Raw genomic sequence first — 55,983 nt, 5'->3', positions numbered from 1 at the left:
GAGCTCTCCTCGGCATGGGACCCCGACGTCCACTGTGGACCGGACGGCGGCCTGATGTATCACGCCACCGTGACCCTGCACATCCCCATCCTGATCCCGGGCGTCCTCAACAGCTTCCCCGTCGAGGGCACCGCCGCCCATGTGAAGGAGCGCTGAGCCGTGCGCATCCGTACGCACCGAGGGCGCGACCGGGGTCAAGTCGCCCTGGAATACATCGGGTTCGTGGCCATCCTGCTGCTCGTCGGCCTTGCCGCGATCCAGCTCGGGGTCGCCGCGTACGCCGTGAACCAGGCGGGGACGGGGGCGCGGGCGGCGGCGCGGGCGGCGAGTCTGGACGATCCGAGAGCGGGCGAGCCGAAGCTGGACCCCGTGGCCGCCGGCACGGCCGCGGTCAGCGGCTGGCTCAAACCCGACGTCACGCCTGCCGGGTCCGGCGGCGACGAGGCGACGTACACCGTCACCATCAAGATCCCCAGCGTCATCCCCGGCATTCCCGACTTCGGCACCGCCACCCGCACCTCCACCATGCCGAAGCTTCAGCCCCCCAACTGACCCGAGACGACTGGAGACGACACACATGAGTCTGCGGGCACGCATCGCGGTCCCCGAGGAGACCGGTCCCGGGCGCGAGGACGGCCACCTGGTCGCCTCCTACCGGGCCAAGCTCCTGGAGGAGATCGACCTCGCGGAGATGTCGTCCCTTGCCGCCGCCGAGCGCCGGGCCCGCCTGGAGCGGGTGCTCGGGCACATCATCAGCCGCGAGGGCCCGGTCCTTTCCACGGCCGAGCGGGCCCAGCTGATCCGCCGGGTGGTCGACGAGGCGCTCGGACTCGGCATCCTCGAACCGCTCCTCGAAGACGCCTCCATCACCGAGATCATGGTCAACGGCCCCGACCAGATCTTCGTCGAGCGCGGCGGACGGGTGGAGCAACTCCCGCTCCGGTTCGCCTCGCACGAGCAGCTGATGCAGACGATCGAGCGCATCGTGTCGACGGTCAACCGCCGCGTGGACGAGTCGAACCCGATGGTGGACGCCCGTCTGCCGTCCGGCGAGCGCGTCAACGTGATCATCCCGCCGCTGTCCCTGACCGGCGCGACGCTCACCATCCGCCGCTTCCCGAGGTCGTTCACGCTCCAGGAGATGATCACCTTCGGCTCGCTCGACGAGCACATGCTGCTGCTGCTCGCCGGGCTCGTACAGGCCCGCTTCAACGTCATCGTGTCGGGCGCCACCGGCACCGGCAAGACCACCCTCCTCAACGCCCTGTCCGGTCTGATCCCGCCGCACGAGCGCATCATCACCATCGAGGACTCCGCCGAGCTCCAGCTCCAGCAGGCCCATGTCATCCGCCTGGAGTCGCGGCCCCCGAACGTCGAGGGCAAGGGCCACGTCTCCATCCGCGACCTCGTACGCAACTCGCTGCGCATGCGGCCCGATCGGATCGTCGTCGGTGAGGTGCGCGGCGGCGAATCGCTCGACATGCTCCAGGCGATGTCCACCGGTCACGACGGCTCGCTCGCCACCGTCCACGCCAACAGCGCAGAGGACGCCCTGATGCGGCTCCAGACGCTGGCCTCGATGTCGGAGGTGGAGGTCCCGTTCGAGGCCCTGCACGACCAGATCAACTCGGCCGTCGACGTCATCGTCCAGCTCACCCGGCACGCCGACGGCGCCCGCAAGATCACCGAGATCGCCATCCTCGAATCCCACGGTCGTGACCCGTACCGCATCACCACCGTCTGCCGCTTCGACGCCCAGCCCATGGCCGCCGACGGCCGCATCCACGGCCGCTTCCAGTACTTCCCGCTGCCCCGCCGCGTCGCCGACCGCCTCTACCTCGCCAACCAGCCCGTCCCGCAGGCGTACGGGGTCGCATCGAGCGCCGAACAGCTCGCCGTCCGCCACGCCAACTGAGTCCGCCACGCCAACTGACTGGGAACGCGCAGATGAACCTCTCCTTCCTCACGCTCGGCGTCACTCTGCTCGCCGGGGTGCTCGCGGTCCTGGGGCTGCGCTCCTACGGGGCGGGCCGCGCCCAGCGCGAAGCCCTCATCGACCGGCTCACCAACCCGGGCGCCCAGCACCCGACCGGCCGGAACCGCCCGTTCCAGGGCGTGGACCGCAGACTGCGCGGTACGAAACTGGGCCGCCGCATCGAGCTGAAGCTGGCCGCCACCGGCCTCGACCTGACCCCCGGCGAGTTCTTCGTGTACATGCTGGCCGGGGTCGCCGCCCTGTGGCTGATCGCGGCATCGGTTCTCGCCGCGTTCTTCGGTCCGCTGGCCGGGCTCGCCGGCCTGTGGAGCGCCAACTCGTTCCTCAACTGGCAGCGCCAGAAACGCATCGAGCGCTTCATCAACCAACTACCCGAACTGTCCCGCATCCTCGCCAACGCCACCCAGGCCGGCCTCGCGCTGCGAACCGCCATCGCCATGGCGGCCGAGGAGATGGAGGCCCCGGCGGGCGAGGAACTGGGCCGGGTCACCGACCGGCTCGCCATGGGCGAGTCCCTCGACGACGCACTCGGCGAACTGGCCGACCGGCTTCCCTCCCGCGAACTGGTCGTCCTGGTAACGACGTTGGTGCTGGCCAACCGCGCGGGCGGCACGGTCGTCAGCTCGCTGCGCAACCTCACCACCACCCTGGAGGAGCGCAAGGAGACCCGCCGCGAGGTGCGCACCACGCTGGCCCAGGTGACAGTCACCGCGTACGCCGTGCCCGGCTTCGGGATCGCCGCGCTGCTCATGCTGAACGCGGTGATGCCGGGCGCGCTGGACCGCATGACGGGCGCCCTGCTCGGCCAGGCGGCGGTGCTGATCTCGATCGCCCTGTACGCCCTCGGATTCTTCGTGGTCCGCCGCCTGTCCCGCATCGACGTATGAGCCCAGGTAGCCGGGTGGAGAGAGGGGAGTGAGCGAGAAATGGGACTGCTCTTCGCGGCCCTGATGGGCCTGAGTGTGTACGGGGTGTTCCTCGGCATCCGCATGTACCGGGCCGAGGTGAAGCTCCCGAGCGACCTCTCCGTGGCCCTGGAGGTCGGCGCGACGCGCACCACCGCCGTCGGCTCGGCCGTCGACCGCCTCGGCATGCGGTGGGCGCCGGCCGTGCTGCGGATGATGGGCCCCGAGCGGGTTGGCAGGAAGCGCCGCCAGATCGACCTCGCGGGCAACCCGGGCGGCCTCACCGTCGACCGGTACGCGGCCCGGCGCGCGGTGTACGGGATGCTCGGCACGGCGGCAGCGCTGATCATGCTGCTCGAAGGGCACTGGATCATCGCCCTGGTGATGGTGGCCTTCGCCCTGTTCTGGGTCGAGGTCGGCATCTGGTCGGCGGTCCGGGTCCGCCGCGACCACATCGAACGCACCCTGCCCGACTTCCTGGACGTGCTCGCGGTCGTGGTCAGCGCGGGGCTCGGCTTCCGCCAGGCCCTCGACCGGGTCGCCGACAAGTACGAGGGCCCTTGGGCCGACGAACTGCGCATCACCCTGCGCCAGATGGACATGGGCGTCAGCCGCCGCCAGGCCTTCGAGGAACTGCGCAAGCGCAACGACTCCGAGCAGGTCGCGATGTTCGTGACCGCGCTCCAGCAGGGCGAGGAGCTGGGCGCGCCGATCGTCGACACCCTGATAGCGATCGCCGCCGACATGCGGCGCACGGACGCGCAGAACGCCCGCCGCAAGGCGGCCCGAGCGGTCCCCAAGGCCACCTTCGCGGTGACGACGTTCCTGCTGCCGGGCACGCTGATCCTGCTCAGCGTCGGCTTCGTGTACGGAGCGAATCTGGACTTCGGTGGCTTCCTGGGAGGCCCGAAGTGACCCTCCAACTAGCGGCAGGAATAAGGGTGTTGAGGATGCCGACCCGCCGCAAGGCAGTCGAATCGGTCCCTCCTCCCACCCTCACCCTCCAGATCAACGCACTCCAGGCGATGTGCCGCCAGGTGTTCGGCTTCCGCCTGGCGATGATCGCGATAGGCGCCCCGTTCGCCCTCGCGGGCGCGGCCAAGGGAGCCCCGGGCCTCCTGGTGGGCGCGGCGGTACTGGGCACCTTCATGGGCTCGTACGTCCTGTTCCGCGACTGGGAACGCTTCGGCCCGCTGCTCCTGCGCCATCCCTGGCTGCTCGCGGTGGACGCGGTGTTCGGCGCGCTGCTTCTGATCACGGCGACCCCGGAATCCCCCCTCGGCTACGTCACGATCTGCACCCCGCTGCTCGCCGGCCTGGTGTACGGCTGGCGGGGCGCGGGCGTCTTCGCGGGCCTCCAGGTGACGATCCTGACGGTGGTGTACGCGACGGGCCCCCGGCACCAGTTGGCGGATGCGTCGGCCTTGCTCCTGCCCGGGTTCTGCGTGATAGCGGGGGCGGTGGGAGTGACGATCCGCAACCTCCTGTTCCGCTTCGGCGCGGCGAGCCAGGCGCTGACGGAGACCCGGGCCCGCCTCGCCGTGCACGACGCGGTGGAGGAGGAGCGGGCGCGGTTGGCCCGCGACATGCACGACTCGGTGGCGAAGACCCTGCACGGCCTGGCCCTGGCGGCCGACGGCCTGGCGGCGTCGGCGGACCGCGTGGACCCCCTGACGGTCCGCGACCAGGCCGAACTGGTCGCCCGCGCCGCGCGCAGGGCGGCAGCGGAATCCCGCGAGCTCCTCGCGGACCTGAGGCGGACGCCGGGGGAAGTGGACGTACTGAACGAACTGTCTTTGGCGGTACGGGATTTCACTCGGCGGACGGAGTCGGGGGCGGGGGCGGGGTGGCGGGTGCTTGGTGACGGTCCGGGGCCGACGGTCCCGGCGGCGGTGGCCCGTCAACTGGTCACGATCGCGAGCGAGGCGATGGACAACGCACACCGGCATGCCGGCCCGGCCCGCATCGACGTGGAGGCGGGCGTCGAGGGTGCGATGTTCCGCCTCAGCATCCACGACAACGGCCGGGGCCTGCCCCCCGGCACCACCCTCGACGACCTCAAACGCACGGGCCACTTCGGCCTGGTGGGCATGGTGGAGCGGGCGGCGGCGATCGGGGCGCGGATCAGAGTGGGCCGGGGGACGGCACCGACGGGAACGGAGGTGCGCGTTGAACTCCCCCTGAACGGCCGCCAGTTAATCGTGAATTCAACCTCGGGAACTCCGTGAGAGGGGGTGTCATGCCGGACGGAATCTCCTACAAGGCCGGGGAGAGTGCCCCGCTGGGGCCACTGCGGGTAGTCGTCGCGGACGACAACCCGGTGGTACGTGCGGGCCTTGCCGCGTTGCTGCACGGCCGCCACGACATCGAGGTGGCGGCGGAAGCGGCGGACGGCCGCGAGGCGTACGAGGCGGCGGTGCGCCACCGCCCGGACGTGATCTTGCTGGACGTCCGCATGCCGGGCGTGGACGGCATGGCGGTGCTGCCGTACCTGGTCGGCCTGGCCCCCGTGATGATGCTGACGTACAGCAGGGAGAGCGAGATCGTGCGGGAGGCGCTGCGGCTCGGAGCCGGGGGCTACCTGGTCCACGGGGAGTTCACGGCGGACGAACTGACGTCGGCGGTACGGGGGATGGGGCAGGGCCGGGCCGCCTTCACGGCCACGGCGGCGAACGCCCTCCTGGCCCACGTACGCGAGCAACCGGACCCGCCAGCTGCCATTTCCGCGCAATCCCTTTCGCAACTGCAACCGGTTGTGGCACAGTCTTCAACTGCACAGCGGGCGGTGTCGATGCGCAACAGGGAAGACTTCAGGCTGAGTTCGCGGGAGGCCGAGGTGATGGAGTTGATCGCGGCGGGCATGAGCAATCAGCAAATCGCGGCCACGTGCTTCATCAGCGAGAAGACGGTCAAGAACCACATCAACCGCATCTTCGCCAAGCTGCACGCCACGACCCGCAGCGCGGCGATCGCCCGCTGGCTGGGGGTGGCCCATGCGTAAGTCCCGCACTTGGGCCCGGATTTGGGCCCCTGGGCCCTCGGTGGCCTCCGCGATCCCGCCTTACGTTCCCGATGACGTACGACGTGATGCCGCAACCGGAGGAGAGCCGCGAAATGCCGCAGGACACGCTGCTGAAGACCGCCGTCGCTGCGCAGGTACGGGTGAGCGGCTGGAGGGACACGGCGATCACCCGGGTCCGGCACCGGTACGCGTCGGCGAGCGCCGGCCGGGGCCGGGACCGGGGGCAGACTTCTTTCGAGTATCTGGGGATCATTTTGGTGGTGGTGGCGATCATCGGCGGGATCATGGCGACCGGGATCGGCACGTCCATCACCAACAAGATCAAAGAGCAGATCGACAAGATCAAGGCAGGCGGCTGATCCCAAACCTGCGCCAGGACCGAGGGCAGGCCTTCCCCATCTACGTTGTGATGGTGGCGGGCCTGCTCTTTCTTGCGTTCGCTTTCTTTGCGGTCGGCCAGGCATCGGCTACGCGTAACGGGGCTCAGGGGGCGGCGGATTCAGCCGCTCTTGCCGCAGCGCAGCGCGCTCGTGAGGAACTGGGCCCCAAGTTTTTGGCTGGGCTCACGACGCCCGGCGGTCTCGACGACATCTTCAAGGACGCCACCTTCATCGCCCCTGCGCGCGACGAGGCCGCGAGTTTCGCCGCGAAGAACCACGCCGACCTCGACCCGCAGAAGTGGAATCCTCACCCCGGTGACGTCGGACAGTTCAAGTTCACTGTAGGCGTCCGGACTCAGTACACCGTCGGCAAGTCCGTGATCCCGGGCACCGAGAACGAGAAGGCAACCGCCAGCGCCACGGCGGTGGTCGAGCTTAGATGCGGCCTGCCGCCCGCCAGCGGCGGTGGCAATGATCCGAAGCCGCCGCCTCCTCCCGTCACGATCACGTGCGACGGCAAGGACCTGCCCGTGGATCCCATGCCCGCCCTGGACAAGATCTTCACCGTGAAACTGGTCGACTGACAGCAAGCGACGAGCAGAGGAATGGCACCGATGAGCGTTCGGCATACGTTGAGGGCCCGTAGGGGGGCGGTGGCGGCAGCGATGGCAGTCACCCTGGCGTTGGCTGTCGGCGGATGCGGCGGCGACAGCAAGGACGGCAAGTCGAACGCGGCCAGCAGCGGTTCGCAGTCGAAGGCAGCATCCTCGGGGGGCGGCCAGCAGCCGGGTTCCTCGACGCCTAAGTCCGACCCCACGGTCAAGCTCGCGGAGTCCACCGGTCAGGGCGGGATCGTCCTCACCATCAACAGCGTGGCGCGCGACTCGGGCGGATTCGTCACGGTGTCGGGCCAGTTGAAGAACCCCGGCTCGGAGAACTTCGTCGACACGTCCGGCTGGGTCGGCACCGAGAAGGACGTGCTGGCCAGCGGCGACTCGGTGGCCGGGGCGACGCTGGTCGACAAGGTCGGCAAGAAACGCTATTACGTGCTGCGCGACACGGGGGGGAAGTGCCTCTGCACGATGGGCATCGTAGGAGTGAAGGCCGGCCAGACCGTCCCCTTCTTCGCCCAATTCCCCGCCCCACCCAACGGCACCAAGGAAGTCGACTTCCAGCTGCCGACCTTCCCCACCATGACCGTTCCCGTCTCCGGGTGATCACACCATGACCAGAACCCGGCACGCAGCCGTAGCGATCGCCGCCGCGCTAGTCCTGACCGCCGGTGGGACCACCGCGTACGCCGACGAGAGTCCGAGCAGCCCCCCACTGCCCGGCACGGAGGCGACGAGTGACCCGTCCATGAAGGTCGACGGGACCTCGCCGAACCTGAAGCTCCCCGAGGGCGGCACGCTCGCGGCGCCCAAGGTGCTCGACATCAAGTCGATCGTCGAGGACCAGGGCGGCGAGGAGCGGCGTTCGGACACCAACACCAGCGTGACGTTCGCGCTGCAGGCGGAGGTGCTGTTCGCGATGGACAGCGCGGCCCTGTCGCCCGACGCGAACGACCGTATCCAGGGCATCGCCGCCGAGATCAAGAAGCAGAAGGCGACGAACGTCCGGGTCTTCGGCTTCACGGACAACCTCGGCACGCACGAGCACGGCGTGGTCCTGTCGAAGGAGCGCGCGGACGCCGTCCAGAAGGCGCTCTCGCTGTCGCTGGGCTCCGACGTGACGTTCGAGATCCGGGGTTACGCCGAGGACTACCCGATCTCCGACAACTCGACGGAGGACGGCCGCAAGAAGAACCGGCGGGTGGAGGTCAGCTTTACCCGGAGCAGTGGTTAGGACGAGGGGGCTTCCTCCTTCGCCCGGCCTTGTCCGGGGAGGTGGGAAACGCGGCCGTGTCCAGAGCGAAGTCAAAGGGTGCCGGGATGTGCAGCGGACGGCCGAACGGAGCGGTTGTCCGTGAGCGGTATCCGCGGGGTGAGAGGTCCCAGAAGCAGGTGATCTCGTCGGCCTGCGTGTTCAGTTCCTCTGCGGTCCGCAGCAGTTCTCCGAAGGGTGCCTTCTCGCCTGTGGCGCCCCCCTCGCTCACAGCAGGTGGTCCGCCCTGCCCGCCTTGATGTCGCGGATGAGGTTCCGCAGGGCGTCTCGGCTGTCGGTGAGGTAGTGGTCCTCCTGGCCGGCGACCGCGATGTACGCGTTGCCGTCACCGTCGACGCCGAGGCGGAAGCAGTTCGCTCCTTCGCCGCAGTACGGCTCTTCCCAGTCAATCTCGGGCATGTCCTGCTCCTAGAGTCGGCGGGCCAAGTCGTTCATGAAGGTGCGTGAGTCCTCGCGGGACAGGGCGCGGGACTCCAACTCGTCCAGCTGAGCGCGGTACTTGGTGAGCTGGGCCTCGTCATCGTGGAACTCCGCGCCATGCGTGGTGTCCAGCTCGATGGTGTCGAGCTGTGGCACGGCTGCCGCCGCGTAGATGACGGACTGGCCGGAGCCGGGAACGCCTCCGGCCTTGAACGGGATGACCCGTACGGAGAGGTGTGGGCGCTCGGCCAGCTCGACGATGTGACGGAGCTGGGCCCGGGTGGTTCCGGTGCCGCCGAACTCCATGCGCAGGGCGGCCTCATGGATGATCGCCTCGACTTTCGGGGGGTCCGACCTGTCCAGGACCTGCTTGCGGTCCATGCGGTGGGCCAGCCGGGTCTCCAGGTCGGTTCGGGGGAGCGGGGGGACGACCTGGGCGAAGACGGCGCGTGCGTGGGCCTCCGTCTGGAAGAGGCCCGGGAGGTGGATGGTGACCGCGATGCGCAGGCGGGGGGAGCGCCACTCCATCTCGGCGATGTCCAGGGAAGCCGGCGACAGCCGGTCGCGGTAGGCCTCCCACCAACCCTTGTCCCGCTCGCTCGGGATGGCAGCGAGGGCATCGACGTACGCCTCGTCGGTGCAGCCGTAGTTGCTGGCCAGCGCACGCACGCGGGCGGCGCTGATGCCGGACCGGCCGGACTCCATGTTCGGCACGTTGGTGCGCGGTACGCCGAGCAGCTTGGCCGCGACCTCCGTGCCCATGCCCGCAGCTATGCGCATCTTCCGCAATTCCGCACCGAGGCGTCGTTGGCGCTCGGTCGGCGCGCTTCTGGGTGGCATGCATCCTCCACTCGGCCTGCTGGTCCCGCCCAGTCTGCCGCCCGCACTCCAGGTGGTCCATCAATAGCTTTCCGCAGAGAGGTAGTACACGTACTCCTTGATGCTCTACATTGAGTAACGCACCAACTACGCAAGCGAGTTGGAAGCGCATCGCGCGAGCCTGCCCGCGTGCTCCTCCCCTGGGAGGGGTGGGTCCGTGCCAGGGAGACAAGCCACTGCTCGCTGCCCCCCCCCACCAGTACACGGGAGCCAGAGATGCTCACCACCCGCACCATGACTGCATGCCCGGCCGCGCACCCCGCGCCCATGACATTCCCCCCGCCCCCGGAGGGCCTCGCGCTCAGCCTCACCCTTCCCGGCGAGCCGCACTGCGCGGCCATCGCGCGCGGCGCGGTCCGATCGGCTCTGCGCGCTCACGCGCTGGACGCGCCCGACGCGGTGCTCGCCAGCTCCGAACTGGTCGCCGTGGCGGCGTACTTGAACCCTTCCCAGGATCTTTACCTCTCCCTCCGGCATCGGGACGCCGCCCTTCGCCTGATCGTCTACGACGCTCACGCCCGGCACGCTCATCCCCGCCTCGCGGAAGCCTGTGACGCCCGGCGGCGGGGTGGGCTGCGGCTGCTCGCCGCCGTCGTGCGGGACTGTGGGGGTGAATGGGGGTTCGGCGAATCCCGCGAGCCGGGTGGCGGCACCCGCACCTGGGCCGTGCTGCCATACGCCACCAACTAGCCCACCAGCAGGGCGAGTTGGGGCATGTTCGCACTCGGGTAGCCGAGAGGCGTCGGCGGGATGGCGCCCCGGCGCCTGCCGGGCGACCGGGGGAATCCCGGCGTCCGGGACCCAGGCAATCCACAGGAGTCGTTGTTACCGTGCTGGGTATGAAGCCAAGGCTGGTACGGAGCCGTGCGGCGACGGCTGGGGTGTGTCTCATCGCCCTCGCGGGCGCGGCTGCGTGCGGGCCCACCAGTGCGGGCCAGGGGGCGGAAGGTTCCGTCCGGGACACCGCGGCCGCTCCCGGCGCGAGCGGGGCGAACCCGCCCGCACCCCGCGTGAGCGGGCCCACCCCGCAGGTCAAGGCCGACGGCGCGCTCACCAGTGACCAGCTCAACGCGGCCGCGCTCGCCACCGGCGACGTCAAGGACTTCGCGGCCGAGCCCCTGGAGGGCGGCACCCCGACCGGCAGCTCCCGTACGGCCAAGGCCGAGTGCATGCCCTTCGTGTCCGTCATCAACGGCACCCCCGAGCCCGTCCCCTCCGCGACGGTCTACCGGCGCCTCGTCGACACGACCGAGGACGGGCAGGCCGACCAGACCGTTGTCACTGAAGTGCTGGGCGCTCATCCGGCCGGGGCCTCCGACGTGCTCGCCCGGCTCCGTACCGCCATCGACGCCTGCTCCGACGGCTTCCAGACCAAGGGCGGCGACCTGGAGCCCTCCGTCTTCACCGAGGTCAAGGAGCTGCCCGCGCCCAAGGTGGGGGACGAGGCCGTCGCGTACGAGCTGATGGGGGTCGCCCAGGGCGACCCCGTGCCCATGGTTTTTCAGGTGGTGCGGAGTGGGACCACTGTTGTCACGTACTACGCCGTCGATGTCACCGGCGGCGACACGCCACAGATCCCCGCCCAGCTCGCCGTTGCGCAGGCGGCCAAGCTCAAGTCCTGAGATCCTGCCCGGTCGCGATGACCAGCCGGCAGCCCGGCCGCAGGCCCCACTCCGCCATCGCGCCCGCCGCCGCCTCAAGGACGTGCCGCGCGCGCGGCCGGATCGCGCCGAGGCGGCCCGGCTCCATCGTGCGCACCGCGATCACGCGCAGATGGTGGTCCAGATGGGCCACGTCGATCGCGAAGCGCATCCGGAAGGTGTGCACGCTGCTCGCCGGGGTCAGCAGGAGCGCCCCCTCGATGCCGTCCCGGCCGAGCAGGCCCCGCGTCCGGGCCCGGTAGGACGCCGCGATCTCCAGCGGAACCGCCGTCCCGGCGCCGTCGAGCACCCTCAACTCGCCCGTTCCGTCCCTCCATCGGCCCATGGATAAACGGTAGTGGCTCACGGGGCCGCCGCGTAGGGTCCGCAACATGGGCCGAAACATCAGGAACCACAACAACCGCCCCTTCGAGGAACTGATCGACGAGGCCGCGTCCGTCTCCGTCGACGGCTGGGACTTCTCCTGGCTGGACGGCCGCGCCACCGAGGAGCGGCCGTCGTGGGGGTATGCCCGCGCGATGGCCGGGCGGATGGCCAAGGCGACTGCCGCCCTCGACATCCAGACCGGCGGCGGTGAGGTCCTCGCCGCCGTGCCGCAGCTGCCGCCGCTCGCCGTCGCCACCGAGGGCTGGCCCCCGAACGTCGCCCGCGCCACCGGACTGCTCCACCCGCGCGGAGTGGCGGTCGTCGCCGACGAGGACAAGCCCCCGCTGCCGTTCGCCGACGGCGCCTTCGACCTGGTGGTCAGCCGGCACCCCGTCACCACCTGGTGGTCCGAGATCTCCCGCGTCCTGTCGCCCGGCGGCACGTACTTCTCCCAACAGGTGGGCCCGGCCAGCGTGTTCGAGCTCGTCGAGTACTTCCTGGGACCGCAGCCGCCGGAGGTGCGCGGTGGCCGCGATCCCGGCAAGGCGCGCAAGGAGGCGGAGAGCGCGGGCCTTGAGGTCGTCGATCTGCGCCTGGAGAAGCTGCGTACCGAGTTCAACGACATCGGCGCCGTCGTCTACTTCCTGCGCAAGGTGATCTGGATGGTGCCCGGCTTCACCGTCGAGGAGTACCGCGACCAGCTGAGGGCGCTCCACGAGCAGATCCGCGCCGAGGGCCCCTTCGTCGCGCACACGACACGCTTCCTGATCGAGGCGCGGAAGCCGCTGAGGCCCGGCCGGGCTGCTTAGCATCTGGGCGTATGGGGACAATTGCTGACCAAAGGGTCGGGCGGCGCGCGCAGCCTCCGATCACACCCGAACCCGCCCTCTCCCGCATCCCTCGCGTACGCATCGGCCGGCCCGCCCTCCTGTGGTGGGGGTGGGCCGCCGCGCTCTTCCTCCTGTACGCGACCGTCTCGGGCCGCCGCCAGGCGCTGGTCCGCACCACCGGCTACGACCTCGGCATCTTCGAGCAGGCCGTCCGCGCGTACGCCCACCTCCACGCGCCCGTCTCCGCCCTGCGCGGCGACGGCTTCAACCTCCTCGGCGACCACTTCCACCCCGTGCTCGCCGCCCTCGCTCCCCTCTACCGCCTCTTCCCCTCCCCGTACACGCTGCTCGTCGCGCAGGCCGCGCTGCTCGCGCTCGCCGTGGTGCCGCTCGCCCGGCAGGCCGCGCGGGTGCTCGGCCGCCGGGCCGCCCACGTCGTCGCCTTCGCGTACGGGCTGAGCTGGGGCATCGCATCGGCGGTCGGCTTCGACTTCCACGAGGTGTGCTTCGCGGTCCCGCTCGTCTCCTGCGCCCTCGAAGCGCTGGCCCGCAGGCGGTGGCGGCGCGCGATCGCCTGGGCCGTGCCGCTGCTCCTGGTCAAGGAGGACCTCGGTCTCACGCTGGCCGCGATCGGGGCGTACGTCGCCTGGCGGGGCCCGCGCCGGCTCGGCGTCGCGGTCGCCGCGACCGGCCTGGTGGGCAGCGCGCTCGAATTCAAGGTGCTGATGCCGTTCTTCAGCCCGTCGGGCACCTACGCGCACGCCGCGAACCTCGCGCCCGCCCACCATTCGCTGCTGACCACGCTCGCCCTCGCGCCGCTCGACGCGGTGCGCCCCGAGGTGAAGGCGACCACCCTCGTCCTCGTCTTCGCGCCGGCCGCACTCATCGCCCTGCGCTCGCCGCTCGCCCTGATCGCGGTGCCCACGCTGGGCTGGCGGATGCTGTCCACCAACGTCTTCCACTGGGGGACGGCCTTCCACTACACGGCCGTCCTGATGCCCGTCGTGTTCGCGGCCCTGACCGACGCCCTGCGCCCGTACGCCGCCGACGGCGCCCCGCTGACCCGGCGCCACGTACGGGCCTCGCTCGTGACGGCGGCGGCGGTGACGCTCGTCCTGATCCCCTCCTTCCCCCTCGCCCAGATCGCCCACCGCTCCACGTGGCGCACCACCGCACACGTCACAGCGGTACGCGACCTGCTGCGCCGCATCCCCGACGGCGCGACCGTCGCGGCCTCCAACCGCCTTGCCCCACAACTGACTTCACGCACCACGGTCGTCCTCTTCCCGACCTTCCCGGTGCACTGGAAGCTGTACGAGACGGACGGCCCCGTCCCGCGCCCGACGGCCCAGTGGATCGCCTACGACCGCGTCCCGCCGGAGTCCTGGCCCTACCCGCCCGGCACCTGGCCCTACCCGGCGCCCCGCCAGGAGCAGGAGTACGCCCTCGCGCTCGCGAAGTACGGATATGTACGGGTGGCCGAGGCGGACGGCGTCTCGCTGCTGCGCCGCGCCGAGAGGCCTTCGCATACGCACTGACACCGGACGGTCACCCGGCGCGGCCTGCCTTGACCCAGTGGGGTGAAGCACACGGGGAGCGAATTCCGGGCCGCGAAATCCGTCGGCGAGCGGTGCCGCGAGTCGGCCGCGACCCATCTGACCTGCACGGTCAAGGCTGGGTGCGAGGTGGTGGTCACCCCTGCGGGGGACCACGGTTCCGTACTGGGCCGGTTTCGGAGCGTAGTTCTGGAGCGCCGTGGCGCCCAGCATCACTTACGAAGGGTTATGGTGGAAACCCCCCCTCGGGCCGGTCCGTATCCCCCCCACGGACCGGCCCGTTTTTTCTTCGCCGGGGCCCGGTCAGGTCCGCACCACGCGGAACCGACCGCCCCCCGTCCCCAGCCGCCTCAGCCGCGGCGGGCCCAGATGTTGGTGCCCTCGGTGTCCACGGCGAAGGCGTCGATCTCCTTCAACTCCGCGTCCGTGAGCGCCGGTCCGGCCAGCGCCGCCACGTTCTCCTCAAGCTGCCGCACGCTGGACGCGCCGATCAGCGCCGACGTCATCCGCGGGTCACGCAGCACCCAGGTCAGCGCCAGCTGCGCCAGCGACTGGCCGCGCCGGGAGGCGATGTCGTTCAGCCCATTGAGACGGCGTACGACGTCGTCGCTCAGCAGGTTCGGGTCAAGGGACTTGCCCTGGGTGGCGCGGGAGCCCTCCGGGATGCCCTTCAGGTACTTGTTCGTGAGCAGGCCCTGGGCGAGCGGCACGAAGGAGATGCAGCCCATGCCGGCCGCCTCCAGGGTGTCGAGCAGCCCGTCGTCCTCCGTCCAGCGGTTGATCATCGAGTACGACGGCTGGTGGATCAGGGCCGGGACGCCCATCTCCTTCAGGAGGCGGGCGGCCTCGGCGGTCTGCTCGCTGTTGTAGGAGGAGACGCCCACGTACAGCGCCTTGCCCTGCTGGACGGCGGACGCCAGCGCGCCCATCGTCTCCTCAAGCGGGGTCTCCGGATCGAAGCGGTGCGAGTAGAAGATGTCGACGTAGTCCAGGCACATGCGGCCGAGCGAGGCATCGAGCGAGGACAGCAGGTACTTGCGCGAGCCCCACTCGCCGTACGGCCCGGGGCGCATCAGATAGCCGGCCTTGGTCGAGATGACGAGCTCGTCCCGGTACGGGGCGAAGTCCTGGCCGAAAATCTTGCCGAAGTTCAGCTCGGCCGAGCCGGCCGGCGGGCCGTAGTTGTTGGCCAGGTCGAAGTGGGTGACACCCAGGTCGAAGGCGCGGCGCAGGATCGCGCGCTGGGAATCCAGCGCGCGGTCGTCGCCGAAGTTGTGCCACAGGCCGAGCGAGACGGCGGGGAGCTTGAGGCCGCTGCGGCCGGTCCGGCGGTACTCCATGGAGTCGTAGCGGTCCGGGGCTGCGAGGAAGGGGAGCGATTCAGTCACGTTTCCCTGCTTATCACGGACTTGTGACAGACCGAGTTGGGCCGCCGTCGCCCGTCCGCAGTACTGTGCTTTCCCTGGGGCGGCCGGTGTGCGGGGCGGCGGCGGGCCCCCGGAAGGCAACGAGAGGGTGGAATCGGTGAGTTTGCGCGACCTGGTGTACAGGCTCTATGCGCGCCGGGTGGAAGGCCGCCTCGACCACGACCAGGTGCCCAAGCACATCGGCGTCATCCTGGACGGCAACCGGCGCTGGGCCAAGGCCTCGGCCCGCAGCCCCGAGCAGGGCCACCAGGCCGGTGCCAGCAAGATTCAGGAACTGCTCGGCTGGTGTGCCGAGACGGACGTCGAGGTCGTCACCCTCTGGCTGCTCTCCACCGACAACCTGGACCGCCCCGAGGACCAGTTGATCCCGCTGCTCGGCATCATCGAGGACGCGGTACGGGACTTGGCGGCGGACGGGCGCTGGCGCGTGCACCACGTGGGCAACGCGGACCTGCTGCCCGGGCACACGCAGTCCGTGCTCAAGGAGGCCGAGCAGGCCACGCACGACATCGACGGGATACTCGTCAACGTCGCCGTGGGCTACGGCGGACGCCAGGAGATCGCGGACGCGGTGCGGTCGCTCCTCCTGGAGCACGCGGCGAAGGGCACGTCCTTCGAGGAGCTCGCCGAGATCGTCGACGTCGAGCACATCTCGGAGCACCTGTACACGCGGGGGCAGCCCGACCCCGACCTCGTCATCCGCACCAGCGGCGAGCAGCGCCTGTCCGGCTTCATGCTCTGGCAGTCCGCGCACTCCGAGTACTACTTCTGCGAAGTGTTCTGGCCGGCCTTCCGCAAGGTCGACTTCCTCCGAGCCCTGCGCGACTACGCTGCGCGGCACCGGAGGTACGGCACCTGAGGGCGGGGCCCCGCTTTTACCCCCCCTCTTTTTGTCCTCAATCGCCGGACGGGCTCGGCTCTGCTCCCGTCCGGCTTTTTGCTGCCCGTCTCCTACGCCTGCGGCGAGCGTCCTCAATCTCCCCCAAGGCCTTAAGGGCCGGGGGGGGGACCTCCATGACGGGCTGAACGTGTCGTTGGTCCGCTGCGGGCTGTCGGTGGCTGGTCGCGCAGTTCCCCGCGCCCCTGGCAGTACTGGTGCTGGCCAGTACTGGGCACTCCCAACCCGTCCGGCGTTTGAGGACGAGCGCCCTTAAGGCGCGATACGGGGTCTGGGGCGGAGCCCCAGGACGAGCAGCTCAGCCCAACCACCCCCGGAGGGTCTAGGGAAGGGGCGGGGTGGGGCCATTGGGGTCTGGGGCGGAGCCCCAGTGGGAACTCTGGGCATATGACGGGGCATGGCTTCGCGTGTTCGAGGGCATAACCCCACCAGGTCGACGTCCGGTCCACGGACGCCGTATCTCAGTGAGCGGCATCAGCGCCGCTCGCCCGGGAGGCCCATTGCACCAGGACGACCGCGCACCGCGCGCGGGCGACGTGGAGGGCCGGAGCTCGGCCCGCGCAGCGCGGTCGAAGCCCGGTCCCAGTTTCCGCGACGCCGTCGCACCCCGTTCTCATGCGCCTCTTACGAGGGGGTACGTCCTTCCGTGGTGACCAGCACAAAGCGCCGCATGCCCGACCGGCGCACCTATGTCCTCGACACCAGCGTCCTGCTGGCCGACCCCAACGCGATGACCCGGTTCGAGGAGCACGAAGTGGTGCTCCCCATCGTCGTGGTCACGGAGCTGGAGGCCAAGAGGCACCATCCCGAGCTCGGTTACTTCGCCCGGCAGGCGCTGCGCCTGCTCGACGACTTCCGGGTCCGGTACGGACGTCTCGACGCCCCCATCCCGTTGGGGGAGCTCGGCGGCACCCTCCGTGTCGAGCTGAACCATTCCGATCCCGGCGTACTGCCCGCCGGCTACAGGTTGGGGGACAACGACTCCCGGATCCTCGCCGTCGCCCGCAATCTCCAGGCGGAGGGATACGACGTCACCGTCGTGTCGAAGGACCTGCCGCTGCGGATCAAGGCGTCGTCGGTCGGCCTGCTCGCCGAGGAGTACCGCGCCGAGCTGGCCATCACCGACTCCGGCTGGACCGGAATGGCCGAACTGCCGCTGAGCGGCGAGCAGGTGGACCTGCTCTTCGAGGAGGAGACGCTCTACGTCCCGGAGGCCGCCGCGCTTCCCGTCCACACCGGGCTCGTGCTGCTCTCCGAGCGCGGCAAGGCGCTCGGGCGGGTCCTGCCGGACGGGAACGTCAAGCTGGTCCGGGGCGACAGAGAGGCGTTCGGCATCCACGGCCGCAGCGCCGAGCAGCGGATCGCGCTCGACCTGCTGCTCGACCCCGAGGTCGGGATCATCTCGATGGGAGGCCGGGCCGGTACGGGCAAGTCGGCGCTCGCGCTCTGCGCCGGCCTCGAAGCCGTCCTGGAGCGCAGGCAGCACAAGAAGGTGATGGTCTTCCGGCCGCTGTACGCGGTCGGCGGGCAGGAGCTCGGTTATCTGCCGGGGTCCGAGGCCGAGAAGATGGGCCCCTGGGCCCAGGCCGTCTTCGACACGCTGTCCGCGGTGACGAGCCGTGAGGTCATCGAGGAGGTCACCTCGCGCGGGATGCTCGAAGTCCTGCCGCTCACCCACATCCGCGGGCGCTCGCTGCACGACGCCTTCGTGATCGTGGACGAGGCGCAGTCCCTGGAACGGAACGTCCTGCTGACCGTTCTGTCCCGCATCGGGGCCAATTCGAGGGTGGTGCTCACTCATGACGTGGCCCAGCGCGACAACTTGAGGGTCGGCCGGTACGACGGTGTCGTGGCGGTCGTCGAGAAGCTCAAGGGGCACCCGCTGTTCGCGCATGTCACCCTCACCCGGTCCGAGCGTTCGCAGATCGCCGCCCTGGTGACCGAAATGCTGGAGGACGTCTCTATCTGAGGCAGTACGCACCAGTTGGCGCCGTCCGGCGAGCGCAGCAGCTTAGCCGGGCGGCGCCTTCTTGTGGGCGGGATTGATAAAAACTACTGGGGCGAACGAGGTGTGAGGTTTCACACGCAACGGAGAATTGCCTCGCGGCATCGGCTTCCGGCAGAGTCTTGCATCCGTCAGGCCCCGCATACGGCACCCCTGTATCCCGGGTACCCCGGTACCCACGCAACTCAATAGCTGAGCCGTATGCCGCCCGCGCATCACGCGGCACTTCCCGCAAGGGAGTTGCCCATCGGGTCAGTTCCTCCCGTGGCCCAGTAGTTGGGAGGAGAGAGCCAGGGGCACGATTGCGTCCGCGAGGTCACCCGTGCGGACGCTGCTGGAAGGAAACCGTGTGAGCCGGATCTCGGTCCGGGGATTCGCGGTGGCGTCTGCCACTGCGGTCACCACCGTTGGCGCCGTGGTCGGCGTTGCCGCAGGAAGCCCCGCTGCCGCTTCGAACGACAACTTCGAGGCCACCGCAGCCGATACGACGCTTCTCGCGGACATCCCCGCCGGCCAGCAGGCCCAGGTGCAGACCGCGTCCCTGACGCAGCAGGCGGACGCCCAGTCCGCGCAGGCCAGTGCCACGGCGAAGAAGTCCGCCGAGGAAGCCGCGCGCGTGCAGGCCGCCGAGGACGCCAAGGCCAAGAAGGACGCGGCCGACAAGGACAAGGCCGACAAGGACGCCAAGGCCCGCGACCTGGAGACCCAGGCAGCCAGCCGCTCGGCCGCCCGGACGGACTTCGCGGTCAAGAGCTCGTACTCGATAGACGAAGTACAGGCGATAGCCCGTCAGATCGTCCCCGCGGGCCAGTTCCAGTGCTTCAGCCACATCGTGAACAACGAGTCGAGCTGGAACTTCCAGGCCACCAACAGCGGTTCCGGTGCCTACGGCCTCGTCCAGGCGCTGCCCGGCAACAAGATGGCCTCCGCCGGTGACGACTGGCAGACCAACCCGGCCACGCAGATAAAGTGGGGCCTCGGCTACATGAACGACCGCTACGGCAGCCCCTGCGGCGCCTGGTCGTTCTGGCAGGCCCACAGCTGGTACTAGGCAGAGGTCGGCCCTCGGCCGGGTAAGAAAACCGGCCGGAGCCGCTCAACCTTTCGGAGCCCCGCACCGTCCTTCGGTGCGGGGCTTCGCCCGTGTACGGTCAGGTCCGGACGGGGCGGGGGAAGCGGTGGGGAGACTCAGCGGCGGGGAAAAGGGAAACGGCGGGATCATGTCGAGAGTGCCCGGTTTGCTCGGACGGCTAGGTGCCGGACTGACCCGGATGGGAGAGCGCCTGGACGAGCGCCGGGCCGAGGCGGAGGCCGAGCCCGAGACCGGTCCGGTGGTCGTCGGTCCCGCGCTGGCCCCTCCCGTGGCCGAGCCCCCCGCACGGCCCGGGCCGGCGGCGGCCGAGGCGAAGTCGCCGGAACCGGTGGCGCCTTCGGGCGACCACGCCCCCGAACACGTACCGCCGCCGCCCTCGTACGCGCCCGCCGTCGCCGCCCGGCCCGATCCGGTGCTCGCCGTGCCGTGGAGCATGCGGGTCGCCGCCGAGGTCGGCTGGCGGCTGCTCGTCCTGGCCGGGACCCTCTACGTACTGACGCAGGTCATCAGCGCGATCGCGCTCGTGGTGCTCGCGTTCGTCGCGGCCCTCCTGATCACCGCGCTGCTCCAGCCCACCGTGGCCCGGCTCAAGAGGATGGGGCTGCCGCGCGGGGTCGCGACCGCGGTCACCGCGATCTCCGGGTTCGTGATCATGGGGCTCGTCGGCTGGTTCGTGGTGTGGCAGGTCATGGACAACCTCGACGACCTGTCCAACAAGGTGCGCGACGGCATCGAGGAGCTCAAGCGCTGGGCGCTGAACAGCCCGTTCCACGTCACCGAGGACCAGATCAACCAGATCGCCAAGAACCTCAGCGACACCATCGGGGCCAACACCAACGAGATCACCTCGGCCGGGCTCCAGGGCGTGACCGTCCTCGTCGAGGTACTCACCGGCATTCTGCTCGCGATGTTCTCGACGCTGTTCCTGCTGTACGACGGCCCGAAGATCTGGCAGTGGGTCCTCAAACTCGTACCGGCCGCGGCCCGTCCGGGCGTCGCGGGGGCGGGCCCGCAGGCCTGGCGCACGCTCACCGCGTACGTGCGCGGCACGGTGATAGTGGCTCTGATCGACGCGATCTGCATCGGCGTCGGCATCTACTTCCTCGGCGTGCCCATGGCGGTGCCGCTCGCCGTGTTCATCTTCCTGTTCGCCTTCATCCCACTGGTCGGCGCGGTCATCTCGGGCGCGCTCGCGGTCGTGGTCGCGCTCGTCACCGACGGGGTGTTCAACGCCCTGATGGTCCTCGTCGTGGTCCTCGCGGTGCAGCAGATCGAGGGGCACGTCCTGCAGCCGTTCATCCTGGGCCGCGCGGTGCGGGTGCACCCGCTCGCGGTGGTGCTCTCGGTGGCCGCCGGCGGCATGGTCGCCGGCATCGGCGGCGCCGTCGTCGCCGTCCCGCTGGTCGCGGTCACCAACACGGTGGTCGGATATCTGCGGGCGTACGCCCGCGAGAACGCGCTGCGCAGCGCCGTCGCGGTCGAGGAGGCCCAGACCGCGGAGCCCGTGCCCGCCGTGCCTGCCGCCGACCGCGAGTAGCCCGGTCCCGTACGCATGCGGAAGGGCCCCGCCGGTACGACACCGGCGGGGCCCTTCTACGTACGTGCGCGGACTACTGGGCCAGCGCGGCCTCGGAGTCCAGCGTGACGCCCACGGCCGTGATCACCGCGGCGATCTTGAAGGCCTCCTGGATCGTCTCGCGGTCGACACCGGCCTTGCGCAGCACCTGCTCGTGCGAGTCGAGGCACTGGCCGCAGCCGTTCACCGCGGAGACGGCGAGCGACCACAGCTCGAAGTCGACCTTCTCCACGCCCGGGTTGCCGATGACGTTCATCCGCAGACCGGCCCGCAGCGTGCCGTACTCCGGGTCGGAGAGCAGGTGGCGGGTGCGGTAGAAGACGTTGTTCATCGCCATGACGGCCGCGGCCGACTTGGCGGCCGTGTACGCCTCGGGCGACAGGTTGGCCTTCGCCTCCGGCTCCAGCTCACGCAGCACGATCGGGCTGCGCGAGGCTATGGCGGTGGCGAGCACCGTGCCCCACAGCTGCTGGGCGGGAAGGTCGGAGTTGCCGATGACCGAACCGAGGTTCAGCTTCAGGTCCTTGGCGTAGTCCGGTACGGCGGACTTCAGCGCGTCCAGGGACATGGGTTACTCACCGGCCAGCAGCGCGACCGGGTCCAGGGTGTTCTCGCCCTTGGTCCAGTTGCACGGGCACAGCTCGTCGGTCTGCAGGGCGTCGAGGACCCGCAGGACCTCCTTGGGGTTACGGCCCACGGAACCGGCGGTCACCATCGTGAACTGGATCTCATTGTTCGGGTCGACGATGAAGACGGCGCGCTGCGCGAAGCCGTCCTCGCCCTCGATGCCGAGGTCACGCATGAGCTCGTGCTTCGAGTCGGCCAGCATCGGGAACGGCAGGTCGGTCAGGTCCGGGTGGTCCTTGCGCCAGGCGTGGTGCACGAACTCGGAGTCACCGGAGAAGCCGAGGACCTGGGCGTCACGGTCGGCGAACTCGTCGTTCAGCTTGCCGAACGCGGCGATCTCGGTCGGGCAGACGAAGGTGAAGTCCTTGGGCCACGCGAAGACCACACGCCACTTGCCCTCGTAGGTCTTGTGGTCGATCTGCTGGAACTCCTTGCCGCTCTCCAGCGACACACAGGCAGTCAGGTCGTACGTGGGGAACTGGTCACCAACAGTGAGCACGCGCTCTCCTTGCGAACGAGGAAGTCCGGATCGAGCGGATTCGGGAATCTTCCTGCGGGGTTGGACGGATTACCGATCCTGGCACAGGGAGCATTGATCAGTGAAATAGCTAGACTGGGTCAGCGTGATCGGAGGTGCCTATCAGTGGCCGCAAGTAATAGGGGCATGAGCAATCGGGGCAAGCAGCCCAGCCTGGCGCAGCTGCGCGCGTTCGCGGCGGTCGCGGAGCATCTGCACTTCCGCGACGCCGCGGCCGCGATCGGCATGAGCCAGCCCGCCCTGTCCGGGGCGGTCTCGGCGCTTGAGGAGGCGCTCGGCGTGCAGCTCCTGGAGCGTACGACCCGCAAGGTGCTGCTCTCTCCGGCGGGGGAGCGGCTCGCGGTGCGGGCCAAGGCGGTGCTCGACGCGGTGGGCGAGCTGATGGAGGAGGCCGAGGCGGTACGGGCGCCGTTCACCGGGGTGCTCCGGCTCGGCGTCATCCCGACCGTCGCGCCCTATCTGCTGCCCGCCGTGCTGCGGCTCGTCCACGAGCGCTACCCGGAGCTCGACCTCCAGGTCCACGAGGAGCAGACCTCCTCGCTGCTCGAAGGGCTCGGGGCCGGACGGCTCGACCTGCTGCTGCTCGCGGTGCCGCTCGGGGTGCCCGGGGTCAGTGAACTCCCCTTGTTCGACGAGGACTTCGTGCTTGTGACCCCGCGGGACCACTGGCTCGGCGGCCGCAGCGGCATCCCCCGCGAGGCGCTGCGGGAACTGCACCTGCTGCTCCTCGACGAGGGGCACTGTCTGCGCGACCAGGCGCTCGACATCTGCCGGGAGGCCGGGCGCACCGAGGGGGCGCCGGTCACGACGACCGCGGCGGGTCTCTCCACCCTGGTGCAGTTGGTGGCGGGCGGGCTCGGGGTGACCCTTCTGCCGCGTACCGCCGTGGAGATCGAGACGGGGCGCAACGACCGCCTGGTCACCGGGTACTTCGCGGAACCGGCCCCCTCGCGCACGATCGCCCTGGCGATGCGGACGGGTGCCGCTCGCCAGGGCGAGTTCGAGGAGTTCGCGGCTGCCCTGCGCGGGGCGTTGCGCGATCTTCCGGTGCGGGTGTCGAAGTGAGGTGATGCGCCTGAACTCCCCCTGACCCAGGGGGAGTTCAGGCGTGGGCTACTCCGTGCGCAGGCCGTCCGGGCGCATCAGCCGCCACAGCGGCGGCAGGGACAGCGCCGTGACGAGCAGGACCACGCCCGCGCCGATGCCGACCATCGACACCGCCGGGACCCAGTCGACGGTCACCGAGCGGCCCACCATCCGCAGCAGGACCGAGCCGAGGCCGAGGCCCACCGCCGCCGCCAGCGCGAGACCGAGCGCCACCGGCACCGCGGTCTGCCACAGGACCGACCAGCTCAGCGTGGAGCGCCGGGTGCCGAACGCGACCAGGGCGGACAGCAGCTTCTTGCGCTCGCGCAGCTGCTCCAGCATCGAGACGAGCAGGCTCGCGCCGATCAGCATCAGCACCGCCGCGGCCCCGATGTAGAGGCCCTTGCGGACCCCGGCGAACCGGCCCGACGTCTGGGTGTCGTTCAGCGCGCGCGCCAGGGTGAGCGGGTCGGCTTCGGCGGCCGCGTTCAGGACCCGCTCCTTGGCGAGGGAGTCACCCGGAGCCGTCGAGACGAACACCGTGGAGCGCATGGGGACCTTCGCCGTGTGCGCGAGGGCGCCCGGGGTGACCAGGAGGCCGCCGCGGCGCATGCCCTGCGGGTCGGGTCGGGACGGGGCGTTCCGCATGCTCGTCGGGGCCGTCCAGGCGACCTCCGCGCCCTTGGTCCTGGAGCCGCCGTTGGTCGGGTCCAGGTAGAGCGTGCTGCCCGGCTTCACGGTGTCCTCGTGGGCGTAGTCGCCGCCGGTCGCGGTGAAGGTGTCGCCGTCCTTGCAGCTGGGCAGGGTGGCGACCTCGCTCAGGTCCGCGCAGGTGCCGACGGTGACCGGGATGTAGTGCTCCGGTTCCTTGGGCTTGTCGCCGCCGTCCAGTGAACCGAGGACCACCGTGTGGGTCACGCCCTCGGTGCTCTTCAGGGTCTGGATCTCGCGGGCCTGCCGGCCGGGGTCGGCGTTGTCGACCGGGACGATCAGCTGGGCGCGGCTGGTGTCCTCGCCGCTCGACTTGACGTAGTCGCCCTCGACGGCGCCGAAGAGCATCTGCAGAGCGATCGCGCCGGCCACCGCGACCGCGATGCCGTTGACCATCCGGGCGGCCGAGCCCGACGTCAACTGGAGCCTGCGGACGGCCAGTTGCCAGCCGATCGAGCCGCCGCCGAGCCTGCGTACGACCGCCTCCACCAGCCAGGGAAGCAGCGCGGTGACGCCGACGAGCAGCAGGACGGTGCCGCCGATCACCTGGACCTGGTTGAAGGTCCCGCTGTCCCGGCCGCGGCCCATCAGCGGGACGAGCAGGCCGAGTCCGGCGAGCGGCGGAAGCACCCGCCACCACATGCGCCGCCTGCGCGGCATCGAGGTGCGCACCACGCCGAGGGGCTCGACGACCACCGAGCGCATCGCGAACAGGGTCACCGCGACCGCGGACGCGGGCACCGCGACCGCCACGCCCACCGCGAGCAGCGGGCTCGGGTCGATGTCGGACGGGAAGACGTTCAGCCCCGCGATCGACACCTCGCCCACGTACTGGCGGCCGATCACGAAGAACAGCGAGCCGACCACGACGCCGACCACGGCTCCGGCCAGCGCCTCGCCGGCCGCGATCCACCGGGTCATCCGGCGGTCGGCGCCCGCCAGGCGCAGCGCCGCGAGCCGCCGGTCGCGCCGGTCGCCGCCGAAGCGTACGGCGGCCGCGATGAACACGCCGACCGGCATGAGAAGGACCACGAAGATGATCACGATGAGCAGCGCGAGGACCGGGTCGATCCTTTCCTTCTGCCGGTCGACGAACCCGTTGACGCGCAGCACTTCGCTGGAGTCGCCCACCGCGTCCTTGCGCTGCTTGAGGGTGTCGCTGCCCGCGTAGAAGGCGAGTTCGTGCGGGCCCATCAGGCCCTGGTCGGCGATGGTCGCGCTGATCCGGTACGGGATGCGCTCGCGCAGCAGCTTGCCCTCGGGCGAGGTGAGCAGGTCGCGCAGGGCGGGCGAGGCGGCCATGGTGCCGGGGGCCGGGAGCTCGGAGACGCCCGGCGGCAGCGGCGCCTTGGCGCCCTCGGCCTGGATGAGCCGGCCGCGTACGTCGGCGCCCTTGTACTGCGATTCCGCGCGCCCGATCAGCAGCGTGTCCGCCGCGGGGCCGCTGTCGACGGAGGCCCCGTAGTCGTTGCGGGCGTTGTCGCGGGCGTTGCGGGCGTTCAGCGCGCCCGGCAGCGCGGTGGTGCCGAGCAGCAGGGCGACGCCGAGGCCGACGCCGACCGCGGTGAGCAGCGTGCGCGTCCAGCCCTCGCGGCCTCCCGACAGGGCGAACCGGGCGCCGAGGGCGAGGTCGCGGAGCAGGCTCATACGGAGTGCTCCAGCATCATGTCGCGGGACTTTCCGTCGCGTACGACGATCTCGCGGTCGGAGTAGGCGGCGACCCGGGCCTCGTGGGTGACCAGGACGACGGCGGCGTTGGTGGAGCGGGCCGCCTCGGTCAGGAGCTGCATGACGCGCTCGCCGTTGAGCGAGTCGAGCGCGCCGGTCGGCTCGTCGGCGAAGACGACGCGGGGCTGGGTCACGAGCGAGCGGGCCACGGCCACCCGCTGGCCCTGACCGCCGGAGACCTCGCCGGGGCGCTTGTGCCCGAGGTCGGCGACCTCCAGGCGCTCCATCCACTCAAGCGACCTGCGCTCGGCCTCCTTGCGCTTGACGCCGGTCAGGCGCAGCGGCAGGGCGACGTTCTCGACGCAGGTCAACTCCGGCACCAGCTGGCCGAATTGGAAGACGAAGCCGAACTCGGTGCGGCGCAGCGCGCTGCGTTCGGCGTCCGACATCGCGGACAGCTCACGGCCGGCGTAGAGGATCTTGCCGGAGTCCGGCGTGACGATCCCGGCGAGGCAGTGCAGCAGCGTCGACTTGCCGGAGCCGGAGGGGCCCATCACCGCGACGACCTCGCCGGGGTGGATGGAGAACTCGGCACCGTCCAGGGCCGGCGTCGGGCCGTAGGCCTTGTGCAGGTCCTGGGCGACGAGAAGGGATCCGGCGGGCGTCATTTGCGTACCTCCGTGGCGAGCTGGACGAGGCGGGCTGCGGTCAGTTCGAGCCAGCGCAGATCGGCCTCCAGGTGGAACAGGGCGTGGTCGCAGATCAGCTGGTCGGTGAGGTCGCCGCGCCGCTTGCGGTCGGTGAGCACGCGCATCAGGCGCAGGTGTTCGGCGCGCTGGGTGTCCAGGACGTCGGCCGCGTCGCGGCCGGTGAGGAGGGCGAGCACGACCTTGGTGTAGAGGGTCGACTGGAGATAGGGCTCGGGCTTCTCCGGCTGGCGGATCCACGTCTCGACGTCGGTGACGCCGGCCTCGGTGATGGCGTACCGCTTCCGCTCGGGACCGCCGCCCGCCTCCACGCCGTCGACCTCGACGAGGCCGTTCTTCAGGAGCCGGGACATCGTCGAGTAGACCTGCCCGTAGTGCAGCGGACGGTCGTGCCCGAACTTCTCGTCGAAGGCGCGCTTCAGGTCGTACCCATGGCGTGGGCCCGACTCAAGGAGCCCGAGGAGGGTGTGGCCGATGGACATGGGGTGTTCCTTTCTTCTCAACTGCCGCAAGCGATAGGGGAGTTAGGGAGTTACGGAAAAGTCATTCGGTGCGCAGGCCGTCGGGGCGCATCAGGCGCCACAGGGCCGGCAGGCTCAGCAGGGTCACCGCGAGGATCACGACGACGCCCGCCCCGGCCAGCGGCAGGAAGAGCCACCAGTCGGTGATGGTCTTGCCGATGATCCGCAGCATCAGGGCGCCGAGTGCGAGGCCGCCCGCCACCGCGAGGCCGATCCCGAGGACGACGGGCACCGCGGTCTGCCACAGGACGGAGCCGGCCATCGTCGCGCGCCGGGTGCCGAAGGCGACCAGGGCCGCCAACAGGCGCCTGCGCTCGCGCAGTTGCTCCACCTGCGAGACGAGCATGCTGGCCGCGATCAGACCGAGCGTGGCGAGGGAGGCGGCCTGGAGGCCGGTCCGGATGCCGGCGTACTGCTGGTCGCGCTCGATGGTGCGCACGGTGTTGACGCGCAGCTGCGGGGAGAGCGCGGCCGCGGTGTTGCGGATGTGCTCGGCGGCGTCCGGCACCCGCTGGTCGACGGTGAGCATGGCGGAGGTGTGGGCCACCGAACCGAGCAGCGAGATGTCGATCGCGCCCGGGGTGACGAAGATGCCGTGCTGCTCCTCGCCCGTGGGGTCGGGCCGCGCGGTGACGGTACGCGCCGATGCGGGCAGCGTCCACAGCCGCTCCGGGTCGCCGAAATCGGCGGTGTTGACCGGCTTGCCCGGCCGCGCCGTACGGTCCACCCACGCGGCCTGCTCGGCGTCGTCGGAGGGGTGCACCACGAAGGTGTCGCCGTCCTTGCAGGAGTCGATGCGGGCCAGCTCGGCCAGCGTCGCGCAGTCGCCGAGGGTGAGCTGGGTGACGGGCCGCATGTCTTCGGACGTGACCGGCCCCGCCAGCCTCACGTAGCTGCTGACGGAGCCGATCACCTTCTGCACGCCGGGGGTCTCCCGGAAGGACGCGATCATCCGCTCGGCGAGCTTCGCGTCCGGGTAGTCGGCGAGGACGGTGTACTGGGCGCGGCTCGCGTCCGCGCCGGTCACCTTGTTGAAGTCGTCGTGGATGCCGACGAAGTACATCTGGAGCGCGACCGAACCGGCGACCGCCACCGTGATGCCGCTGACCGCGCGCGCCGCCGTGCCGCTGCTCAACTGGAGCCTTCGTACGGCCAGTTGCCAGGCCGGCGAGCCGCCGCGCAGCCGGCCCACCACTGCCTCGACCAGCCAGGGAAGCAGCGCGATGAGCCCGGCGAGGACGAGGGTGGCGCCCGTGGCGATGAAGACGGGGGTGATGTCCTGCGTCAGCACGATCCCGATGCCGGGCACCATCGGTACCGGTGCCGACTGCACGTCCGGGTTCTGGGACAGGAAGAGCAGCACCACACCGACGCCGGGCATCGCGAGGCGCCACCACAGCCTGCGGCGCCGGGTGCGCCCGCCCCGTACGACACCGAGCGGCTCGATGACCACCGAGCGCAGCGCGGCCAGGGTCACCGCGACCGCCAGGGCGGGCACCGCGACGGCGACGAGCAGGGCGAGCCAGGGCACGGGCCTGAGGTCGCCGGGGAAGAAGCCGAAGCTCCACAGCTTGAGCGGGCCCAGGACTTCGGCGCCCGCGAGGAAGAGCAGGGAGCCGGCGGCGAGCCCGAGCACGGCTCCGGCCAGGGCCTCGCCGCCCGCGATCCAGCGCGTGGTGCGGGCGTCGGCGCCGACCAGGCGCAGTGCCGCGAGCCGCCGGTCGCGCTGCTCGCTGCCGAACCGTACGGCGGTGGCGATGAAGATGGCGACCGGCATGAGCAGGACGACGCAGATCAGGATGACGAGGACGACCAGCATCGGATCGAGCGGCTGCTCGTCGCCGATGTTGCCGAACCCGGCCGCCGAGGAGGCGCCGGTGTCTGCGGAGAGCGTGGCGCTGCCCGCGTAGAAGTAGAGCTCCGAGGGTTCGACCAGGCCCGCGTCGCCGATGGTCTGGGTGATCTCGTACGGGAGCCGCTGGCGCAGGAGTTCACCCGCGGGGGAGGCGAGCAGGTCGCGCAGGGCGGGCGAGACGGCCATGGTGCCGGGCCCGGGTATGGAGGTCAGGCCGGGCGGCAGCACGGGGTCGGCGTTGGCCGGGCGCAGCATCTTCCCGCCGACGGTGTCGTCGCGGTACTCGGTGTCGGCGGTGGTATAGAGGAGCGAGGCCCTCAGGTTCCCGGCGTTCCTTTCCGAGCCCGGCGAGAACGGCTGCCGGTCGTGGATGCGGTTCGCCCGCTCGTCCACGAGATGTGGCACCGATGCCGCGCCGAGGAGCAGGGCGACGCCGAGGCCGACGCCGACCGCGGTGAGCAGGGTGCGCACCCAGCCCTCACGGCCGCCGCTGAGGGCGAACCGGGTACCGAGGCCGAGGTCGTGGAGGCGTCGCTTCATGGGAGAGCACTATACGCACTAGGTATACCTACCGTGTATACCTGGGGTGAATAGCACTCCGTGATCATGTCATTACCGGGCAAATCGGGGCAGTATCAGGAACTCTCGCAACCCTTGGCACGATTCAATCGTCGGTTCCCATGGGGCAGGTGCTAATTCTCACGTACGGAAAAGGCGTGATCGAATCCGCTTTGTCCATAGGTGCGGTGTTAGTTTTCTGAGCTGATCTGGCGAGTCTGGTGAGTCATATGAAGGCGAGCGACTGAGGTTATGGGCCGAGCGGAAGAGCGGCGCGCCCGGCAGGGCGGGGCGCGCCGGGGCAAGCAGAAGGTGAAGAAAAAGGGCATACGCCGGTTCTTCACCTGGAAGAAGGTGCTCGGCACGTTCTTCGGGCTCTGCCTCCTCGCGATGGGCGCGTTCTACGTCATCTACCTGATGGTGCCGATCCCCAGCGACAACGTCGAAGCCAAGTTGGAGAGCAACGTCTACAAGCTCTCCAACGGCCAGGTGCTCGCCCGCACCGGTGATGTCAACCGAGAGACGGTCTCGCTCGACAAGGTCCCGGTCCCGATCCAGCACAGCTTCGTCGCCCTTGAGAACAAGACCTTCTACGACGACAAGGGCGTCGACTTCAAGGGCACCACCCGCGGCATCCTCAAGACCCTGATGGGCAAGGGCGCCCAGGGCGGCTCGACGATCACCCAGCAGTACGTCAAGAACAACTACCTGACGCAGGAGCAGACGGTCACCCGCAAGCTGAAGGAGATCGTGATCTCCCTCAAGGTGGACCAGCGCTACTCCAAGAGCGACATCCTCGCCGGATACATGAACACCAGCTACTACGGCCGGGGCGCCTACGGCATCCAGGCGGCGGCGCAGGCGTACTACGGCAAGGACGTCTCCAAGCTGACGCTGGAGGAGGGTACCTACCTCGCGGCGCTGCTCCAGGCCCCCAGTCAGTACGACTGGCAGACGGCCGGCCCGGTCGGCAAGCAGCTGGTGCAGGGGCGCTGGAACAAGGCCCTCGACAACATGGTCGACATGAAGTGGCTGACTCCGCAGGACCGGGCGAAGCTGAAGTTCACGCCTCCCAATGACGCCAAGGTCGCCCCCGGCATGGTGGGGCAGACCGGCTACCTGGTCGATGCCGCCAAGAAGGAGCTGACCAACAACGGGGTGAGCGACGCCGTCCTGGCCCGCGGCGGCTGGACCATCACGCTCAACATCGACCCCGCCAAGCAGAAGCTCCTGGAAGACGCGGTCAAGGCGCAGCTGACCAGCAAGCTCGACCCGAAGAAGCGCAAGGTCGACGCGGACCTCCAGGCCGGCGCGGCCTCGGTGGACCCGAAGACCGGCTCGGTGGTCGCCCTCTACGGCGGCCAGGACTTCATGAAGCACCAGCTCAGCAACGCCACCAACCCCACGTACCAGCCCGCCTCGACCTTCAAGCCGGTGATCCTCGCGGCCGCCTTCAACCAGGGCGCCGAGACGCAGGACGGCAAGCAGATCAAGGCGAACACCATCTACAACGGTGACAGCAAGCGGCCGGTCAAGGGCAGCGACATCGCCTTCGACCCGCCGAACGAGGACAACGTCGACTACGGCCCGATCAGCGTCCAGGTCGCGATGAACAAGTCGGTCAACTCCGTCTTCGCGCAGATGGGCGTCGACGCGCACCTCGACAAGGTGCGCGACACCGCCGTGGCCATGGGCATGACGTCCCTCAAGGGCAAGGCCCCCGTGCCCGCCATGACGCTCGGCTCCTACGGCGCCAGCCCCCTCCAGATGGCAGCCGTGTACGCCACGCTCGACAACCACGGCAAGGAAGTCACGCCGTCGATCGTGAAGTCGGCCGAGCACAAGGACCACAAGTACGAGAAGCCGGACCCGATCGGCAGCCAGGTCATCAGCAAGGAAGCGGCGGACTCCGTCACCTCGGTGCTCACCGGCGTGGTCGACGACGGTACGGCCCAGCAGTCGGTGGCCGAGGCCGACAATCGGGGCAGCAAGCAGGTCGCCGGCAAGACCGGTACCTCCGACGACAACAAGTCGGCCTGGTTCACCGGCTACACCCCGGACCTGGTCACCTCGGTCGGGCTGTGGGGCGAGGCCGCCGAGCCGCGGACCGTGAAGGGCGACGACGGCAAGAGCGTGACCGTCCCCAAGGGCGGCCAGGTCTCGATGTCGGGCGGCGCCGGCACGGACGGCCGCATCAACGGTGGCAACATCCCGGCCCGCATCTGGGCCGCGTACACCTTCGACGCGGTCAAGGGCGGCACCGACAAGTTCGACTTGGAGACCGACCAGGGCGCGGCGATCGAGCCCGCCTACACCCCGTCCAAGGCCCCCTCGAACACGCCGTCCAAGCCTGCGTCGAACACGCCGTCCAAGCCGTCGTCCAAGGGCCCGTCGAACACGCCGTCCAACACCCCGCCGACCCCGAGCGACACCCCGTCCAACACGACGTCGCACAAGCCGAAGCCGCCGACACCGCCGACGCCTTCGGGTACGGGTGGGGCGAGCCCACCGGTGGACCCGCTCAACCCCAACGGCTGACAACGGCCGACGGCCCCCACCCCGGGAAACCGGGAGTGGGGGCCGTCTCGTTCCAGAACCGGTTCAGGTCCGGGTGGGCAGCTCGAACCAGACCACCTTGCCGCCGGAGAGCCGGGTCGCACCCCAGCGTCTGGCCAGGCGGTTCACCAGGAAGAGCCCGCGCCCGCCCTCGTCGGTCTCGCGCGCCCGGCGCTGCCGGGGCAGCTGCGGGGAGTCGTCGCCGACCTCGCAGCGCAGTACGTCCGTCTTGAGCAGCCGCAGCGTGACCGGCCGCTCCGCGTAGCGCACGGCGTTGGTGACGACCTCGCTCACCAGGAGCTCCACCGAGTCGGTCAGCTCCTCCAGGCCCCAGCGCTCCAGGGCGCGGCGGGCCAGGCGCCGGGCCCGGCCGGGGGCGGTCTCCTCCGGGTCCAGGAACCAGTACGCGACATCGCTCGGCGCGATGCCGTCGAAGCGGGCGGCGAGCAGCGCGATGTCGTCGTCGCGGTCCCCGGGGCCGAGCATGTCGAGCACGTCGTCGCAGAGCGCTTCGAGCGGCGGCGAGTGGTCGGGGCCGGTCAACTGGGCGGTGGCGGCGAGGCGTTCACGCAGCTGCTCGATGCCGGTCCACACGTCGCGCAGGCGCGACTCGACCAGGCCGTCGGTGTACAGGAGCAGCGTCGCGCCCGCCGGGGCGTCCAGCTCGACCGCCTCGAAGTCGACCCCGCCGACGCCGATCGGGGCGCCCGGCGGCACCCTGAGCACCTCGGCGCGGCCGCCGAGGTGGAGCAGGACCGGTGGCGGGTGGCCGGCGTTGGCGATGGTGATGCGGTGCGCGACCGGGTCGTACACCGCGTACAGGCAGGTCGCCATGCGGTCGGTGCCGAGCCGCTGGGCCTGCTCGTCGAGGTGGTGCAGGACCTCGGCGGGCGGCAGGTCCAGGCCCGCCAGGGTCTGTGCGGTGGTGCGCAGCTGGCCCATGATCGCGGCGGAGGTCATGGAGTGGCCCATGACGTCGCCGACGACCAGGGCGACCCGGCTGCCGGGCAGCGGGATCGCGTCGTACCAGTCGCCGCCGACCCGGGCGGTCTCGGCGGCCGGCAGGTAGCGCGAGGCGAGCCGCACGCCGGTGGGCTGGGGGAGGCTGTCGGGCAGCATGGTGCGCTGGAGCTCGTCGGCGATGTACGCCTCGCGGCCGTACAGGACGGCCTTGTCGATGCCGAGCGCGGTGTGCGTCGCCAACTGGGCGGCCACCAGAAGGTCGTTGGCCTCGAAGGCGGGCCGTTCGGGTCCGCGCACGAAGACGGCGGCGCCGATCACCCGCCGCCGGCCACGGAGCGGCGCGAGTATCGCCCGTCGGCCGCCGGGCACCGTACGGTCGGGGCCGAGCAGCTCGGCGAGGGCCGCGCGGGCGGCGGGGGACTCCGCGAAGACCGGCCGCACCCCGCGCAGGACCTCGTTCAGCTCGCCGCCGGTGCGCACCTCACACAGCTCGGATGCGGGGGTCAGGTCGGGTCCGGGGCCGAGCAGGGTGAGGCCCTCGGCCTCCGCGCTCTCGCTGAGCGCCTCGTCGACTAAACGCAGCCGGTCGGTGCGGCGCAGGCGCAGCACGAACGGCGTCGCCGGACGTTCGTCGCCGACCGGCAGCGGGTCGCGCAGGTGGACCAGAATGGCGTCGGAGAAGGTCGGCACGGTGGCCCGGCACAGGCCGAGCACGATCTCGTCGAGGTCTATGCCGCGGGCGATCCGCCGGGTCGCGGCGCCCACGAAGCGCAGCCGGTCGCCCTCGCGGCGGGCCACCGCGGCGGCGCCGTCGCCGGAACCCGAGGCCCCCGATCCGCCTTCGCCGGGCACCCCGGGCACGCCGACCGAGGGCACGGCCGAGGCGGCCGCGGTGTCCCGGCTGCCGCGCTCGGGCTGGCCGGGTACGGAGGCGGTCACGCCGCCGGTCCGGTCGCCTGCGCGGGCGCCCAGCGGGGTGCGCCGGGCCGGGCCGCCCGGGTCCGGGGTGTCGGCATGGGACCTCCCCTGCTCCTCAAGAGCGTGGGGAAGGGGCTGCTCGGTGGGCCGGGCGAGTTCCTTGCGCCGGCTCTCGTGCGAGGTGGGCTGGGGCTCCGTCACGCGTCGGGTTCCGTCCGTCCGGGATGAGACATCCACCCTGCCGCCAGCGGTGGCAGTGGCAGCGACAGGGTGAGGATGCGCGATGCGGTCGCTCCACGCCGAATACCCTCCCCCTCGTTCTCAAGGCGCGGGGGCGGGCCCGTCCGGGCGGCGGCGACACCGGGCATGCTCCACCCCCCTGTGGTGACATACGGTCAATTCTTGCACCGGGACTGCCGATTGCTGCTGGTGGCCCCTGCGTGGCCCTGCGGAGGACGATCCTACGTTTGAACCCCGGGGGCGCATCAAGGGTCTCACGACGTCATATGCGCCGGGGTGCGATCCCAGTCCGCCGGGAGCGCGGGGACGGGCCAGAGCGGATCGGGCCGCCACGCCTCCCAGCCGTCCGAGAACGGCGGGCCCCACGCCTTGATGACCTCGACCGCGGCGTGCCCGGCCGCCCGGACCCGCCCGGCCCGCTCGCCGTCCATCAGGCCCACCCGCTGGGCCTGGGCGAACTCGTCCTCGTCCAGCCAGCGCCAACTGCGGTCCGGATGAACCGAGATGTCGAGGAAGTGGTCCGTGGAGTCGATGCCCCGCGACCACCGGGCGCGCGGCTCCTCCAGGTTCACGTACCAGTTCTTGAAGCGCCAGCCCCGCTCCCAGAAAAGCCACACCGACCAGGGCTCACCGGGGCGCGCCAGCTTGAGCACGCCGGCGCCGAACCACTGCGAGCGCTCCGTCGTGCGCGGGGCGGTGTAGCGGGTGGCCAGCGGTTCCTTGTGCAGGGGCCGGCCGTCGGCGAGCACCGGGCGGACGCACTCGGTGCCGGGCGCCATCCACACGGCGAGCAGGTCGTCGGTGTCCTGGACGACCGTGACCGGACGGCAGATGTGGAACGGCCCGCCCTCTTTCGGGCCGGGGGCGTGATCGCGGTAGCGCCAGAGGATCTGGTCCCCTGGCGCCCAGTGTCGGGTGCCGCCTCCTGTACCTGCCATGCGCAGATATTACGGAGTGCGGTCAAGACCACGCTGCGATACAGATCACCCGGTCTCAGGGACGGGTCATCCGCAGCACGTCGAGGGCCTCGTCGAGCTGCTCGACCGTGAGGTCCCCGCGCTCCACGTACCCCGATTCGAGGACCACTTCACGGATGGTCTTCCGCTCGGCGAGGGACTTCTTGGCGACCTTGGCGGCCTCCTCGTACCCGATGTACTTGTTGAGCGGGGTGACGACGGACGGCGAGGACTCCGCGTACTCGCGGGCCCGCTCGACATTGGCGGTGATGCCGTCGATCGTGCGGTCGGCGAGCAGCCGGGAGGCGTTGGTGAGCAGCCGGATCGACTCCAGGAGGTTCTTGGCGATCACCGGCAGCATCACGTTGAGCTCGAAGTTGCCGGCCGCGCCCGCCGTCGCGACGGTCGCGTCGTTGCCGACGACCTGGGCCGCGACCATGAGGACGGCCTCCGGAATGACCGGATTGACCTTTCCGGGCATGATCGACGAGCCCGGCTGGAGGTCGGGAAGGCTGATCTCGGCCAATCCTGTACGCGGCCCCGAGGCCATCCAGCGCAGGTCGTTGGAGATCTTGGTGAGCGAGACGGCGATGGTGCGCAGCTGCCCGCTGGTCTCCACCAGGCCGTCGCGCGCGCCCTGTGCCTCGAAGTGGTCCCGGGCCTCGGTGAGCGGCAGGCCGGTGGCCCGCGCGACCTCGGCGATGACGGCCGCGGAGAAGCCGTGCGGAGTGTTGATCCCGGTCCCAACTGCCGTGCCCCCCAAGGGGAGTTCGGCCAGGCGTGGCAGCGAGGAGCGCAGCCGCTCGATGCCGTACCGCACCTGCGCCGCATAGCCGCCGAACTCCTGGCCCAGCGTCACCGGGGTGGCGTCCATCAGGTGCGTGCGGCCCGACTTGACCACGTCCGCGAACTCGGCCGACTTGCGCTCCAGGGCGCCGGCCAGGTGGTCGAGCGCGGGGATCAGGCCGGCGGTGACGGCGGCCGTCGCGGCGATGTGGATGGAGGACGGAAACACGTCGTTGGAGGACTGCGACGCGTTGACGTGGTCGTTGGGGTGGACGTCGCGGCCGAGCTTCTCGGTGGCGAGCGTGGCCACGACCTCGTTCATGTTCATGTTCGAGGAGGTACCGGATCCGGTCTGGAAGACATCGACCGGAAAGTGCTCGTCCCAGCGCCCGTCGGCGACCTCCCCGGCCGCCTCCTCGACGGCTCCCGCGATGTCCTTGTCGAGCACGCCGAGCTCGGCGTTGATCTTGGCCGCGGCCGCCTTGATGCGGGCCAGCGCCTCGATGTGGGCGCGTTCCAGGCGCTGACCGGAGACGGGGAAGTTCTCCACCGCCCGCTGGGTCTGCGCCCGCCACTTGGCGTGCGCGGGGACCCGCACCTCGCCCATCGAATCGTGCTCGGTCCGGTACTCGCCGTCGTTCATGTCAGTGAACCTCCATAGAAAGTTGAGCGCTTGTCTTGTTCTACCTATTCCCAACAGGCCCTACTGGCCAGTAAATACCGGTGGTAACCAATAACCGGGGAGGCGCAATGAGGCGCACCAGGCACAGACTTCGCTGTACGTTCGCGGCGGCGGTGGCCGCCGCGGCGGCGTTCGGGGGCATGGCGGCCGGCGCGACCACCGCGCAGGCCGCGGCCGCGCCGTCCGTCCAGTCCACTCCGCTCTCGCCCGAGCTGGAGAAGATCCGGGCGGCCGAGGCCACCCAGCTGTACGGCAGCCCGGCCGAGCGGCCGATGGCCGACCGCAAGACCGGCTTGATCTCGCTGGGCGACAGCGAGATATCCGGCGAGGGCGTCGGCACCTACGAGGCGGGCACCAACGGCCCCGACAACTGGTGCCACCGCTCGCCCGACTCCGCGATCCACCGCACCGGCATCCCGGCCGACGAGACGTACAACGTGGCCTGCTCGGGCGCGTACACCGGGAACATCGTGATCGGCGGGACCAAGCAGTACGCCGACGAGCTCGTACAGAGCGACAGCCTCGCCATCAAGGCGCGCAACACCCGCATCAAGATGGTGCTGCTCGTCGCCGGGGCCAACGACGACCTCCAGTTCGCCCCGGTCATGACCGACTGCGTCGAGCGCTACCTGCTGCTCCAGGGCCCGTGCCAGCCCAAGTACGAGGCCGGCTGGCAGGCCAGGGTGGACGCGCTCGTGCCCAAGGTCGAGCGGACCGTCAGTGACCTCAAGACCGTGATGCGCGACGCCGGTTACACCGACGGCTCGTACAAGCTGGTCGTGATGGGCTACCCGAGCCCGATCGGCCCCGACTTCCACGACAACCCGAACTTCCCCGGCAAGCTCGCCTGCGGAGGCCTCGGCTACGACTCCGACACCGTGTGGGGCCGCAACACCGCGGTGCCCGCCTTCGAGGTCGGCATGCGCAAGGCGGCCGAGGCCACCGGCGCGACCTACCTCGACAACTCGCGGCTCTTCAACGGCCACGAGGTGTGCATGGAGGACACCTGGGCCCGGGGTCTCTACATCGACCTCTCCAAGCCCGGACTGCCGGACTCGAACTCGGTCCGCCAGTCCTTCCACCCCAACTACCGGGGCCACGGAGCCTTCGCCTCCTGCCTCACCCAGCTCTACAACTCCGGTGTCCAGGAAGGCGGTTGCGCCGACCCCGCATCCACCGGGACCCCGACGCTCTACCCGCTCGCCTGGGACGACGCGTACCAGCCGCTGAAGAACGCGGCGACCGGCACCTGCGTCGACGTCACCGCCGCGAACAGCGCCAACGGTACGACGGTGGGCGGCTGGGACTGCCACGGCGGGCGCAACCAGGGCTGGTGGTACGACAGTGACCTGAGGTCCGTCCACACCCAGCTCACCCAGGACCGCTGCCTGGACGTGCCGGGGGCGAACTACACCGCCGGCGCCAAGCTGATCATCTGGAACTGCTCGGGCGCCGCCAACCAGGAGTGGGTGCGCCGGTCCGGCACGCTGCGCCCGGCCGCGGCGACCAACCTGTGCGCCACGCTCGGCGCGGCCAAGGACCCGCTCACGCTGCGGCCCTGCGACGCCACCGCGAGCCAGCGCTTCGCCTGACCCGCACGGCGCCCGGCCCCGTCACGGACAGCCGTCCGCGGCGGGGCCGAGGTGCGCCACTTCGATGGCGGAGGGGGACAGCGCCGCCGACACCCGCACCCGGGCGCCGAACGCGAGCGGGGTGCGCGCCCGGGCCGCGTACTTCAGCGACCGGCCGTGCACGCAGAACAGCACCTCGCCGTAGCCGCCCCGGGGGATCGGCGTGACCACCCGGCCCGCCTCGCCGACCAGCGCGTGGGCCGTCGGCGACGCCTTCGCGCGGCGCCGGAGCAGTGCCCGGTCGAGCCCCGCCAGTAAGCCGCCGGGCCCGAGAAGAAACCCCAACTGTGCCACCCCTCCTGGTGGTTGAACCGCCCCGGCCGATGCGGCGGCCGGGGCGATTGCGGACACATGCCAGGATAGGTGGCTAATTCACTGTGCCCTTAGGGCCTTTGGACCTTATTCGGGGCCGGAGTCGGACCGGTCCTAGGCCTGACCGGCGCCCCGGACGGGGATGTTGAGGAACGTCGGCGGCTCGGCGGGGGCCTGGAAGAAGTCGTTGCCCTTGTCGTCCACGACGACGAACGCCGGGAAGTCCTCGACCTCGATCTTCCACACCGCTTCCATGCCGAGCTCCTCGTACTCGACGACCTCGACCTTCTTGATGCAGTCCTGCGCCAGGCGCGCGGCCGGGCCGCCGATCGAGCCGAGGTAGAAGCCGCCGTGCGTGCCGCACGCGTCGGTGACCTGCTTGGACCGGTTGCCCTTGGCGAGCATCACCTTGGAGCCGCCCGCCGCCTGGAACTGCTCGACGTAGGAGTCCATCCGGCCGGCCGTGGTCGGGCCGAACGAGCCGGACGCGTAACCCTCGGGGGTCTTGGCCGGGCCGGCGTAGTACACCGGGTGGTCCTTGAGGTACTGCGGCATCTCCTCGCCCGCGTCGAGCCGCTCCTTGATCTTGGCATGCGCGATGTCGCGGGCCACGACGAGGGGGCCGGTCAGCGAGAGGCGGGTCTTCACCGGGTACTTGGTGAGCTCGGCCAGGATCGCGTCCATCGGCTGGTTGAGGTCGATGCGCACGACGTCCTCGTCGCCCGCGTCGAGATGCTCGTCGGTCGTCTCCGGCAGGAAGCGGGCCGGGTCGGTCTCCAGCTGCTCCAGGAAGACGCCCTCGGCGGTGATCTTCGCGACGGCCTGGCGGTCGGCCGAGCAGGAGACGGCGATCGCGACGGGCAGCGAGGCGCCGTGCCGCGGCAGGCGCACCACGCGCACATCGTGGCAGAAGTACTTGCCGCCGAACTGCGCGCCGATGCCGATCTTCTGCGTCAGCTCGAAGACCTTCTGCTCCAGCTCCTCGTCCCGGAATCCGTGCCCCAACTCCGACCCCTCGGAAGGCAGTTCGTCCAGGTAGTGCGCGGAGGCGTACTTCGCGGTCTTCAGCGCGAACTCGGCGCTGGTGCCGCCCACCACGATCGCCAGGTGGTACGGCGGGCACGCGGCGGTGCCCAGCGAGCGGATCTTCTCCTCCAGGAACTTCATCATGGAGGACTCGTTCAGGACGGCCTTCGTCTCCTGGTACAGGAACGACTTGTTGGCCGAGCCGCCGCCCTTGGCCATGAAGAGGAACTTGTACGCGCCGCCGTCGGTCGCGTACAGCTCGATCTGTGCGGGCAGGTTCGAGCCGGTGTTCTTCTCGTCCCACATGGTGAGGGGAGCCATCTGCGAGTACCGCAGGTTGAGGTTGAGGTACGCGTCGTAGATGCCGCGCGACAGGGCCGCCTCGTCGCCGCCCTCGGTCAGCACGTTCTGGCCGCGCTTGCCCATGACGATCGCGGTGCCGGTGTCCTGGCACATCGGCAGGACGCCCGCGGCCGCGATGTTGGCGTTCTTCAGGAGGTCGAGCGCGACGAACTTGTCGTTGCCCGAGGCCTCCGGGTCGTCGATGATCTTCCGCAGCTGGGCCAGGTGTGCCGGGCGGAGGTAGTGCTGGATGTCGTGGATGGCCTCGGCGGCCAGCTTGCGCAGCGCCTCCGGCTCGACCTTGAGGAACGTACGGCCGTCGGCCTCGAAGGTGGCGACACCCTCGGCGGTCACCAGGCGATACGGCGTGGTGTCCTCTCCCAGGGGGAGAAGGTCGGAGTACTGAAACTCTGGCATTGCGGCCATTCCTCACTCGGCAGACAGCTCCTGCACCTCCATTGGCACAGCACCCACCAGCGTATGCCGCCGCCGCGGTGCCGTTCTTGTGAGGTAAGGCTCAGTTGCCGAGCTCGCACCACCCTGCGACTAGTCGCGATCTATCGCGTTTGGGTACGCTGACTCCGTGGACCTCGAAAAGCACGCTCAGCCGGGCCCTGCGGAGCCCGCGAAGGCCGACCTCGTCAAGCATGCCGAGCCCCCGGCGCTGCGGGCCTCCGACGCGGACCGGGACCGGATCGCCGACATCCTGCGCGACGCGCTGGCCGAGGGCCGGCTCGACGCCGCCGAGCACTCCGAGCGCATCGACGCGGTCTACCGCGCCAAGACCGTCGGTGAACTGGAGCCCCTGGTCCAGGACTTGCCGGCGGCCGGAGCCCGCCCGCGCCCGGTGGCCGCCCCCGATCCGCGCCTGCCCGAGGAGACGGGTGCGCCGGTCGACGCGGAGAACCTGGTCGCGGTCTTCTCCGCCTCCACCCGCAAGGGTCGCTGGCGGGTCGGCAAGCGCACCAACGCCTTCTCGCTGTTCGGCAGCGTGGAGATCGACCTCACCGAGGCGCTCTTCGGACAGCGCCTGACCGTCATCAACGCGACCGCGATTTTCGGCAATGTGGAGGTGCGGGTCCCGGAGAATCTGAGCCTGCGCGGCAGCGGCACCGGCATCTTCGGCAACTTCGAGGTGCACACCCTGGAAGCCGACGATCCTGAGGCGCCGGTGGTCGTCGTCAATGGATATTCCGTCTTCGGCAATATCGAGGCCAAGCCGAAGCGGGGCAAGCGCATCGCCGACCTCCACGACCGGCTGCGCAAGCGGCTCGAATCCTGACGGCCGGATCGGCGCGCGGCGGCGCCGGGTTCAGGCCATCGGCGACCCGAGCGAAGTTCCGCACTACGGAACTCAGTGCATAGGCACGCGTACAGCGGGTAGGGACTGTCGCATCGTCGCTCGCTCGCGAAGCCGTCGTCAGGAGTAGACCGTGCTGCATCCGCCGCATCATTCCCTGCAGGTCGCCGCCGTTCCGCCGCAGCGTGGTCCAGCTCGGGAGGATCAGGCGGGCCCGTGGCACGCGGAGGCGGTCTGCCGCCGGGACGAGGCGGGCCTGTTCTTCGCCCCGTCCAAGGAGCCGACGGCCGCCCGGCTCTCCCGCGAGGAGGCCGCCAAGCGCGTCTGCGCCCGCTGTCCGGTGATGGTCGAGTGCCGCGAGCACGCCCTGCTCATGCCCGAGCCGTACGGGGTGTGGGGCGGCCTGACCGCGGCCGAGCGCCGCGTGGTCATCGCCCGCCGCCGCCGGCGCGAGGTGGAACTCAAGAAGGCCGCGTCCGCCGCATAGCTCCGCACACGGCTCTGCGTACGTGAAGGGGTGCCCCCGCCGCACTACGGGGACGCCCCTTCACATACGTACGAACTGCCTTGGCCCAGTGGGTACTTGGTCGGTTGCCCGACCAGTGGCTACTTGGCCCGGTCGAAGTCGATCGCGCTGTACGCGCGCAGCTTGGACAGGCGGTGCGTCGAGTCGATCTGGCGGATCGTGCCCGACTTCGAGCGCATCACGAGCGACTGGGTGGTGGCGGTCTCGGCGCGGTAGCGGACCCCGCGCAGGAGCTCGCCGTCGGTGATGCCGGTGGCGACGAAGAACACGTTGTCGCCGCTGACCAGGTCGTTCGTGGAGAGCGTACGGTCCAGGTCGTGCCCGGCGTCGATCGCGCGCTGGCGCTCGGCCTCGTCCTTGGGCCACAGCTTGCCCTGGATGACACCGCCCAGGCACTTGATCGCGCAGGCCGAGATGATGCCTTCCGGGGTGCCGCCGATGCCCATGAGCAGGTCGACGCCGGTGCCTTCGCGCACGGCCATGATCGAACCGGCGACGTCGCCGTCCGAGATGAACTTGATGCGCGCGCCGGTCTCCCGGATCTCCTTGACGATGCCCTCGTGGCGGGGGCGGTCCAGGATCATCACGGTGACGTCCTCGGGCGAGGACTTCTTGGCCTTGGCGACCCGGCGGATGTTCACCGAGACCGGGGCGTTGATGTCGACGAAGTCGGCGGCCTCGGGGCCGGTGACCAGCTTGTCCATGTAGAACACGGCGGACGGGTCGAACATGGTGCCGCGGTCGGCGGCGGCGAGCACGGCGATCGCGTTCGGCATGCCCTTGGCGTTCAGGGTGGTGCCGTCGATCGGGTCGACGGCGATGTCGACCTCGGCGCCGGTGCCGTCGCCGATGTGCTCCCCGTTGTAGAGCATGGGGGCTTCGTCCTTCTCGCCCTCGCCGATGACGACCACGCCGTTCATCGAGACGGTGGAGACGAGGGTCCGCATGGCGTTGACCGCGGCGCCGTCCGCGCCGATCTTGTCCCCGCGGCCGACCCAGCGGCCGGCGGCCATCGCGGCGGCCTCGGTGACCCGCACCAGCTCCAGGGCCAGGTTGCGGTCGGGAGCCTCCGGGGAGACTTCGAGTTCGGACGGCAGATGATGCTCGGTCATCGGAGCGCACCTTTCTGTACGGCGACGGCCGCAGGATAAAAGAGGGTGCTAGGACTCTATCGGCACATCGACAAATTGAGCAGAGGGGCCCACGTATGAGCGGCGACATGACCTGAGAGCATGGGGTCGTGGCAGGAACGCGCAGCAGCAAGCAGACAGTCCGGAACATGCTGCAGTCGCTGGCGGTGATCGGCATCGCGGCGGCTGTGATCTATGTGTTCATCCCGCACGACGAATCGGACGCCCCTCCGCTCAAGACCGTCGACTACAAGGTCGAGCTCACCACGGTGCGCCGGGCCGCGCCGTACCCGGTGGCGGCCCCGGTCGGCCTGCCCGACCAGGACAAGTGGCGGGCGACCTCGGTGTCGTACGACGGCGCCAAGGACAACGCCTGGCACCTGGGTTTCCTCGACCCCGAGAACCAGTACGTCGCGATCGAGCAGTCGACCGCGCCCTCGGACAAGTTCGTCACCGAGGTGAGCCGGAGCGCTACGAAGACCGACAAGTCGCAGAAGATCGCGGGCGCGACCTGGACGTTCTGGGACGGCCCCAAGTACGACGCCCTCGTCCGCCAGGACCAGGGCTCCACGACGGTGGTGATGGGCACGGCCCGGTACGAGCAGCTGGTGACGATGGCGGGGGCGCTGGAGTCGAAGAAGGCGGCGCCGCCGACGCCGACGGGCTGAGACTTCTGACCTGTACCGCGTACGAGGCCTGTGCCGCATACGACGAGGGCCGCCGCACCATTCCGGTGCGGCGGCCCTCGTCGTATGCGCTGTGCGGCGGCTCAGACGGTGGTGACGACGTCCTCGTAAGCCAGGCGCGGGCTGCGCGGGAACCACGCGTTCTCGCCCGGCTTGCCGATGTTGACGACCATCAGCGGGGTGTGGTCGTCGTCCAGGAACTCCTTCTGCACACCGGCGAAGTCCAGGCCGGTCATCGGGCCGGCGGCCAGGCCGGCGGCGCGGACGCCGATGATGAAGTACGCGGCCTGCAGCGCGGAGTTGAGCAGCGCGGCGCCCTCGCGGACCGGGCGCTCCGAGAAGAAGGCGTCCTTGGCGGCCGGGAAGTGCGGGAAGAGGGCCGGGAGCTCCTCGTGGAACTCGTTGTCCGAGGAGAGGATCGCGACCAGCGGGGCGGCGGCGGTCTTCGGCTGGTTGCCCTCGGCCATGTGCTTCACGAGGCGCTCGCGGGCCTCGGGGGAGCGGACCAGGGTGATGCGCAGCGGCGACTGGTTGAAGGCCGTCGGGCCGTACTTGACCAGGTCGTAGATGGCCTGGACCTGCTCGTCGGTCACCGGCTCGTCGGTGAAGGTGTTGGCGGTGCGGGCCTCGCGGAAGAGGAGGTCCTGGGCGGCGGGGTCAAGGGCGAGGGACATCTGGAAACTACCTTCCGGGCTGCTGATCAAGCGATGTCGCCGACGGTACGGCAGCTTTAGGTTAACTTTCAACTAAACACTGCTCGGCGTGATCAGCCTCACAGGGGGCTTCCCCCGGTCTGCGGACCGTGGGTGGCTGGTCGCGCAGTTCCCCGCGCCCCTGGCAGGACTGGTGCCTGCCAGTCCTGGCATCTTCAGCCCGTCATGGGGGTCCCCCCCTGGCCCTTGAGGCCTTGGGGGAGTTTGAGGACGAGTGCCCTTGAGGCGCGAACGGGGTCTGGGGCGGAGCCCCAGGGGCCCGGCGTCGGAGGGGCTCAGCCCTCCTCGGCCGGCTCGGCCAGCGCCGCGTCGAGGCGGGCCCGGGCCCCCTCCAGCCAGCGGCGGCAGACCTTGGCCAGCTCCTCGCCCCGCTCCCACAGCGCGAGGGACTCCTCCAGCGTCGTGCCCCCCGCTTCGAGCCGCCGCACGACGTCGATCAGCTCGTCCCGCGCCTGCTCGTACCCCAGTGCCGCGTCACCCGACGCGGCCTCGTCCGTCTTGGCCATGTGATCCACCCTAAGTCCGCGGTACGACAGTGACGTGCAGCTCGCCCTCGGCGACCCGGGCGCGCAGATCCTCCCCGGGCCCGACCTCGTCGGGGGAGCGGACCACCTCGCCCCCGGCCCGCTGGAGCACCGCGTACCCCCGCTCCAGGGTGGCCTTCGGCGACAGGGCCACCACGCGGGCGTGGGTGTGCGAGAGCTCGGAGTCGGCCCGGTCGAGGTGGTGGCCGAGCACCCGGCGGGAGCGCTGGAGCAGCGCGTCCACCTCGTCGGCCCGGTCGTCCACCATCCGCTGCGGCCGCTCCATCCAGGGCCGGCCGAGCACCCCGGCGAGCCCCCGCTCCTCCCGGTCGACGAGGCCGACGACGTGGCGGCGCGCCCGGTCCCGCAGCATCCGGACCCGGTCGAGCTCCTCGCCGACGTCCGGCACGACCTTCTTCGCCGCGTCGGTCGGGGTGGACGCGCGCAGGTCCGCCACCAGGTCGAGCAGCGGCGCGTCCGGCTCGTGCCCGATCGCCGACACGACGGGCGTACGGCACTGGCCGACCGCCCGCACCAACTGCTCGTCCGAGAACGGAAGCAGGTCCTCCACGCTGCCGCCGCCCCGCGCCACGATGATCACGTCGACGTCCGGCAGCTCGTCGAGCTCCTTCACCGCCTGGACGACCTGCGGCACCGCGTGCACGCCCTGCACCGCCACGTTGCGCACCTCGAACCGCACCGCGGGCCAGCGCCGCCGCGCGTTCTCCAGGACGTCCCGCTCGGCCGCCGAGGCGCGCCCCACCACGAGCCCGACGAGCTGTGGCAGGAACGGAAGCCGACGCTTGCGGTCCAGGGCGAAGAGCCCCTCCGCGGCCAGGGTCCGCTTCAACTGCTCCAGTCTGGCGAGCAGTTCACCGATCCCCACGGGCTTTATCTCCACCGCCCGCAGCGAGAGCTGGCCGCGCGGCGCGTACCACTCGGGCTTCGCGTGGACGACGACGCGCGCGCCCTCCGAGACGACGTCGGCCACCGCGTCGAACACCTGGCGGTAGCAGGTCACGCCCACCGAGATGTCGTGCGAGGGGTCGCGCAGGGTCAGGAACACCACGCCCGCGCCCGGCCGCCGCGAGAGCTGAGTGATCTGCCCCTCCACCCAGACCGCGCCCAGCCGGTTGATCCACCCCCCGATGAGGCGTGACACCTCGCCGACGGGGAGCGGCGCGTCCGCACTCGTATTCAGAGCCATGTACGCAGGCTAGCCCGCACCACTGACAGTCCCGCCCGGCGCCGGCGGCTCCGGGTCGGCGCCGTTCCGGCGGCCCCACTGCATGGCGAGCACCACCAGGCCCACCGCCAGCCAGCCGAGGCCGACCAGTTGGGCCGTGGCCGTCGCCTCCCAGATCACCGCGACGATGACGGCCGCGCCGAGCACCGGAATCGCCACGTGGCTCAGCCAGTTGGGGGCGCCCTCCATGCGGCGTACCGCGTACCAGCCGACCACGGAGGCGTGCAGCAGGAAGAACGCGGTGAGCGCGCCCATGTCGACCACCGACACGAGGTGGTCCATGCCGTCGTCGCGCCGGGCCGCCCACACCGCGGCCACCAGCGTGATCACCGCGGCGAGCAGCAGTGCCGCGCGCGGCACCCCCGAGTCGGTCCGCGACAGGACGCGCGGCAGGCGCCGGTCGCGGGCCATCGCGAAGACGAGCCGGCCCGCCGCGGCCTGCCCGGCGAGCGCCGCGAAGGCCGCCCCGATGGCCTTGCTGACCGCGACCAGCGTGTGCAGCCAGCCGCCGACCGAGGTCTCCACGGTGTCGTAGAACGCCGAGCCCTGCTTGACCGGGTCGGCCGCCAGCTGCGCCGACGACATCGGTTCGAGCAGGGCCGCCAGATAGGACTGCACGACGAACAGGGTCCCGGCCAGGACCAGGCAGAACAGCACCGCCCGCGCCACCTTCGCCGAGCCTCCCGTGACCTCCTCGGCGAACGTGGCGATCGCGTCGAAGCCCAGGTAGGACAGGACCGCGACGGACACCGCGCCGAGCACCGCCCCCAGGGAGAAGCCCGCGTCGCCGTTCAGCGGCGTCAGCCAGCCCCGCTGCGCCCCGTCCCGTACGAGCACGACCACCGCCGACACCACGAAGACGAACAGCACCACGATCTCCATGGCGAGCACCGCGAAGCCGACCCGGGCCGCGGCCCGTACGCCCCACAGGTTCAGGAGGGTGGTGATCACCACCGCGATCGCCGTCCACACCCAGCGCGACACCGACGGGACCAGGGAGTTCATCGCGATGCCGGAGAAGAGGTAGGCGACCGCCGGGATGAGCAGGTAGTCGAGCATCGCCATCCACCCGGCGATGAACCCGGGCCCCTCGCCGAGCGCCTTGCGCGCGTACGCGAACACCGACCCGGCCAGCGGGGCGACCCGCACCATCTGGGCGTAGCTGAACGCGGTGAAGCCCATGGCGACCGTCGCCACCAGATAAACCAGCGCGACCGCACCGTGCGACTTGGCGTCCAGGGTGCCGAAGATGCCGACCGGAGCCATCGGCGCGATGAAGAGCAGCCCGTAGACGACCAGGTCCCGGAACCCGAGGCTCCGCCGCAGCTGCCCGGCCCACTCGGCCACCTCACCCGTTTCGCTCTCGTCGCGTACGCCGCTCATGCAGCCAGTCTCACCGGCTCCGCGATCTTTGGCCCGCCGGGCACGCCGGTCGGGCGCCGGGGTGTGTCCGAGGGCGCCCGTACCATGGACGGCATGACTGCTGCTACTGCTTCCCGCCGGGTCCTGCTCGCCGCTCCCCGCGGCTACTGCGCGGGCGTGGACCGTGCCGTGATCGCCGTGGAGAAGGCCCTGGAGCAGTACGGGGCGCCCATCTACGTCCGGCACGAGATCGTCCACAACAAGTACGTCGTGCAGACCCTGGAGAAGAAGGGCGCGATCTTCGTCGAGCGGACGGCGGAGGTGCCCGAGGGCTCCATCGTCATGTTCTCGGCCCACGGCGTGGCCCCGACCGTCCACGCGGAGGCCGCCGAGCGCAAGCTGGCCACCATCGACGCGACGTGCCCGCTGGTCACCAAGGTCCACAAGGAGGCCGTGCGGTACGCCAAGGAGGACTACGACATCCTCCTGATCGGCCACGAGGGCCACGAGGAAGTCATCGGCACCTCCGGCGAGGCCCCGGACCACATCACGCTGGTCGACGGCCCGGACGACGTGGCGAACGTCGAGGTCCGCGACGAGTCGAAGGTCGTGTGGCTCTCCCAGACCACGCTGTCGGTCGACGAGACCATGGAGACCGTCGGCGCCCTGAAGAACAAGTTCCCCAACCTGCTCTCGCCGCCCAGCGACGACATCTGCTATGCCACGCAGAACCGCCAGGTCGCGGTGAAGAAGCTCGCCGAGGACGCCGAGCTGGTCATCGTCGTCGGCTCCAAGAACTCCTCGAACTCGATCCGCATGGTCGAGGTCGCCCTGGACGCCGGCGCCCCCGCCGCCCACCTGGTGGACTTCGCTGACGAGATCGACGAGGCCTGGCTGGAGGGCGTCAGCACGGTCGGCCTGACCTCCGGCGCCTCCGTCCCGGACGTCCTCGTCGACGGCGTACTGGAGTGGCTGGCCCAGCGCGGCTACGGCGACGTCGAGACGGTGAAGACGGCGGACGAGTCGATCACCTTCTCGCTGCCCAAGGAGCTCCGCCGCGACCTGCGCGCGGAGGCCGCCGAGCTCTCGGGCGAGTAACCCGGCCTGAACGCCTCGGTCACGCAACCCGGTCCGGACGCCTGCCGCGCAAGCCCGTCCGGACACTTGGGCGAGTAACTTCGTCCTGCGCGTCAGGCCGCGCGTCCGCCCGTACCGTGGATCTCATGAACGCCATGAGGAACGTGTTCGGAGTGGACGTCGGCGGATCCGGCATCAAAGGTGCCCCGGTCGACCTGGAGCGCGGCGACCTGGCGCAGGAGCGCCACAAGGTGCTGACCCCGCAGCCCGCCACCCCCGAAGCGGTGGCGGGCCGCGTCGCGGAGGTCGTCAGCCATTTCGGCTGGTCGGGCCCGGTGGGGATCACGTTTCCCGGGGTGGTCACCGCGAACACCGTCCGGACCGCGGCGAACGTCTCCAAGAAGTGGGTGGGCGTGGACGCGGCCCGGCTCCTCGGCGATCGCCTGGGCGGCCTGCCCGTCACCGTCCTGAACGACGCGGACGCGGCGGGCGTCGCCGAGATGCGCTTCGGCGCGGGCAAGGGCCGCAAGGGCACGGTGATCCTGCTGACCTTCGGTACGGGCATCGGCAGCGCGGTCTTCATCGACGGCAACCTCGTCCCCAACACCGAACTCGGCCACCTGGAGCTGCACGGCCACGAGGCCGAGAAGCACGCCTCGACCAAGGTCAAGGAGGACGAGGAGCTGAGCTGGCCGCACTGGGCGCGCCGGGTCCAGAAGTACCTGGCCCACGTGGAGATGCTGTTCTCGCCCGAGCTGTTCATCATCGGCGGCGGGGTGAGCCGCAAGGCCGACAAGTTCCTCCCGCTGATCGAGGGCATCGAGGCGGAGATCGTCCCCGCGCAGCTGCAGAACAACGCGGGGATCGTGGGGGCGGCGATGGTGGCGGCGGGGCGATAGCCGCAGGCAGGGGTGGGCCGGCTTGTGACTGGCCTCCTGCCGGGGCTGCCCCGGGTTGCCGAGGGGGGAATGCTTGTCAGGGGGGCAGGGTCAGAGCCTGCCGGCCGGCCCACCGGGCTTCTTCGGACCGCGCCGACGGCGGCTCATGATCCGAATCCTCCGTACGGTGGCGATGACCCCGGCCACGAGCGTTCCGGCGTACAGCCAGCCCGCGTGCAGCGCGAGCGCGGTGACCACGGCCATGGCCTGCCCGGCGAAGCCGCCGACGCCGCCCGCGATCGGGACGATCCCCACGGTGAAGGCGATGGGCACGCAGATCGGGGCGGTCACCAGGTCGGCGGGCCGCACCCAGAGCGCGGTCACCGCGCTGACCGGCAGGAACAGCGCTCCGTACACCGCCGGTGAGCCGTCGAAGAGCACCCAGTCCAGCGTGCCGAGCGCGAACATCAGGGCCGCCGAGAAGAGCCCGCCGCCGAGCCCGGTGAGCCGGGGGGAGGGCAGTCTGCGCAGCGCGAGAACGATCGGCGGCACCGGCCCGGTGCGGCCCGCCGCCCGGTAGGCGGGGCCGTTCTCATCGGTCACCGCCGCTCCCGCGGGCACGCCGATGGGCGCCCGGGCGGACCCCGGCGCCGAGGTCCGTGCTCGCTGTCCGTGCTGCGGGGTGCGCGTCCTGTATTGCTCCACCGCACCAACGTAGGTCGCCACGGGCGAGTAACCGCCCATTGGACACGCCCTTTGGGTGAGCTTGCCTGTGCGTTCGACGGTCCGGGGCCGTCACGGCCGGTATCGCGCGCCCGTAAACTGGTGGGCGGTCCACTCTCAGGACCGTCCACCGCCCTCGTACCGGGAAGTCGCCACGTGTCGCTCACGATCGGAATCGTCGGTCTGCCGAATGTCGGCAAGTCGACCCTGTTCAACGCCCTGACCAAGAACGACGTACTGGCGGCCAACTACCCGTTCGCCACCATCGAGCCGAACGTCGGCGTCGTCGGCGTCCCGGACCCCCGCCTGGCCAAGCTGGCCGGGGTCTTCAACTCGCAGCGGCTGCTCCCCGCCACGGTCGACTTCGTCGACATCGCCGGCATCGTGCGCGGCGCGAGCGAGGGCGAGGGCCTGGGCAACAAGTTCCTCGCGAACATCCGCGAGTCGGACGCGATCTGCCAGGTCATCCGCGCCTTCAAGGACGAGAACGTCGTCCACGTCGACGGCAAGGTGTCCCCGAAGGACGACATCGAGACGATCAACACCGAGCTGATCCTCGCCGACCTCCAGTCCGTCGAGAAGGCGGTCCCGCGCCTGACGAAGGAGTCCCGCCTCCAGAAGGACAAGATCGCGGTCCTGGCGGCGGTCGAGAAGGCCCAGAAGATCCTCGAAGCGGGCGACACCCTCTTCTCGCACGGCATCACGAAGGGCACGGAGCAGGGCGACCTCCTCCACGAGCTGCACCTGCTGACCACGAAGCCGTTCCTGTACGTCTTCAACGTCGACGAGGACGAGCTGGTCGACGAGGACTTCAAGAACGAGCAGCGCGCGCTGGTGGCCCCGGCGGAGGCGATCTTCCTCAACGCGAAGATCGAGTCCGAGCTGATCGAACTGGACGACGACGAGGCCCTCGAACTCCTCCAGTCCATGGGCCAGGAAGAGCCCGGCCTGGCCACCCTGGGCCGAGTCGGCTTCGACACCCTGGGCCTCCAGACCTACCTGACGGCAGGCCCGAAGGAAACCCGAGCCTGGACGATCCCGAAGGGCGCCACGGCCCCCGAGGCAGCCGGCGTGATCCACACCGACTTCCAGAAGGGCTTCATCAAGGCGGAGGTCATCTCCTTCGACGACCTGATCGACGCGGGCTCGGTGGCGGAGGCCCGCTCGCGCGGGAAGGCGCGGATGGAGGGCAAGGAGTATGTGATGCAGGACGGGGATGTTGTGGAGTTTCGGTTCAACGTGTGACCGGTTTCGGTGCTGCGCGCCGGGTGATGCATCGGACGTGCGGGTGACAAGGGGGCGGCTCCTCAGGGAGCCCGCCCCTTGCTGCTTGCCTCGTCATCCTCGCGGGCCGCTGCCCGTACTGAGTGCGGGGGCGGCGACCATCTCGGGTTGCCGGGCCCGCGCCTCGGCACCGGCCAGCTCCCGCAGTTTTTCGCGGGTCTCGGGGTCGGCCGAGTACACCACCGTGCCGATCATTCCCCGTGTCAGCAGCACCTTGTACGTGTTGCGGATCAGCCGCGCCACATCCGCCTCCGGAGTCGACTTCTTGAAGATCGGATCCTTGGACGCCGTACGGTCGATGATCCAGCCGTCGCCCCGCCACACCAGATCGGGGCCGATGATCACGCCGCTCCAGTCGTACTCGAAGCCCTGCGCCGTGTACACGCAGCCCACTTGACCGAAACCGGCCGGATCGGTTGCCCACAGGGCGGCTGGGGGCGCGCCGCTGACGGCCCGGTCACCGTAGACGTTCCAGGGCCGTTCCCACTCCCCGATGACCACGTCTGCCGGCAGTGCCTGCCCAGGTGGCACCTTCTTCGTCCACTTCCAGCAATAGCCGGCGGACATGCGCGCGCTGTAATTCTGCGAGCGGCGGCCGTCGAGGAAGGCTTCCATCTCCTGCGGACTGTCCGCGAGCAAGAGCTGCATTTTGCCGTCCGGCTCCCACGTCACCGGACCGCCGGGCTCAAGTCCCAACAGCCGTACCACCCACCGCAGATACGCATCGCTGCCACCGCACCGGAACTGGCTGTCCAGCGGCACCACCTCACAGCGAAGCCCCTTCTTCGCGGCGGCCGCCTCGATCTGCGCGACCGTGCCCATCTCGCCGGGACGGACGACCTGATGTTCGTCAAGCAGGAAGACCGGGACGCGAGCCGCGTCGATGAGTTCCTCGATCTGGGCTTTGCCGGTGCGGTTCGCCGCCGAGGTGTAGCGGTTGGCCGAGGTCTCCCGCATGCGGTGGGCTTCGTCGCAGATCAGGACATCGAGACTGTTGCGCTCGGCCGTCATGAAGCTGTTGAAGTACTTGAAGAGCTCCTGTACCTCACGCTTCCGGGCGCCCGCGACCTTTCGCATCGTCGTCGTGAAGGAGTTGGAGCCGGTCGCGTGCAGCGCGGTGACGCCCTGCCGGTACAGCTCGCCGAGGAGCGACAGTGCGATGACGCTCTTGCCGGTGCCGGGCCCGCCGGTGACGACCACGACCTCTTTGTGGTCGGACTGCTTGGCGCGGCGGACGGCATTGAGGACCTTGCGGTACGCGACCTGCTGCTCGTCAAGCAGAACGAACTGCTCGCGCTCACGTACCTCTCGGGCGGCTACCGCCATCAACTGCTTGGACGGACCGACCTTCCCGTCGACGAGCTCGTCCGCAGCCGAAGCGCCGGACTCGGCTCCCAGCTTCGTACGCAGGAAATCGATGAACTCGCCGCGCCGGGCGCCGATGAAGAGCCGGCCGCGCTCATCCTGCTCGGCCTCGAAGAGCCCGCTGACGCCGAACTCGGTGGCATTGTGGAGATACGCGGCGCCGCTGACGCGTTCCGGGTGCTCGGCCAGTGCTCCGTTGAAGGAGATGAGGTACTCGCAGTAGCCGCGCACCTGGTTGACCGGGTTCAGTACTGCCCGGGCGTATGCGTCGATGCGGCACAGCGACGGATCGTCGTCGTCCGGCTCGGCGCTGCTCCACTGCTTCAGCTCCACGACGACGTACGACGGCAGACCGGTGCGGGGGTGCACCCCGGCCAGCACCGCATCGGCTCGCTTGCTGTTCAGCGGCAGCCCGTACTCCAGGAGCATCTCCACTTGCCCGAGCCCGGCATCGTTGAGCGCGTTCGCGAGTACGGGGATGCTCCGCTCCCACGAGCGGACTTCTGACGAACTGGGCTTGTGGCCGTGTACGTGCACGAACTGCTCCGTCAGGCGGAAAAAGAGAGCGCCGGAGTGGCACTCGGCGGCGACCGCGGTGGCGGAGTCGCGGAACAGCAAGGGATGCCCCCCAGGCAGCACGAAGGAACTCGTGCGGGTGGGGGCATGTCCTTGGTGACTCCGTCAGGTGGAGTCAGAAGCCCGGCGGGCCGCAGCGACGACTGGATCAAGGTTACCCATCACGTCTGCTGTAGGCGGGTGGCAGTTGCGATCCCTCAGCTGTGAGCTTCGGCTGGGCACCGTCGTAGTGCTGCATGCCGATGGTGCCTGGGATGAGCCTGCGCAGTTCGTTGTGGGTGGCCGGGTCGACGGCGTAGACGATGGTGCCGATGACGCCCCGGGTGAGGAGCACGTGGTAGGCGTTGCGGATGCACCGGTCGACGATGTCGTCGTCGACCGGGCCGGGGAAGGCGGGGTCGCGGGAGGCGGTCCGGTCCACTCGGAACTTTCCGTTACGGAACAGCAGATCGGGGCCGATGATGACGCCGTTCCAGTCGTACTCGAAGGTCTGCGCCGTGTAGACGCAGCCGACCTGTTCGACGCCGCGGCGATCGGTCGACCACAGGTCTGACTTCGGCGCGTCCGGAACGCTCTGCTCCGGCTTCACGTTCCACGGCATGGACCAGCCACCGATGCCTACGTCGTCCACGAGCCGATTCCCGTCCGGATTGCTCCACGGCCAGCAGAAGCCCGCCGTGATGCGCGCTGTGAGCCCCTCCTGGCCACGTTCCCGGATGAACCGCTGCATCTGCTCAGGGGAGTCGGCGACCATGACCTCCATCCGCCCGTCCGGCCGCCAGGCCACCGGATCGGAGGTGTCAAGTCCCAACAACTGCTGGACCCAGCGCTGGTATCGCTTACTGCCGCCCGCCCGGAACGTCCCCTCCAGATCCGTCACCTCGACGGTGCAACCGTTGTCCTCGGCGAGCTTCTTGAGATAGTCGGCGGTACCCACCTCGTCCGGGCGGATCGACTGATGGTCGTCGAGCAGGAAGATCGGAACTTTGGCGGCCGTAATCAGATCGATTGCCTGCGGCCGTTCGTCGTCCCGTCGTTCCTTCCTCGTCCAGCGGTATGTCGAGCTCCGTCGCATGCGGTGTGCCTCGTCGCAGATCAGCACATCGATGCCGTCCGGCGGGGTGTCGCTGAAGCTGTTGAAGTACCGGTAGAGCCGCAGCCCCGCGTCGCGTTTGGCCGACAACTGCCCGTGCCGTGCCGAGCATGATCTCGCGCAGGGTCTCCGTGTAGGCGTGGGATCCGCTGGCCAGCACGGCCTCGCGGCCCTTGAGCCCGAGCGAGCGCTGCAATTCCAGGGCCACGGCGCTCTTCCCGCTACCCGGGCCGCCCCGCAGGATGTACACGCGTTTGCCGTCCGGGTTGGCGGCAGGGCTGTGAACGTTGTCGGCGTCGTAGAAAAGGTCGAAGCCGGTGGCGGGCGCGGTCTTCTCCAAGTGCCGGGTGATGCGGTCGAACGCGACGTACTGCTCGTCGAGAAGCGTGAGACCACCGCCGGTGACGGACCGCTGCCTGGCCACGTCGGTGACCTTCCGCAAGGCAGCGCGGCGGGCATGCTCCAGCGCGGATGCCGCCCTCTTTCCCGATGCGGCGGTGAATCTTGAGGTGAGGGCTCGCCGGAAGCGCTCCAGGTCGTCGAGCGTGTAGAGAAAGCCGTGATCGGTCTCGGGCAGGCCGAACAGCGCCTCCACGTCCGCGTCCCGTGCGTTGTGGAGCAGCACCACACCCATCAACGAGTCCTCACCGTCGCGGAGATGGGGAAGATAGCGCACCATGTACTCGCAGTACCGCTGGACCTGCCGCACCGGATGCAGCTTGTTCTTTCCGTCGCCGAACCCGAGATCGACGGCGATCGGACACCGAGGGTCCACCGTGGCGTGCCGTACCTGCTTCAGCTCGACCGCGAGGTACGAGTCCTTTCCCGTGCCGGGATGCCGGCCGCACAACACCAGGTCGACCGCGGAATTGGTGTGCGGCAGGTCGACCTCGACCTGCACCTCCACTTCGTCGAGGCCGCAGTCCAACAGAGCCCTGACCACCACAGGAATGCTGTTGTTCCAAGAGGTGACATCGCCCTGATCGGCCGTCCGGCCCGTGGTGTCGAAATGCGCCTCGATCAGCTTCTCGGTGAGCGGAAGATGCGCCGATCCGGCCCGGGCAACGATGAGTTGGCTGAGCTCGGCCGCGGACAGTTGCAGAAGCACGAAGGTTCCCCAGGCACGAGATGACTCGTGCGGGTGGGGGCGTGTCCTTAGTGATTCCACCGAGGCGGAACGGAAGCCCGTCGGGCCGCAATGACAGTCCGTAGATTAACCCGGGCTGTGATGGGGGTGAGGGCGGGCCCGGAGGCCCGCCCACCGCCCGGCTCAGCCGAGGCGGTGCACCACGGCCTGTGCCAGCACATACATCAGGTCCGAGCCGAGGCTCGCCGCGATGCCGACCAAGACATCACGGACCCAGGTGCGGTGCTTGCACGTGTACTCGACGGAAGCCATAGGAACGCGTCCCCTTCGGTTGTGACCGGTGACGGTTGCCGGATGACTCCCGCCGGGAGCGCACCATGAGCTTGTGTCACCGAACCAAAAGGGCCCACGTCTCGGCAGGCCACGTCGCGTACATCCTCCGGGGAGGACGCGCGGTACGGGTCAACGCTAGCTCACGACTGGGCGGTCTGGCCAAGGACTTGACGCTCAGGAAACGTCGTCGAGTCGCGGCCTGGGAGGGAAGAGAAGGGGCCGCGCGACATCGCTGCTCGCACACTTGATCGTCTAGGATCGCGGGAACTCCCCGCCCCCGGGGAGTAGCGGCGCCGAATCGGTGTGGGCAACGGCCGCGTGGGCCGGGGTTCTTGGGCCGGACGTCGTTGGGCGGTCCGTGGGCGGGCCACTATGGCAGAGGATCTCCCGTGCCAAGCCACATACGTGCCTTCTGGGTCTCCTCACCCGGCCGGGGTGAGATCGTTACCTCCGCCTGCCCGCCTGCCCGCCTGCCCGCCTGCCCGCCTGCCCGCCAGCC

53 protein-coding genes (1 of these 53 only partly in view) are annotated in these 55,983 nt (G+C 70.2%); 29 read left to right on the top strand and 24 right to left on the bottom strand.

Going from position 1 to position 55,983, the window contains the following annotated elements; all coding sequences use genetic code 11:
* From ADK54_RS15990 to ADK54_RS15940, 11 genes are all read left to right on the top strand, one after another.
* Nucleotides 1–156 carry the 3' end of a TadE/TadG family type IV pilus assembly protein gene (locus ADK54_RS15990; protein WP_234392090.1) on the top strand. Its footprint begins 243 nt before the window's first position, so 156 of the gene's 399 nt are visible here — the last part of the coding sequence; its start codon lies off the left edge, out of view; its stop codon occupies nt 154–156.
* A gap of 3 nt (nt 157–159) precedes the next feature.
* Nucleotides 160–552 carry a hypothetical protein gene (locus ADK54_RS15985; RefSeq protein ID WP_053726302.1) on the top strand — a complete coding sequence of 131 codons (393 nt, stop codon included), beginning with the start codon at nt 160–162 and terminating at the stop codon, nt 550–552.
* A gap of 25 nt (nt 553–577) precedes the next feature.
* A complete protein-coding gene (locus tag ADK54_RS15980; RefSeq protein ID WP_053726301.1) occupies nt 578–1,915 on the top strand; it encodes a CpaF family protein in 1,338 nt (445 codons plus the stop codon).
* 32 nt (nt 1,916–1,947) lie between these two features.
* Nucleotides 1,948–2,883, top strand: coding sequence for a type II secretion system F family protein (locus tag ADK54_RS15975; RefSeq protein ID WP_053726300.1), 936 nt, complete (start codon nt 1,948–1,950; stop codon nt 2,881–2,883).
* Between the two features lie 39 nt (nt 2,884–2,922).
* Entirely contained in the window at nt 2,923–3,816 is an 894-nt protein-coding gene (locus tag ADK54_RS15970) for a DUF5936 domain-containing protein (RefSeq protein WP_053726299.1), read from the top strand.
* 35 nt (nt 3,817–3,851) lie between these two features.
* Nucleotides 3,852–5,129 (top strand): sensor histidine kinase, encoded by a 1,278-nt coding sequence (locus tag ADK54_RS15965; protein ID WP_053726298.1) that lies wholly within the window; start codon nt 3,852–3,854, stop codon nt 5,127–5,129.
* A gap of 11 nt (nt 5,130–5,140) precedes the next feature.
* Nucleotides 5,141–5,902 carry a response regulator transcription factor gene (locus ADK54_RS15960; protein ID WP_053726297.1) on the top strand — a complete coding sequence of 254 codons (762 nt, stop codon included), beginning with the start codon at nt 5,141–5,143 and terminating at the stop codon, nt 5,900–5,902.
* A gap of 71 nt (nt 5,903–5,973) precedes the next feature.
* Nucleotides 5,974–6,282, top strand: coding sequence for a hypothetical protein (locus ADK54_RS44880; RefSeq protein ID WP_234392089.1), 309 nt, complete (start codon nt 5,974–5,976; stop codon nt 6,280–6,282).
* Entirely contained in the window at nt 6,279–6,887 is a 609-nt protein-coding gene (locus ADK54_RS44875; protein ID WP_324610159.1) for a pilus assembly protein TadG-related protein, read from the top strand. Before ADK54_RS44880 ends, ADK54_RS44875 begins: the two co-directional genes overlap by 4 nt.
* 81 nt (nt 6,888–6,968) lie before the next feature.
* The gene (locus ADK54_RS15945; protein ID WP_234392088.1) at nt 6,969–7,520 is read left to right on the top strand and encodes a hypothetical protein; all 552 of its coding nucleotides are present in this window, start codon (nt 6,969–6,971) and stop codon (nt 7,518–7,520) included.
* Between the two features lie 7 nt (nt 7,521–7,527).
* Nucleotides 7,528–8,148 carry an OmpA family protein gene (locus ADK54_RS15940; RefSeq protein WP_053726293.1) on the top strand — a complete coding sequence of 207 codons (621 nt, stop codon included), beginning with the start codon at nt 7,528–7,530 and terminating at the stop codon, nt 8,146–8,148.
* A gap of 246 nt (nt 8,149–8,394) precedes the next feature.
* Here ADK54_RS15940 and ADK54_RS15935 read toward each other — a convergent pair whose 3' ends face one another.
* Both ADK54_RS15935 and ADK54_RS15930 read right to left on the bottom strand, forming a co-directional pair.
* On the bottom strand, nt 8,395–8,586 hold the full coding sequence (locus tag ADK54_RS15935; protein ID WP_053726292.1) for a hypothetical protein: 192 nt from the start codon (nt 8,584–8,586) through the stop codon (nt 8,395–8,397).
* Nucleotides 8,587–8,595: 9 nt separating this feature from the next.
* A complete protein-coding gene (locus ADK54_RS15930; protein WP_053726291.1) occupies nt 8,596–9,447 on the bottom strand; it encodes a helix-turn-helix domain-containing protein in 852 nt (283 codons plus the stop codon).
* Between the two features lie 306 nt (nt 9,448–9,753).
* Here ADK54_RS15930 and ADK54_RS15925 point away from each other — a divergent pair, with 306 nt between their 5' ends.
* Both ADK54_RS15925 and ADK54_RS15920 read left to right on the top strand, forming a co-directional pair.
* The gene (locus ADK54_RS15925; RefSeq protein WP_234392086.1) at nt 9,754–10,176 is read left to right on the top strand and encodes an ATP-binding protein; all 423 of its coding nucleotides are present in this window, start codon (nt 9,754–9,756) and stop codon (nt 10,174–10,176) included.
* Nucleotides 10,177–10,325: 149 nt separating this feature from the next.
* Nucleotides 10,326–11,108: a hypothetical protein gene (locus ADK54_RS15920; protein WP_159047777.1), complete on the top strand. Its 783-nt coding sequence runs from the start codon at nt 10,326–10,328 to the stop codon at nt 11,106–11,108.
* On the opposite strand, the gene ADK54_RS15915 is transcribed toward ADK54_RS15920, so the two are convergent.
* The gene (locus ADK54_RS15915) at nt 11,098–11,472 is read right to left on the bottom strand and encodes a DUF192 domain-containing protein (RefSeq protein WP_053726345.1); all 375 of its coding nucleotides are present in this window, start codon (nt 11,470–11,472) and stop codon (nt 11,098–11,100) included. The genes ADK54_RS15920 and ADK54_RS15915 overlap by 11 nt on opposite strands.
* A 46-nt stretch (nt 11,473–11,518) precedes the next feature.
* On the opposite strand from ADK54_RS15915, the gene ADK54_RS15910 reads away from it, so the two are divergent.
* Nucleotides 11,519–12,322 carry a class I SAM-dependent methyltransferase gene (locus ADK54_RS15910; protein ID WP_053726288.1) on the top strand — a complete coding sequence of 268 codons (804 nt, stop codon included), beginning with the start codon at nt 11,519–11,521 and terminating at the stop codon, nt 12,320–12,322.
* Nucleotides 12,323–12,333: 11 nt separating this feature from the next.
* Nucleotides 12,334–13,881: a DUF2079 domain-containing protein gene (locus tag ADK54_RS15905; RefSeq protein ID WP_078966412.1), complete on the top strand. Its 1,548-nt coding sequence runs from the start codon at nt 12,334–12,336 to the stop codon at nt 13,879–13,881.
* A gap of 368 nt (nt 13,882–14,249) precedes the next feature.
* On the opposite strand, the gene mgrA is transcribed toward ADK54_RS15905, so the two are convergent.
* Entirely contained in the window at nt 14,250–15,287 is a 1,038-nt protein-coding gene (gene mgrA, locus ADK54_RS15900; protein WP_078966411.1) for an L-glyceraldehyde 3-phosphate reductase, read from the bottom strand.
* Nucleotides 15,288–15,423: 136 nt separating this feature from the next.
* Between mgrA and ADK54_RS15895 the strand changes: the two genes are divergently transcribed.
* The 4 genes from ADK54_RS15895 to ADK54_RS15880 all read left to right on the top strand — a co-directional run bounded on the left by ADK54_RS15895 (nt 15,424) and on the right by ADK54_RS15880 (nt 20,859).
* Nucleotides 15,424–16,185, top strand: coding sequence for an isoprenyl transferase (locus ADK54_RS15895; RefSeq protein WP_053726342.1), 762 nt, complete (start codon nt 15,424–15,426; stop codon nt 16,183–16,185).
* A 685-nt stretch (nt 16,186–16,870) separates the two neighbouring features.
* A complete protein-coding gene (locus ADK54_RS15890; RefSeq protein ID WP_053726287.1) occupies nt 16,871–18,193 on the top strand; it encodes a PhoH family protein in 1,323 nt (440 codons plus the stop codon).
* 385 nt (nt 18,194–18,578) lie between these two features.
* A complete protein-coding gene (locus ADK54_RS15885) occupies nt 18,579–19,280 on the top strand; it encodes a transglycosylase SLT domain-containing protein (RefSeq protein ID WP_053726286.1) in 702 nt (233 codons plus the stop codon).
* A gap of 169 nt (nt 19,281–19,449) precedes the next feature.
* Entirely contained in the window at nt 19,450–20,859 is a 1,410-nt protein-coding gene (locus tag ADK54_RS15880; protein WP_053726285.1) for an AI-2E family transporter, read from the top strand.
* A 73-nt stretch (nt 20,860–20,932) separates the two neighbouring features.
* Here the strand turns inward: ADK54_RS15880 and ADK54_RS15875 are convergent, their stop codons facing one another.
* On the bottom strand, nt 20,933–21,466 hold the full coding sequence (locus ADK54_RS15875; RefSeq protein WP_053726284.1) for an alkyl hydroperoxide reductase: 534 nt from the start codon (nt 21,464–21,466) through the stop codon (nt 20,933–20,935).
* Nucleotides 21,467–21,469: 3 nt separating this feature from the next.
* Nucleotides 21,470–22,024, bottom strand: coding sequence for a peroxiredoxin (locus ADK54_RS15870; RefSeq protein WP_053726283.1), 555 nt, complete (start codon nt 22,022–22,024; stop codon nt 21,470–21,472).
* A 165-nt stretch (nt 22,025–22,189) separates the two neighbouring features.
* Between ADK54_RS15870 and ADK54_RS15865 the strand changes: the two genes are divergently transcribed.
* Nucleotides 22,190–23,128, top strand: a complete 939-nt coding sequence (locus ADK54_RS15865) for a hydrogen peroxide-inducible genes activator (RefSeq protein ID WP_053726282.1) — start codon at nt 22,190–22,192, stop codon at nt 23,126–23,128.
* Between the two features lie 48 nt (nt 23,129–23,176).
* Here ADK54_RS15865 and ADK54_RS15860 read toward each other — a convergent pair whose 3' ends face one another.
* The 4 genes from ADK54_RS15860 to ADK54_RS15845 all read right to left on the bottom strand — a co-directional run bounded on the left by ADK54_RS15860 (nt 23,177) and on the right by ADK54_RS15845 (nt 29,151).
* Nucleotides 23,177–25,507 carry an FtsX-like permease family protein gene (locus tag ADK54_RS15860; RefSeq protein ID WP_053726281.1) on the bottom strand — a complete coding sequence of 777 codons (2,331 nt, stop codon included), beginning with the start codon at nt 25,505–25,507 and terminating at the stop codon, nt 23,177–23,179.
* Complete coding sequence (locus ADK54_RS15855; protein WP_053726280.1) at nt 25,504–26,196, bottom strand: ABC transporter ATP-binding protein; 693 nt, start codon at nt 26,194–26,196, stop codon at nt 25,504–25,506. Before ADK54_RS15855 ends, ADK54_RS15860 begins: the two co-directional genes overlap by 4 nt.
* Nucleotides 26,193–26,717, bottom strand: coding sequence for a PadR family transcriptional regulator (locus tag ADK54_RS15850; RefSeq protein WP_053726279.1), 525 nt, complete (start codon nt 26,715–26,717; stop codon nt 26,193–26,195). The genes ADK54_RS15855 and ADK54_RS15850 overlap by 4 nt, the downstream gene beginning before the upstream one ends.
* 61 nt (nt 26,718–26,778) lie before the next feature.
* Nucleotides 26,779–29,151, bottom strand: coding sequence for an FtsX-like permease family protein (locus ADK54_RS15845; RefSeq protein WP_053726278.1), 2,373 nt, complete (start codon nt 29,149–29,151; stop codon nt 26,779–26,781).
* Between the two features lie 270 nt (nt 29,152–29,421).
* On the opposite strand from ADK54_RS15845, the gene ADK54_RS15840 reads away from it, so the two are divergent.
* Nucleotides 29,422–31,707: a transglycosylase domain-containing protein gene (locus ADK54_RS15840; protein ID WP_053726277.1), complete on the top strand. Its 2,286-nt coding sequence runs from the start codon at nt 29,422–29,424 to the stop codon at nt 31,705–31,707.
* A 63-nt stretch (nt 31,708–31,770) separates the two neighbouring features.
* Here ADK54_RS15840 and ADK54_RS15835 read toward each other — a convergent pair whose 3' ends face one another.
* From ADK54_RS15835 to ADK54_RS15825, 3 genes are all read right to left on the bottom strand, one after another.
* A complete protein-coding gene (locus ADK54_RS15835) occupies nt 31,771–33,807 on the bottom strand; it encodes an ATP-binding SpoIIE family protein phosphatase (protein ID WP_053726276.1) in 2,037 nt (678 codons plus the stop codon).
* Between the two features lie 293 nt (nt 33,808–34,100).
* On the bottom strand, nt 34,101–34,784 hold the full coding sequence (locus ADK54_RS15830) for a DUF402 domain-containing protein (protein ID WP_053726275.1): 684 nt from the start codon (nt 34,782–34,784) through the stop codon (nt 34,101–34,103).
* Between the two features lie 55 nt (nt 34,785–34,839).
* Nucleotides 34,840–36,231, bottom strand: coding sequence for a class II fumarate hydratase (locus ADK54_RS15825; protein WP_053726274.1), 1,392 nt, complete (start codon nt 36,229–36,231; stop codon nt 34,840–34,842).
* 107 nt (nt 36,232–36,338) lie between these two features.
* Between ADK54_RS15825 and ADK54_RS15820 the strand changes: the two genes are divergently transcribed.
* Nucleotides 36,339–37,862, top strand: coding sequence for a ricin-type beta-trefoil lectin domain protein (locus tag ADK54_RS15820; protein ID WP_053726273.1), 1,524 nt, complete (start codon nt 36,339–36,341; stop codon nt 37,860–37,862).
* A gap of 21 nt (nt 37,863–37,883) precedes the next feature.
* Here the strand turns inward: ADK54_RS15820 and ADK54_RS15815 are convergent, their stop codons facing one another.
* Together ADK54_RS15815 and ADK54_RS15810 are read right to left on the bottom strand one after the other, a co-directional pair.
* Nucleotides 37,884–38,186, bottom strand: coding sequence for a hypothetical protein (locus tag ADK54_RS15815; RefSeq protein WP_053726272.1), 303 nt, complete (start codon nt 38,184–38,186; stop codon nt 37,884–37,886).
* A gap of 141 nt (nt 38,187–38,327) precedes the next feature.
* Nucleotides 38,328–39,998 carry a fumarate hydratase gene (locus tag ADK54_RS15810; protein WP_053726271.1) on the bottom strand — a complete coding sequence of 557 codons (1,671 nt, stop codon included), beginning with the start codon at nt 39,996–39,998 and terminating at the stop codon, nt 38,328–38,330.
* 166 nt (nt 39,999–40,164) lie between these two features.
* On the opposite strand from ADK54_RS15810, the gene ADK54_RS15805 reads away from it, so the two are divergent.
* On the top strand, nt 40,165–40,863 hold the full coding sequence (locus ADK54_RS15805; protein WP_053726270.1) for a DUF1707 SHOCT-like domain-containing protein: 699 nt from the start codon (nt 40,165–40,167) through the stop codon (nt 40,861–40,863).
* A 151-nt stretch (nt 40,864–41,014) separates the two neighbouring features.
* The gene (locus tag ADK54_RS15800) at nt 41,015–41,368 is read left to right on the top strand and encodes a WhiB family transcriptional regulator (RefSeq protein ID WP_053726269.1); all 354 of its coding nucleotides are present in this window, start codon (nt 41,015–41,017) and stop codon (nt 41,366–41,368) included.
* A 119-nt stretch (nt 41,369–41,487) separates the two neighbouring features.
* Here ADK54_RS15800 and glpX read toward each other — a convergent pair whose 3' ends face one another.
* Complete coding sequence (glpX, locus tag ADK54_RS15795) at nt 41,488–42,519, bottom strand: class II fructose-bisphosphatase (RefSeq protein WP_053726268.1); 1,032 nt, start codon at nt 42,517–42,519, stop codon at nt 41,488–41,490.
* Nucleotides 42,520–42,647: 128 nt separating this feature from the next.
* Between glpX and ADK54_RS15790 the strand changes: the two genes are divergently transcribed.
* Entirely contained in the window at nt 42,648–43,205 is a 558-nt protein-coding gene (locus ADK54_RS15790) for a DUF4245 domain-containing protein (RefSeq protein ID WP_078966410.1), read from the top strand.
* A 101-nt stretch (nt 43,206–43,306) separates the two neighbouring features.
* On the opposite strand, the gene ADK54_RS15785 is transcribed toward ADK54_RS15790, so the two are convergent.
* From ADK54_RS15785 to ADK54_RS15770, 4 genes are all read right to left on the bottom strand, one after another.
* Nucleotides 43,307–43,897, bottom strand: coding sequence for a malonic semialdehyde reductase (locus ADK54_RS15785; RefSeq protein WP_053726266.1), 591 nt, complete (start codon nt 43,895–43,897; stop codon nt 43,307–43,309).
* A 314-nt stretch (nt 43,898–44,211) separates the two neighbouring features.
* Nucleotides 44,212–44,442 carry an exodeoxyribonuclease VII small subunit gene (locus tag ADK54_RS15780; protein WP_053726341.1) on the bottom strand — a complete coding sequence of 77 codons (231 nt, stop codon included), beginning with the start codon at nt 44,440–44,442 and terminating at the stop codon, nt 44,212–44,214.
* Between the two features lie 10 nt (nt 44,443–44,452).
* Nucleotides 44,453–45,667 (bottom strand): exodeoxyribonuclease VII large subunit, encoded by a 1,215-nt coding sequence (gene xseA / locus ADK54_RS15775; RefSeq protein WP_053726265.1) that lies wholly within the window; start codon nt 45,665–45,667, stop codon nt 44,453–44,455.
* Nucleotides 45,668–45,676: 9 nt separating this feature from the next.
* On the bottom strand, nt 45,677–47,089 hold the full coding sequence (locus ADK54_RS15770) for an APC family permease (RefSeq protein WP_053726264.1): 1,413 nt from the start codon (nt 47,087–47,089) through the stop codon (nt 45,677–45,679).
* A gap of 84 nt (nt 47,090–47,173) precedes the next feature.
* Between ADK54_RS15770 and ADK54_RS15765 the strand changes: the two genes are divergently transcribed.
* Together ADK54_RS15765 and ppgK are read left to right on the top strand one after the other, a co-directional pair.
* Nucleotides 47,174–48,166: a 4-hydroxy-3-methylbut-2-enyl diphosphate reductase gene (locus ADK54_RS15765; protein ID WP_420717318.1), complete on the top strand. Its 993-nt coding sequence runs from the start codon at nt 47,174–47,176 to the stop codon at nt 48,164–48,166.
* A 125-nt stretch (nt 48,167–48,291) separates the two neighbouring features.
* The gene (gene ppgK / locus ADK54_RS15760; protein ID WP_053726262.1) at nt 48,292–49,044 is read left to right on the top strand and encodes a polyphosphate--glucose phosphotransferase; all 753 of its coding nucleotides are present in this window, start codon (nt 48,292–48,294) and stop codon (nt 49,042–49,044) included.
* Nucleotides 49,045–49,134: 90 nt separating this feature from the next.
* Here the strand turns inward: ppgK and ADK54_RS15755 are convergent, their stop codons facing one another.
* A complete protein-coding gene (locus ADK54_RS15755; RefSeq protein WP_053726340.1) occupies nt 49,135–49,728 on the bottom strand; it encodes a DUF6542 domain-containing protein in 594 nt (197 codons plus the stop codon).
* Between the two features lie 174 nt (nt 49,729–49,902).
* Here ADK54_RS15755 and ychF point away from each other — a divergent pair, with 174 nt between their 5' ends.
* A complete protein-coding gene (ychF, locus tag ADK54_RS15750; RefSeq protein ID WP_053726261.1) occupies nt 49,903–50,991 on the top strand; it encodes a redox-regulated ATPase YchF in 1,089 nt (362 codons plus the stop codon).
* Between the two features lie 93 nt (nt 50,992–51,084).
* On the opposite strand, the gene ADK54_RS15745 is transcribed toward ychF, so the two are convergent.
* Together ADK54_RS15745 and ADK54_RS48275 are read right to left on the bottom strand one after the other, a co-directional pair.
* Nucleotides 51,085–53,013, bottom strand: coding sequence for a DUF2075 domain-containing protein (locus ADK54_RS15745; protein WP_053726260.1), 1,929 nt, complete (start codon nt 53,011–53,013; stop codon nt 51,085–51,087).
* A gap of 112 nt (nt 53,014–53,125) precedes the next feature.
* On the bottom strand, nt 53,126–54,523 hold the full coding sequence (locus ADK54_RS48275; RefSeq protein ID WP_420717317.1) for a DNA/RNA helicase domain-containing protein: 1,398 nt from the start codon (nt 54,521–54,523) through the stop codon (nt 53,126–53,128).
* A 199-nt stretch (nt 54,524–54,722) separates the two neighbouring features.
* On the opposite strand from ADK54_RS48275, the gene ADK54_RS48795 reads away from it, so the two are divergent.
* A complete protein-coding gene (locus ADK54_RS48795) occupies nt 54,723–55,196 on the top strand; it encodes a hypothetical protein (protein ID WP_420717316.1) in 474 nt (157 codons plus the stop codon).
* A 138-nt stretch (nt 55,197–55,334) separates the two neighbouring features.
* Here ADK54_RS48795 and ADK54_RS47510 read toward each other — a convergent pair whose 3' ends face one another.
* Entirely contained in the window at nt 55,335–55,463 is a 129-nt protein-coding gene (locus tag ADK54_RS47510) for a DUF6408 family protein (protein ID WP_234392085.1), read from the bottom strand.
* Between the last annotated feature and the right edge of the window lie 520 nt (nt 55,464–55,983).

Origin of the sequence: Streptomyces sp. WM6378 (assembly GCF_001279695.1) — a bacterium.
Classification (GTDB): Bacteria; Actinomycetota; Actinomycetes; order Streptomycetales; family Streptomycetaceae; genus Streptomyces.
The sequence above is the reverse complement of the archived record's forward strand: the minus strand, read 5'-3'. Positions and strand labels throughout refer to the sequence as shown.

Coding starts and splice junctions, on each gene's coding strand:
- ADK54_RS15980 (WP_053726301.1), top strand. CDS start 578: ATGAGTCTGCGGGCACGCATCGCGGTCCCCGAGGAGACCGGTCCCGGG.
- ADK54_RS15975 (WP_053726300.1), top strand. CDS start 1,948: ATGAACCTCTCCTTCCTCACGCTCGGCGTCACTCTGCTCGCCGGGGTG.
- ADK54_RS15970 (WP_053726299.1), top strand. CDS start 2,923: ATGGGACTGCTCTTCGCGGCCCTGATGGGCCTGAGTGTGTACGGGGTG.
- ADK54_RS15965 (WP_053726298.1), top strand. CDS start 3,852: ATGCCGACCCGCCGCAAGGCAGTCGAATCGGTCCCTCCTCCCACCCTC.
- ADK54_RS15960 (WP_053726297.1), top strand. CDS start 5,141: ATGCCGGACGGAATCTCCTACAAGGCCGGGGAGAGTGCCCCGCTGGGG.
- ADK54_RS44880 (WP_234392089.1), top strand. CDS start 5,974: ATGACGTACGACGTGATGCCGCAACCGGAGGAGAGCCGCGAAATGCCG.
- ADK54_RS15945 (WP_234392088.1), top strand. CDS start 6,969: ATGGCAGTCACCCTGGCGTTGGCTGTCGGCGGATGCGGCGGCGACAGC.
- ADK54_RS15940 (WP_053726293.1), top strand. CDS start 7,528: ATGACCAGAACCCGGCACGCAGCCGTAGCGATCGCCGCCGCGCTAGTC.
- ADK54_RS15935 (WP_053726292.1), bottom strand. CDS start 8,586: ATGCCCGAGATTGACTGGGAAGAGCCGTACTGCGGCGAAGGAGCGAAC.
- ADK54_RS15930 (WP_053726291.1), bottom strand. CDS start 9,447: ATGCCACCCAGAAGCGCGCCGACCGAGCGCCAACGACGCCTCGGTGCG.
- ADK54_RS15925 (WP_234392086.1), top strand. CDS start 9,754: ATGACATTCCCCCCGCCCCCGGAGGGCCTCGCGCTCAGCCTCACCCTT.
- ADK54_RS15920 (WP_159047777.1), top strand. CDS start 10,326: ATGAAGCCAAGGCTGGTACGGAGCCGTGCGGCGACGGCTGGGGTGTGT.
- ADK54_RS15915 (WP_053726345.1), bottom strand. CDS start 11,472: ATGGGCCGATGGAGGGACGGAACGGGCGAGTTGAGGGTGCTCGACGGC.
- ADK54_RS15910 (WP_053726288.1), top strand. CDS start 11,519: ATGGGCCGAAACATCAGGAACCACAACAACCGCCCCTTCGAGGAACTG.
- ADK54_RS15905 (WP_078966412.1), top strand. CDS start 12,334: ATGGGGACAATTGCTGACCAAAGGGTCGGGCGGCGCGCGCAGCCTCCG.
- ADK54_RS15880 (WP_053726285.1), top strand. CDS start 19,450: ATGTCGAGAGTGCCCGGTTTGCTCGGACGGCTAGGTGCCGGACTGACC.
- ADK54_RS15875 (WP_053726284.1), bottom strand. CDS start 21,466: ATGTCCCTGGACGCGCTGAAGTCCGCCGTACCGGACTACGCCAAGGAC.
- ADK54_RS15865 (WP_053726282.1), top strand. CDS start 22,190: ATGAGCAATCGGGGCAAGCAGCCCAGCCTGGCGCAGCTGCGCGCGTTC.
- ADK54_RS15860 (WP_053726281.1), bottom strand. CDS start 25,507: ATGAGCCTGCTCCGCGACCTCGCCCTCGGCGCCCGGTTCGCCCTGTCG.
- ADK54_RS15855 (WP_053726280.1), bottom strand. CDS start 26,196: ATGACGCCCGCCGGATCCCTTCTCGTCGCCCAGGACCTGCACAAGGCC.
- ADK54_RS15850 (WP_053726279.1), bottom strand. CDS start 26,717: ATGTCCATCGGCCACACCCTCCTCGGGCTCCTTGAGTCGGGCCCACGC.
- ADK54_RS15845 (WP_053726278.1), bottom strand. CDS start 29,151: ATGAAGCGACGCCTCCACGACCTCGGCCTCGGTACCCGGTTCGCCCTC.
- ADK54_RS15840 (WP_053726277.1), top strand. CDS start 29,422: ATGGGCCGAGCGGAAGAGCGGCGCGCCCGGCAGGGCGGGGCGCGCCGG.
- ADK54_RS15830 (WP_053726275.1), bottom strand. CDS start 34,784: ATGGCAGGTACAGGAGGCGGCACCCGACACTGGGCGCCAGGGGACCAG.
- ADK54_RS15825 (WP_053726274.1), bottom strand. CDS start 36,231: ATGAACGACGGCGAGTACCGGACCGAGCACGATTCGATGGGCGAGGTG.
- ADK54_RS15820 (WP_053726273.1), top strand. CDS start 36,339: ATGAGGCGCACCAGGCACAGACTTCGCTGTACGTTCGCGGCGGCGGTG.
- ADK54_RS15810 (WP_053726271.1), bottom strand. CDS start 39,998: ATGCCAGAGTTTCAGTACTCCGACCTTCTCCCCCTGGGAGAGGACACC.
- glpX (WP_053726268.1), bottom strand. CDS start 42,519: ATGACCGAGCATCATCTGCCGTCCGAACTCGAAGTCTCCCCGGAGGCT.
- ADK54_RS15785 (WP_053726266.1), bottom strand. CDS start 43,897: ATGTCCCTCGCCCTTGACCCCGCCGCCCAGGACCTCCTCTTCCGCGAG.
- ADK54_RS15780 (WP_053726341.1), bottom strand. CDS start 44,442: ATGGCCAAGACGGACGAGGCCGCGTCGGGTGACGCGGCACTGGGGTAC.
- xseA (WP_053726265.1), bottom strand. CDS start 45,667: ATGGCTCTGAATACGAGTGCGGACGCGCCGCTCCCCGTCGGCGAGGTG.
- ADK54_RS15770 (WP_053726264.1), bottom strand. CDS start 47,089: ATGAGCGGCGTACGCGACGAGAGCGAAACGGGTGAGGTGGCCGAGTGG.
- ADK54_RS15765 (WP_420717318.1), top strand. CDS start 47,174: ATGGACGGCATGACTGCTGCTACTGCTTCCCGCCGGGTCCTGCTCGCC.
- ppgK (WP_053726262.1), top strand. CDS start 48,292: ATGAACGCCATGAGGAACGTGTTCGGAGTGGACGTCGGCGGATCCGGC.
- ADK54_RS48275 (WP_420717317.1), bottom strand. CDS start 54,523: ATGCCCGCCGCGCTGCCTTGCGGAAGGTCACCGACGTGGCCAGGCAGC.
- ADK54_RS48795 (WP_420717316.1), top strand. CDS start 54,723: ATGGGGAAGATAGCGCACCATGTACTCGCAGTACCGCTGGACCTGCCG.
- ADK54_RS47510 (WP_234392085.1), bottom strand. CDS start 55,463: ATGGCTTCCGTCGAGTACACGTGCAAGCACCGCACCTGGGTCCGTGAT.